54 protein-coding genes and 2 tRNA genes (1 of these 56 running past the window's edge) are annotated in these 57,671 nt (G+C 43.0%); 32 read left to right on the top strand and 24 right to left on the bottom strand.

The window, feature by feature from the left end; genetic code table 11:
- The 8 genes from DKT75_RS01880 to DKT75_RS01845 form a co-directional block, all read left to right on the top strand.
- Nucleotides 1-86, top strand: partial view of a glutathione S-transferase N-terminal domain-containing protein gene (locus DKT75_RS01880; protein ID WP_109821742.1) — the final stretch only. It extends 544 nt beyond the left edge of the window; 86 of the gene's 630 nt are visible here — the last part of the coding sequence; the start codon falls outside the window, past its left edge; the stop codon is at nt 84-86.
- Complete coding sequence (locus DKT75_RS01875) at nt 83-484, top strand: ClpXP protease specificity-enhancing factor (protein ID WP_245923036.1); 402 nt, start codon at nt 83-85, stop codon at nt 482-484. Before DKT75_RS01880 ends, DKT75_RS01875 begins: the two co-directional genes overlap by 4 nt.
- Nucleotides 481-975 carry a type 3 dihydrofolate reductase gene (gene folA, locus DKT75_RS01870; protein WP_109821741.1) on the top strand — a complete coding sequence of 165 codons (495 nt, stop codon included), beginning with the start codon at nt 481-483 and terminating at the stop codon, nt 973-975. The genes DKT75_RS01875 and folA overlap by 4 nt, the downstream gene beginning before the upstream one ends.
- A 16-nt stretch (nt 976-991) precedes the next feature.
- Nucleotides 992-2,329 (top strand): amidohydrolase family protein, encoded by a 1,338-nt coding sequence (locus tag DKT75_RS01865; protein ID WP_109821740.1) that lies wholly within the window; start codon nt 992-994, stop codon nt 2,327-2,329.
- Between the two features lie 189 nt (nt 2,330-2,518).
- Nucleotides 2,519-3,043 carry a type IV pilus modification protein PilV gene (gene pilV / locus DKT75_RS01860; RefSeq protein ID WP_109821739.1) on the top strand — a complete coding sequence of 175 codons (525 nt, stop codon included), beginning with the start codon at nt 2,519-2,521 and terminating at the stop codon, nt 3,041-3,043.
- Nucleotides 3,040-3,864 carry a PilW family protein gene (locus tag DKT75_RS01855; RefSeq protein WP_109821738.1) on the top strand — a complete coding sequence of 275 codons (825 nt, stop codon included), beginning with the start codon at nt 3,040-3,042 and terminating at the stop codon, nt 3,862-3,864. The genes pilV and DKT75_RS01855 overlap by 4 nt, the downstream gene beginning before the upstream one ends.
- A 9-nt stretch (nt 3,865-3,873) precedes the next feature.
- The gene (locus DKT75_RS01850; protein ID WP_109821737.1) at nt 3,874-4,377 is read left to right on the top strand and encodes a hypothetical protein; all 504 of its coding nucleotides are present in this window, start codon (nt 3,874-3,876) and stop codon (nt 4,375-4,377) included.
- Between the two features lie 53 nt (nt 4,378-4,430).
- Nucleotides 4,431-4,928 (top strand): type IV pilin protein, encoded by a 498-nt coding sequence (locus DKT75_RS01845; RefSeq protein ID WP_109821736.1) that lies wholly within the window; start codon nt 4,431-4,433, stop codon nt 4,926-4,928.
- Between the two features lie 7 nt (nt 4,929-4,935).
- On the opposite strand, the gene prmC is transcribed toward DKT75_RS01845, so the two are convergent.
- From prmC to hemA, 3 genes are read right to left on the bottom strand one after another with little or no spacing between them, the layout of a single operon-like run.
- Nucleotides 4,936-5,775 carry a peptide chain release factor N(5)-glutamine methyltransferase gene (gene prmC, locus DKT75_RS01840; protein ID WP_109821735.1) on the bottom strand — a complete coding sequence of 280 codons (840 nt, stop codon included), beginning with the start codon at nt 5,773-5,775 and terminating at the stop codon, nt 4,936-4,938.
- 4 nt (nt 5,776-5,779) lie between these two features.
- Entirely contained in the window at nt 5,780-6,862 is a 1,083-nt protein-coding gene (prfA, locus tag DKT75_RS01835) for a peptide chain release factor 1 (RefSeq protein ID WP_109821734.1), read from the bottom strand.
- On the bottom strand, nt 6,862-8,139 hold the full coding sequence (gene hemA / locus DKT75_RS01830; protein WP_109821733.1) for a glutamyl-tRNA reductase: 1,278 nt from the start codon (nt 8,137-8,139) through the stop codon (nt 6,862-6,864). The genes prfA and hemA overlap by 1 nt, the downstream gene beginning before the upstream one ends.
- 277 nt (nt 8,140-8,416) lie before the next feature.
- Here hemA and DKT75_RS01825 point away from each other — a divergent pair, with 277 nt between their 5' ends.
- From DKT75_RS01825 to ilvN, 11 genes are all read left to right on the top strand, one after another.
- Nucleotides 8,417-10,162: a tetratricopeptide repeat protein gene (locus DKT75_RS01825; protein WP_109821732.1), complete on the top strand. Its 1,746-nt coding sequence runs from the start codon at nt 8,417-8,419 to the stop codon at nt 10,160-10,162.
- A gap of 44 nt (nt 10,163-10,206) precedes the next feature.
- A complete protein-coding gene (gene lolB / locus DKT75_RS01820) occupies nt 10,207-10,857 on the top strand; it encodes a lipoprotein insertase outer membrane protein LolB (RefSeq protein WP_109821731.1) in 651 nt (216 codons plus the stop codon).
- Complete coding sequence (gene ispE / locus DKT75_RS01815) at nt 10,842-11,711, top strand: 4-(cytidine 5'-diphospho)-2-C-methyl-D-erythritol kinase (protein WP_109821730.1); 870 nt, start codon at nt 10,842-10,844, stop codon at nt 11,709-11,711. The genes lolB and ispE overlap by 16 nt, the downstream gene beginning before the upstream one ends.
- A 9-nt stretch (nt 11,712-11,720) precedes the next feature.
- A tRNA-Gln gene (locus tag DKT75_RS01810) sits at nt 11,721-11,795 on the top strand.
- 60 nt (nt 11,796-11,855) lie between these two features.
- Nucleotides 11,856-12,815 (top strand): ribose-phosphate pyrophosphokinase, encoded by a 960-nt coding sequence (locus DKT75_RS01805; RefSeq protein WP_425451386.1) that lies wholly within the window; start codon nt 11,856-11,858, stop codon nt 12,813-12,815.
- Between the two features lie 86 nt (nt 12,816-12,901).
- Nucleotides 12,902-13,477 carry a 50S ribosomal protein L25/general stress protein Ctc gene (locus DKT75_RS01800; RefSeq protein ID WP_109821729.1) on the top strand — a complete coding sequence of 192 codons (576 nt, stop codon included), beginning with the start codon at nt 12,902-12,904 and terminating at the stop codon, nt 13,475-13,477.
- 20 nt (nt 13,478-13,497) lie between these two features.
- Nucleotides 13,498-14,076: an aminoacyl-tRNA hydrolase gene (gene pth / locus DKT75_RS01795; RefSeq protein ID WP_109821728.1), complete on the top strand. Its 579-nt coding sequence runs from the start codon at nt 13,498-13,500 to the stop codon at nt 14,074-14,076.
- Nucleotides 14,077-14,090: 14 nt separating this feature from the next.
- Nucleotides 14,091-15,188, top strand: a complete 1,098-nt coding sequence (gene ychF, locus DKT75_RS01790; RefSeq protein WP_109821727.1) for a redox-regulated ATPase YchF — start codon at nt 14,091-14,093, stop codon at nt 15,186-15,188.
- Between the two features lie 57 nt (nt 15,189-15,245).
- Nucleotides 15,246-15,322, top strand: a tRNA-Met gene (locus tag DKT75_RS01785).
- Between the two features lie 226 nt (nt 15,323-15,548).
- Complete coding sequence (gene ilvB, locus DKT75_RS01780; protein ID WP_109821726.1) at nt 15,549-17,252, top strand: biosynthetic-type acetolactate synthase large subunit; 1,704 nt, start codon at nt 15,549-15,551, stop codon at nt 17,250-17,252.
- Between the two features lie 4 nt (nt 17,253-17,256).
- Complete coding sequence (gene ilvN, locus DKT75_RS01775; protein ID WP_109821725.1) at nt 17,257-17,751, top strand: acetolactate synthase small subunit; 495 nt, start codon at nt 17,257-17,259, stop codon at nt 17,749-17,751.
- Between the two features lie 60 nt (nt 17,752-17,811).
- Here the strand turns inward: ilvN and DKT75_RS01770 are convergent, their stop codons facing one another.
- From DKT75_RS01770 to asd, 15 genes are all read right to left on the bottom strand, one after another.
- Nucleotides 17,812-18,318, bottom strand: coding sequence for a hypothetical protein (locus DKT75_RS01770; RefSeq protein WP_109821724.1), 507 nt, complete (start codon nt 18,316-18,318; stop codon nt 17,812-17,814).
- An 8-nt stretch (nt 18,319-18,326) separates the two neighbouring features.
- Nucleotides 18,327-19,418 (bottom strand): hypothetical protein, encoded by a 1,092-nt coding sequence (locus DKT75_RS01765; RefSeq protein WP_109821723.1) that lies wholly within the window; start codon nt 19,416-19,418, stop codon nt 18,327-18,329.
- Nucleotides 19,419-19,440: 22 nt separating this feature from the next.
- The gene (locus DKT75_RS01760; protein ID WP_109821722.1) at nt 19,441-21,669 is read right to left on the bottom strand and encodes a GumC family protein; all 2,229 of its coding nucleotides are present in this window, start codon (nt 21,667-21,669) and stop codon (nt 19,441-19,443) included.
- 318 nt (nt 21,670-21,987) lie between these two features.
- The gene (locus DKT75_RS01755) at nt 21,988-23,055 is read right to left on the bottom strand and encodes an acyltransferase family protein (RefSeq protein ID WP_109821721.1); all 1,068 of its coding nucleotides are present in this window, start codon (nt 23,053-23,055) and stop codon (nt 21,988-21,990) included.
- Between the two features lie 25 nt (nt 23,056-23,080).
- On the bottom strand, nt 23,081-24,463 hold the full coding sequence (locus DKT75_RS01750; protein WP_109821720.1) for an undecaprenyl-phosphate glucose phosphotransferase: 1,383 nt from the start codon (nt 24,461-24,463) through the stop codon (nt 23,081-23,083).
- Between the two features lie 114 nt (nt 24,464-24,577).
- Entirely contained in the window at nt 24,578-25,420 is an 843-nt protein-coding gene (locus DKT75_RS01745) for a glycosyltransferase family 2 protein (RefSeq protein WP_109821719.1), read from the bottom strand.
- Nucleotides 25,421-26,353 (bottom strand): glycosyltransferase family 2 protein, encoded by a 933-nt coding sequence (locus DKT75_RS01740; protein WP_109821718.1) that lies wholly within the window; start codon nt 26,351-26,353, stop codon nt 25,421-25,423.
- Complete coding sequence (locus tag DKT75_RS22455; protein ID WP_109821717.1) at nt 26,350-26,799, bottom strand: acyltransferase; 450 nt, start codon at nt 26,797-26,799, stop codon at nt 26,350-26,352. Before DKT75_RS22455 ends, DKT75_RS01740 begins: the two co-directional genes overlap by 4 nt.
- 21 nt (nt 26,800-26,820) lie before the next feature.
- Entirely contained in the window at nt 26,821-28,098 is a 1,278-nt protein-coding gene (locus tag DKT75_RS01730; protein WP_109821716.1) for a hypothetical protein, read from the bottom strand.
- Nucleotides 28,088-29,401: an oligosaccharide flippase family protein gene (locus DKT75_RS01725; RefSeq protein WP_109821715.1), complete on the bottom strand. Its 1,314-nt coding sequence runs from the start codon at nt 29,399-29,401 to the stop codon at nt 28,088-28,090. Before DKT75_RS01725 ends, DKT75_RS01730 begins: the two co-directional genes overlap by 11 nt.
- 4 nt (nt 29,402-29,405) lie before the next feature.
- Entirely contained in the window at nt 29,406-29,888 is a 483-nt protein-coding gene (locus DKT75_RS01720; RefSeq protein WP_109821714.1) for a glycosyltransferase, read from the bottom strand.
- A complete protein-coding gene (locus tag DKT75_RS01715; protein WP_109821713.1) occupies nt 29,885-30,343 on the bottom strand; it encodes a glycosyltransferase family 28 protein in 459 nt (152 codons plus the stop codon). The genes DKT75_RS01720 and DKT75_RS01715 overlap by 4 nt, the downstream gene beginning before the upstream one ends.
- Before the next feature lie 5 nt (nt 30,344-30,348).
- Nucleotides 30,349-31,311: a class I SAM-dependent methyltransferase gene (locus DKT75_RS01710; RefSeq protein ID WP_109821712.1), complete on the bottom strand. Its 963-nt coding sequence runs from the start codon at nt 31,309-31,311 to the stop codon at nt 30,349-30,351.
- A 196-nt stretch (nt 31,312-31,507) separates the two neighbouring features.
- Complete coding sequence (locus DKT75_RS01705; RefSeq protein ID WP_109821711.1) at nt 31,508-32,068, bottom strand: DUF1415 domain-containing protein; 561 nt, start codon at nt 32,066-32,068, stop codon at nt 31,508-31,510.
- A gap of 148 nt (nt 32,069-32,216) precedes the next feature.
- Complete coding sequence (asd, locus tag DKT75_RS01700; protein ID WP_109821710.1) at nt 32,217-33,335, bottom strand: aspartate-semialdehyde dehydrogenase; 1,119 nt, start codon at nt 33,333-33,335, stop codon at nt 32,217-32,219.
- 231 nt (nt 33,336-33,566) lie between these two features.
- Between asd and arfB the strand changes: the two genes are divergently transcribed.
- On the top strand, nt 33,567-33,980 hold the full coding sequence (arfB, locus tag DKT75_RS01695; RefSeq protein WP_109821709.1) for an alternative ribosome rescue aminoacyl-tRNA hydrolase ArfB: 414 nt from the start codon (nt 33,567-33,569) through the stop codon (nt 33,978-33,980).
- Between the two features lie 4 nt (nt 33,981-33,984).
- Here the strand turns inward: arfB and DKT75_RS01690 are convergent, their stop codons facing one another.
- The 4 genes from DKT75_RS01690 to DKT75_RS01675 form a co-directional block, all read right to left on the bottom strand.
- On the bottom strand, nt 33,985-34,467 hold the full coding sequence (locus tag DKT75_RS01690) for a TIGR02444 family protein (RefSeq protein WP_109821708.1): 483 nt from the start codon (nt 34,465-34,467) through the stop codon (nt 33,985-33,987).
- A 6-nt stretch (nt 34,468-34,473) separates the two neighbouring features.
- The gene (locus DKT75_RS01685) at nt 34,474-35,214 is read right to left on the bottom strand and encodes a sialate O-acetylesterase (RefSeq protein WP_109821707.1); all 741 of its coding nucleotides are present in this window, start codon (nt 35,212-35,214) and stop codon (nt 34,474-34,476) included.
- Between the two features lie 176 nt (nt 35,215-35,390).
- Nucleotides 35,391-36,395, bottom strand: coding sequence for a GGDEF domain-containing protein (locus tag DKT75_RS01680; protein ID WP_109821706.1), 1,005 nt, complete (start codon nt 36,393-36,395; stop codon nt 35,391-35,393).
- 224 nt (nt 36,396-36,619) lie between these two features.
- Nucleotides 36,620-36,904, bottom strand: a complete 285-nt coding sequence (locus DKT75_RS01675; protein ID WP_109821705.1) for a hypothetical protein — start codon at nt 36,902-36,904, stop codon at nt 36,620-36,622.
- Between the two features lie 113 nt (nt 36,905-37,017).
- On the opposite strand from DKT75_RS01675, the gene recB reads away from it, so the two are divergent.
- The 8 genes from recB to DKT75_RS01635 all read left to right on the top strand — a co-directional run bounded on the left by recB (nt 37,018) and on the right by DKT75_RS01635 (nt 50,844).
- Nucleotides 37,018-40,623, top strand: a complete 3,606-nt coding sequence (gene recB, locus DKT75_RS01670; protein ID WP_109821704.1) for an exodeoxyribonuclease V subunit beta — start codon at nt 37,018-37,020, stop codon at nt 40,621-40,623.
- Nucleotides 40,623-42,269: an exodeoxyribonuclease V subunit alpha gene (gene recD, locus DKT75_RS01665; protein WP_109821703.1), complete on the top strand. Its 1,647-nt coding sequence runs from the start codon at nt 40,623-40,625 to the stop codon at nt 42,267-42,269. The genes recB and recD overlap by 1 nt, the downstream gene beginning before the upstream one ends.
- Nucleotides 42,270-42,338: 69 nt before the next feature.
- Nucleotides 42,339-43,385, top strand: coding sequence for an NADP(H)-dependent aldo-keto reductase (locus tag DKT75_RS01660; RefSeq protein WP_109821702.1), 1,047 nt, complete (start codon nt 42,339-42,341; stop codon nt 43,383-43,385).
- 59 nt (nt 43,386-43,444) lie between these two features.
- Nucleotides 43,445-45,037, top strand: coding sequence for a hypothetical protein (locus DKT75_RS01655; RefSeq protein WP_109821701.1), 1,593 nt, complete (start codon nt 43,445-43,447; stop codon nt 45,035-45,037).
- Nucleotides 45,019-47,340, top strand: coding sequence for a hypothetical protein (locus DKT75_RS01650; protein ID WP_109821700.1), 2,322 nt, complete (start codon nt 45,019-45,021; stop codon nt 47,338-47,340). Before DKT75_RS01655 ends, DKT75_RS01650 begins: the two co-directional genes overlap by 19 nt.
- Before the next feature lie 143 nt (nt 47,341-47,483).
- Nucleotides 47,484-48,653, top strand: a complete 1,170-nt coding sequence (locus DKT75_RS01645) for an OmpA family protein (protein ID WP_109821699.1) — start codon at nt 47,484-47,486, stop codon at nt 48,651-48,653.
- The gene (locus tag DKT75_RS01640) at nt 48,653-50,260 is read left to right on the top strand and encodes a DUF4332 domain-containing protein (RefSeq protein ID WP_109821698.1); all 1,608 of its coding nucleotides are present in this window, start codon (nt 48,653-48,655) and stop codon (nt 50,258-50,260) included. The genes DKT75_RS01645 and DKT75_RS01640 overlap by 1 nt, the downstream gene beginning before the upstream one ends.
- 203 nt (nt 50,261-50,463) lie before the next feature.
- Nucleotides 50,464-50,844 (top strand): hypothetical protein, encoded by a 381-nt coding sequence (locus DKT75_RS01635; protein ID WP_109821697.1) that lies wholly within the window; start codon nt 50,464-50,466, stop codon nt 50,842-50,844.
- 70 nt (nt 50,845-50,914) lie between these two features.
- On the opposite strand, the gene DKT75_RS01630 is transcribed toward DKT75_RS01635, so the two are convergent.
- Nucleotides 50,915-51,400, bottom strand: a complete 486-nt coding sequence (locus DKT75_RS01630) for a YajQ family cyclic di-GMP-binding protein (protein ID WP_109821696.1) — start codon at nt 51,398-51,400, stop codon at nt 50,915-50,917.
- Nucleotides 51,401-51,534: 134 nt separating this feature from the next.
- Here DKT75_RS01630 and prfB point away from each other — a divergent pair.
- Both prfB and lysS read left to right on the top strand, forming a co-directional pair.
- Nucleotides 51,535-52,630 (top strand): peptide chain release factor 2 gene (gene prfB, locus DKT75_RS01625; RefSeq protein ID WP_109821695.1). Its coding sequence is split into 2 segments (ribosomal slippage): nt 51,535-51,606 and nt 51,608-52,630, totalling 1,095 coding nucleotides; the frame shifts between segments, so codons are not numbered across the junction.
- Nucleotides 52,631-52,641: 11 nt separating this feature from the next.
- On the top strand, nt 52,642-54,147 hold the full coding sequence (lysS, locus tag DKT75_RS01620) for a lysine--tRNA ligase (protein ID WP_109821694.1): 1,506 nt from the start codon (nt 52,642-52,644) through the stop codon (nt 54,145-54,147).
- Nucleotides 54,148-54,219: 72 nt separating this feature from the next.
- Here lysS and DKT75_RS01615 read toward each other — a convergent pair whose 3' ends face one another.
- Nucleotides 54,220-55,194: an integron integrase gene (locus DKT75_RS01615; RefSeq protein WP_109821693.1), complete on the bottom strand. Its 975-nt coding sequence runs from the start codon at nt 55,192-55,194 to the stop codon at nt 54,220-54,222.
- Between the two features lie 315 nt (nt 55,195-55,509).
- Here DKT75_RS01615 and DKT75_RS01610 point away from each other — a divergent pair, with 315 nt between their 5' ends.
- Nucleotides 55,510-56,376 (top strand): tyrosine-type recombinase/integrase, encoded by an 867-nt coding sequence (locus DKT75_RS01610; protein ID WP_109821551.1) that lies wholly within the window; start codon nt 55,510-55,512, stop codon nt 56,374-56,376.
- The gene (locus DKT75_RS01605; protein WP_109821550.1) at nt 56,364-57,482 is read left to right on the top strand and encodes an IS91 family transposase; all 1,119 of its coding nucleotides are present in this window, start codon (nt 56,364-56,366) and stop codon (nt 57,480-57,482) included. Before DKT75_RS01610 ends, DKT75_RS01605 begins: the two co-directional genes overlap by 13 nt.
- Nucleotides 57,483-57,671 lie beyond the last annotated feature (189 nt).

The following is a 57,671-nucleotide window of genomic DNA, read 5'->3' as shown; positions in this document are numbered from 1 at the left end:
CTCTGATGCGCTATATGGATCGTGTTTTCTCTCGTGAGATGTTTCAATTCTCGTTGACTGAAGCTGAGAAAAACATCCGTCCATGATGACTTCTAATCGCCCTTATTTGATGCGTGCCATTTACGAGTGGATTCTCGATAATGACATGACACCTCATGTTTTGATTGATGCTGACTTACCTACTGTAGAAGTTCCTCGGCAGTATGTTGAGGAAGGGCGGATTGTCTTAAATATATCGCCTGGTGCTGTACAGCAGTTTGCGATTGATAATGACTGTCTCGGTTTTAGTGCACGTTTTGGTGGTAAGCCTTTCTCTATTTATGCACCTATAAATGCAGTACGTGCAATCTATGCTGCTGAAAATAGCGAAGGTATGATGTTTGAGTTATTGCCTACTTCTGATTCTGATGAAGAGGTGACTGGGTCAGATGACCCAGAACCAACACCACCGCCTAAGCGACCTTCTTTACGCGTGGTAAAATGATCGTTTCGATGATTGTTGCGATGGCAGAGGATCGAGTCATTGGTTTAAATGGCTCGATGCCTTGGCATCTTCCTGCAGATTTTGCATATTTCAAGAAAAGCACAATGGGTTGTCCTATCATTATGGGACGTAAGACCTTTGACTCTATCGGTAAGCGATTACCTGGACGTCGAAATATCGTGTTAACTCGTTCAAGTGATTTAGTTATTGCTGGATGTGATGTGGTAACAAGCCTTGATGAGGCTTTAGCTTTAGTCGATAAAGAACACGAAGTGTTTATCATCGGTGGACAGCAGCTTTATGAGCAGGCTTTGCCTATTGCAAATCGTCTATATCTAACTCACATTCAAACGAAGTTAGAAGGGGATACTTGCTTCCCCGATTATTCCAATTACCCTTGGAAGCAAATACGACACGAAGTTTTTTCATCAGATGAAAAAAATATGTATTCCTATAGTTTTGAATTGTTAGAGAAAACTTTTTCCTCATAACAAGTAGAAGGGAATTATGACTACCTTACTTATTTGCAATGCGCAGTTGGTGAATGAGGGTGTTATTTTTGAATCAGATGTCTATATTCGTGACGGTCGGATTGAACAAATAAGCCCAAATTTAAGTCACTTATCCTCAGATCGTTTTATTGATGCAAAAGGCCTGTATTTACTGCCAGGTATGATTGATACTCAGTTTAGTCTTGCTAGCAGCACTTTTAGTGAAGAGCGATTTTTGTCTGAAACTAGTGCGGCTGTTGCGGGTGGAATAACGAGTGTTATGTTGTTGCCCACTATTAATAGCGAGCAAAAAACTGGTTTACCCAAGGCCAAGCAGCTTGAGCAATTACGACCGAATTTAAAAAATAACTTAGCAATTTATGAAGTCGCAAACCCTATAAACTTGGGTGTTTATGTAGATTCTAGTATTAAAGGCCATATTTGTGCCGTTTTTGCATCGATGATTGGAGTCAGTGATTATTATCGGTTTGATAGTTTGCAGTTAGTTGAGGAGCTGGTCGGTTTATCTTCTGTTGTTGTGGCGATTGAGGCCGATGATATGCCATCGGTACTCGAAAATGAAGAAAGTTATCGTCAGATTTATGGTGATGATATACCTATTCCATTTCATTCGGTAATTCGAGGTGCCAAATCTTGCGCTGATACTACAGAAGCTGTCTTAGGTATTTCCGAAAAATTAAATAAGCAAATACATATACTGCACGTCTCTTGTACTGAAGAGATTGAGCTAATTGAAAGCGCTAAAAGACACGATAGCTTAGTAACTGCTGATGTTTGTAGTCATTTCTTGACGTTTTCTGAGAGTGATTACGAGCAGAAGGGGGCGTTACTTAAGTATAACCCCGCCATAAAATCTGATATTGATAGAGCTTCTCTGATGCAGGGGCTTCTAGATAATAATATTACGAATATTTGCTCTGGTCACACTCCTTATTCCCTTAAAGAAAAGCAAGGTTCCTACTTTGAAGTAGCTGCTGGTATGCCTCAAGCCCAGTTGGCTTTGCCTGCAATTCTAGAACACTTTCAAGATCAAATTTTTAGCTTAGAGTTGATTGTTGAAAAAATAAGTCACTCTGTGGCCGATACATTTCTGATTAAGGATAGAGGGTATATACGTGAGGGATATTGGGCAGACTTGGTGCTAGTAGATATTGATGAGTCGTTCATAGCCCGTAACGAAGATGTATTGTCTACCGCTGGTTGGACTATTTATTCAGGTAATGAATTTCGTTCCTCTGTCGTTAATACCATCGTAAATGGTGACGTTGTTTGGTCCAAGAAAGATGATGTGGATGTTCGTGGGTCAGGTAAATTACTTGAGTTCAATCGCTGATAGTAAAGGGTATTTTAAGTAGTCAATTTGCTTCAACCCTACCTCACGCCGAGCCTTCTGATCGGTGGTACTTCCATTCAAAGTGTGATTTTCGTTACAATAATTAAAATATTAAAAATAAAACGCACACGATATCACCAGTGTAATAGTCGGTTCAGCCTAAAAAATAAAAATAGAGGCAGTATTACAATGCATTATTCTTCGTCACAGCGAGGCTTCAGTTTAATAGAAGTTCTTGTTGCCGTAGTGATTGTCGCCATCGGCTTAGTCGGTGTTGCTGGCATGCAGTTCGTTGGTTTAAAAGGTAATCAGCAAGCTTTCTCAAAAAACCAAGCAGCCCATCATGTTCAAGCTCTACTAGAGCGTATGCGAAGCAACCCTAATGGTGTTTCTGCTGGAAACTATGTTGTCGATAGCTCAACGTTAAATTGCTCCCTAGCTCCTGCGGCTAACTGTGGTTTGAGTACCGCGACATGTTCTTCCGAAGATATGGCCAATTACGATCTATTTAGTGCTTACTGCGGAAAAACTGGGAATGCCTTTGCTGGTATGAAAGGTGGACTCAGTAATGCTAGCTTAAATATTACCTGTGCAGCCGGTTGTGATGATGGACTTACATTTTCATTGGCTTGGGATGAGCAAAAACTGGGCGAAGAAAATAGCGGAAGCGTTACGGTTCCTCGTGAATTAGTAATCAACACGGTTATCAAATGATGAAAAAAACAATTTTCAAACAACGGGGTCTATCACTTCTTGAGCTGATGATTGCATTAGTCCTTGGTCTATTTATCATTGTTGGCATTAGTTATGTCTATATCAGCGGGAAGAAATCTAGCATTACGACTGATCAGGTTTCAATGTTACAAGATAATGGACGTGCGGTACTTCAACAGCTCACTGATGTCATTCAGCATGCGGGTTACTCGTCTGACTTAGTTGCTCCATTTGATGATGTATTTATTCAGGGTGCGGTTGGTTCTACTAGTTGTTCTGGTTCAGTAGACAGTGTTATGGAGCCTAGTTTGTTCTCTGCAATGACAAATAATACGACTTTTGGTGACACCTTAGGTGTGGTGTATATGGGTGATGATAGTTTAAATACAGACTGTGCGGGCAACGAGTTACCTGAAACATGTCGCTTAGGTGGTGATGCATCGAGTGATGCCGCTAAGATTTATAATCAGTTTTTTGTCGCCAATAACGCGGCGGGAGTACCTGCCTTGAATTGCAGCGGATCAAGATCATCGGCTTCAGAAGAAATTGCAGAAGGCGTTGAAAATATTCAATTTGTTTATGGTGAAGATTTAGATGCTGATGGGATAGCGGATCGTTACGTAAACTCTACAGATGTGACTAGCTGGCAAGAAGTAGTCAGTGTAAATATTACTGTACTAGTTAGATCATTGAAGGCAGTTGGTAACGCTAATGCCGCACGTAGTTATCAGCTTTCAGAAGATGAAACTATCAATACTAACGACCGTTACTTACGTGCCGTCTTTACTGCAACCGTCAGACTACGCAATGTTATTTTATAGGAGTCTAAGATGAGATACGTATCACGAAAAAAACAGCAGGGTGTGGTGTTACTTTGGGCGTTAGGGATTTTATTAGTGTTGACGATAGTTAGTGTCAGCTCAGTGAGGGTTTCAAGCACTAATACAATGGTTTCGGGTAATAGCTTAGCCACTATGTTGGTCTATCAAGGTGCTGAGTCGACACTGAGCAAGGTGACCAATATGAACTATGTGAACGAAGCTGCACTTACTTTACCTAGTAAAAGCAAAGCTGTTCCTGCCGCTGACTTACCCAATGAAGCAGTGAGTGGCGGTAGTTTAAGTTCTACCGCTACGGTTAGTTTCACTGATTATATTGCCTGTTCTGTTTCTACTGGCGTTGCAATGTCTACGAACTCAACGGCTTCTGCAGGTGGAGTCACGTGTCAGTTATATAAGATTGAGGCGGAATCAAGACTCAAAGGAACGGGTGCAAAGAAAGAGCATCTCTCAGGTGTTGCTATTTACGTGCCACCATTAAACTCGGCTCGGTAGCGTAATTTACGTATTAGTGAACTAAAAAATTATAAATAATAGAGAGTGAAATAGTGAATAATAAAAATAAAGGATTTTCACTGATCGAATTAATGATCACTGTAGCAATACTGGGTATTTTGAGCGCAATTACTGTGCCGTCATATATGAAATACGTTCAAAAAACCAAACGCACTGAAGCCAAAGCGGAAGTGCTTCGCTTGGCGCAACTACAAGAAAGTTACTATGTTCAAAACTTAAGTTATGCGGTCGCTACAAACGGTACTGGCGGGCTTGGTTTTACTGGAGCAACAGTTACAACAGAAACTGGGCTTTATACAGCTTCGGTGCAGGGTTATGGCGCAGATGGTACTACCACGTGTAGTGGCGATAGTGTCACACCTTGCGTGAGTTATATTGTTGAAGCGCTGGTTGTTTCAACTGCTTCTCAGTCTCAAGATACCGCATGTGCTAATGGGTTCCGATTGTCTAATACGGGGGCTAAGCAAGCGAGAAGTTCATCTGATACTGCTTGGACAAGTACTGCAGCACGAGATGAGTGCTGGAACTAACAAGTCACTAAGATTTGGTCAATTGACCGATAGTTATGCGGTCATTACCAGGTAGATCTTTAAGGCAGGTTGCATTTTTGTAGCCTGCCTTTTTTAGTCCCTCAGTAGTTATATCACCTTGATCATAACCATGTTCTAGCATTAGCCATCCATTCGTTTTTAAGTACTTTGAGGCTTTGTTAGTAATCGTTGCCAAATCGGCTAACCCTTTATCTTCGGCGCATAAAGCGCTTAAGGGTTCAAAGCGTATTCCCGTTTGCATATGCCGATCTTGAGGATCAATATAAGGTGGGTTACTAATGATTAGGTCGAAATCAGTTTGGTCTATTTGATTAAACCAGTCAGATTGTAAAAAACTGACGTTGGTGATTTTTAGTGCTTCTTTATTGTGCTGTGCGACAATCAAAGCATCAGAAGATAAGTCGGTTGCAACGATCTCGCTATCAGGTCTTTCTGACGCAAGTGACAGTGCAATTGCACCAGAGCCTGTGCCTAGCTCTAAAATACGAGGATTACTTATAGGTGCTAGTTTTTCTAAAGCGGTCTCTACTAAAAGCTCAGTATCAGCTCTTGGGATGAGTACTGATTCATTCACTGCAAACATTAAAGACCAAAATTCTTGGTAGCCTGTAAGGTAAGCAACAGGGTATTGGTCCTTTCGTTTGACTAAAGCCTGATTGAAGTCTTGTCGTTGTTTTTCTGTAAGTTCTACCTCAGGCCATGCGAATAAATAGCTGCGATTCTTATCTAGAAAATGGGATAAGAGAATTTCTGCATCTAATCTAGGGCTCGATGTATGAGTTTCAAGAAGGGCAGTTGCATCCTTTAATGTAGTATCAATTCGCACTGAATTAACCTTGTTCTGCCATAGCTGCTAATAAGTCAGCTTGATGCTCACTGATGATCGGATCAATAATGGAATCTAGGCCGCCAGCAATAACTTCATCCAACTTATAAAGTGTTAAGTTGATGCGATGGTCAGTCACGCGACTTTGTGGGTAGTTGTAAGTTCTAATTCTTTCTGAGCGATCACCACTACCAACTAAGCTACGGCGTGCTTCTGCTTGCTCGTTATGTTGAACCTGTCTTTCAGCTTCAAGAATTCTAGACTGAAGTAATGACATCGCACGCGCACGGTTTTTATGCTGTGAACGCTCATCCTGACATTCGACAACAGTTCCAGTAGGTAGGTGAGTGATACGAATCGCCGAGTCAGTCTTATTAACATGCTGCCCACCAGCACCAGAGGCACGGAAGGTATCAACACGGATATCAGAGCTTTTAATTTCTTGAGCTTTAACAGCATCAATTTCAGGCATGATCGCAACAGTCGCAGCTGATGTGTGTACTCGACCTTGTGACTCAGTCTCAGGGACGCGCTGAACGCGGTGAGCGCCTGACTCAAACTTCAGTCGAGAATAAGCACCATTACCAATAATTCGTAATACTGCTTCTTTGTAACCACCATGTTCACCAATGTTTTGGCTAATAACCTCAACCTGCCAGCCGCGAACTTCTGCATAACGCGAATACATTCTGAACAGATCACCAGCGAATATTGCCGCTTCATCTCCACCAGTACCTGCTCGTACCTCAAGGAAGATGTTGCTATCATCATTTGGATCTTTAGGGAGTAATAACACTTGTAAACTGACTTCTAGTGCAGCTAATTCTTTATCCGCATCTTTAAGCTCTTCTTGAGCAAGCTCTTTAATTTCGGGATCATCAAGCATTTCTAGTGCGGTTTCTTTGTTTTCAGTCGCCACTAGATAACGTTTGTGCTCATTTACGACAGGCTCTAGTTGGCTGTACTCCATAGAGAGCTTACGAAATTGGTTTTGATCACTAATGATTTCGTTTTCAGAAAGCAGAACGGCAATTTCTTCATAGCGTTCACTAAGGTTTTCAAGTTTGAGCAGAATTGATGGTTTCACTAATGATCTTCTTTTGATTCTTTGGGATCGCTTTCCAGTCCAAGTATTTTGACAGCAGCTTGTAGCGTGTCTAAGTCACCGGCATGAGCCGCGTGATTCATGGTCTGGGTAGGGATGTGGCCAATTTTATTGGTTAAGGTGTGAGCCAGAAATTGTAGCGCTTCCTCAGGAGTTTTACCATTTCTGAGTTGCTTCTGTGCTTTAGCAAGCGTTTCCTGCTTAAAGTCTTCTAATTTATTGCGGTACTGCTTAACTCGCTCAATTTGATGTTGAGCGTTAAGCCACCCCATAAATGTGTCTGTTTCTTGGCTAACAAGGGTTTCAGCAACTTCAGCTGCACGTCGTCGAGAGTCAATATTTTGATCAACAACAGACTGAAGATCGTCGACGGTATAAAGGTAGATGTCGTTGAGATCTCCAACTTCAGCCTCGATATCTCTCGGTACAGCGATATCCACCATGAAAATAGGGCGGTGTTTACGTTTTTTGAGTGCATTTTCAACGCTTCCTTTACCGATAATAGGAATAGGGGCGGCAGTTGAGGAAATTACAATGTCTGCTAACTCAAGATGAGTGCTGATGCTGGGTATATCAATAACTTCGGCATCAAGTGCATCGCCCAGTGCTTTAGCGTTCTCTTTGCTTCGATTGGCAATAATAATATGCTTAATACCAGCGCCTTTCAGGTGTCGACCAACCAGTTCTATCGTTTCACCTGCACCAATAAGCAGTGCAGTCTGATTGCTTAAGTCACCAAAAATTTGTCGTGCTAGGCTGACTGCCGCATAAGCGACAGAAACTGGGTTAGAGCCGATGTCGGTATCGGTTCGTACTTTTTTCGCCGTAGAAAATGCGTGCTGCATGAGGCGGTTTAGTTTACCACCGGTAGCTTTATGTTCAGTTGCAACTCTCAGTGCTGTTTTAAGTTGCCCTAATATTTGAGGTTCGCCCAATACCATTGAGTCAAGGCCACTCGCGACACGGAATGCATGCTGTACGGCTTCTTGTCCAGATAGCTGATAGATATACGGTTTGAGGTCTTCTTCGTTAAAGTTATGCTGCTGTATGTACCAGTTAGTCAGTGCTTCAGCAGATGTATTGTCATCCACGTTTGCATAGATCTCGGTACGATTACAGGTAGAAAGTATAACTTTTTCATCAATAAGTGATGAATTGTCATCAAGTGTGTCGTGTAACTGCTGATCAGAGAACGCAACTTTCTCGCGAATTGAGACGGGTGCAGTTTTGTGGTTAATACCAATGACAGTAATTGACATACAGAAGAGAATTTCTTTCGAACAATCAGGAGAGTAGATTCTCTGACAGCTGCCTTAGGATTACAAGAAGACTTTCAGTAATGCGAGCATAGATAGATAAAAGAATAAATAAGGAGGCCAAAAACTGGGCAATGTGATCAGTGGTAGTGAATAATAAGCTTCCAGTTAGCAGCTTTTTTGATCACTTCATTCAAACGTGCTGGTTTTATTGGAGGCTTTACGGTAGAAATGAACGTAATTAAATAATAATACATTGGACTATTTGATAGTGATATTCATGCAAAGACAATTGTTGGTACGATGCTTATCCATATTTATGACCGCTGGCATAACGCTAACGGCCACAGGTTGCCAAGATACCGACCTACCATTGGTAGATACTAGCGTCGTTGCTGAAAAGGCTTCTAGTCCTATGGCTTCGTCAGTTCATCCTGATGAAAAAATGTACCACACCTTAGCAGCTGAGATGTATCGTCTAGAAGGCGATGACGCAACGGCGACGTTACATTATGAAAAGATATTGCAGGGTAGTACCGATATAGGTCTAGCTAAAATTGCGACGGAAACGGCTGCCCAGACTGAGTATTTGGAAATTGCAGTGGCTAATGCTCGTCACTGGGTTAGTCTAAGTGAAGATCAAGTTGAAGCTCGACAGTATCTTGCGTTGTTGTTATTGCGTAGTGACCAGTTTGAAAATGCTGCTGCAGAGTTATCTGTCATTGATCAGCGCATTACTGATGCAGGGCATGATGGTCTATCATTTATTACTTCGTTAATCTCATTAGAGTCTCACAAAGAGCAGGCTTTTAATGCCTTTGAAGCGTATGTGAAATCTTATAATAACTCTCCTGCGGCACAGTTAAAGTTGGCAAGCTTAGCATTGAAGCAACATGGAGCAGAGTCTGCACTTAGTCGTTTAAATAGCTTGAGTGGTGAGTTAACCACAGAAGAGCAAGAGTCCTTATTGATTTTGCGTAGTAAGGTACTTCACAAGCAGGGTGATATTGAAGGCTCGATAGGCATCATGCGTCAGTTGGTTGATAGGCCTAATGTAGACGATATGACTCGTTTAGAGTATGCAAGGCTATTGATGCTTAATGATGATGAGTTAGGTGCCACAGCGCAATTACAGGCTGTATATGTCAATACACCGACAAATCTCGAAGTACTTAAATCTTTAGTGGGTTTGCGCTTAGCGCAAGGGCAATTTGCGCAAGCGGAAGTCTATGCAAAAACATTAGCAGAAAATGTAGTTTATGCGAGTGTCGCGCATCATTATCTTGCTGAGATCCACGAAAGTCGCAATGAGATGGATGAAGCGATTCGTGAATATAGTAAAGTAGGGGGTGGTAACTACTTTAGTAGTGCGCAACAGCGAATTTCTGAGTTATTGGTAGAACAGTACAGTTTAGATATAGCAACGAGTTGGTTATCAGAAACTCGTAATAAAGTTGACTCAGATGAGCAAAAATTCCTGTATTGGCGCTTAGAAGCAAGACTAAGAGCTCGTTATAAGGATGATAAAGGTGCGCTTAATGCATACCGTCGTGCTCACCAGTTAGATAGTAATAATGGACGCATGAATTACCAGTATGCGATGACTGCCCAAGTGGTTGGTGAGGTCGCTCTAGCAGAAAAGCTACTGATTGATATGATCGAACGAAATCCTTCAGATGCTGATGCCTTTAATACTTTAGGTTATATGTTGCTTGAAGAAACTGAACGTTTAGATGATGCGTCTGCTTATATACTGAAGGCTTATGAGCTTCGACCAAATGATGCGATTATTCTTGACAGTTTAGGGTGGTTATACTTCAAACAAGGTAAAATCAATGATGCCGTCGCTTTATTGATGAGTGCTTATGAGAAAACCGACAATCCAGAAATCGCAACACACCTGATTGAGGTGCTTATTACTCAGGGACAGAGAAAGGAAGCGATTGCGTTATTAGCTCGTGCAATGGAGCAGTATCCAAATGATGAGCAGTTAAAGTCCATTAAGAAAAAGATTATAGATATATAATAACAACACAACGAATAGATAAAATAACCAAGGAAGGAATACCCATGAAACAATTTAAGTCGCTAGCATTGATTGCTACGGTGGGCTTATCTATAGCTGCCTGTTCTGCACAGAAATCAATTGCTCCAGAAGCAATTGTGGCAGTTTCGAAACCTCAAACTACTACACCGACCCTAAGTCCATGGGAGCGCCGTCAGTTAAAGATGGGGGCTATGCAATCTTGGGATATGACAGGTAGAGCAGCATTAAAATTTAATGGTGATGGTTGGACGTTTGGTCTTAACTGGTTACAAAAAAATAAGCAGCAATACGTGCTACAAATTAAAAACCCTATCACTGGCACAGTGCTCGCTCAGCTAGAGCAAAGTCCTGGTAAAGCTGTTTTAAAGGCTCAGGGTAAAGTTCATCAAGGTGCTGATGCTGAACGACTACTAGAAGATCAAATGCGCGTTAAAATGCCAGTAAATGGTATGCCGTATTGGGTTAGAGGTGTCATGGCGCCACAATATGCGTTAGGTAAGGTTAAGCTTGATGCTGCTGGGCGCCCGACTCAGATCACTCAAGAAGGTTGGGTTATTGATTATTCTCAGTATCAAGATGGTGATTTTGCTGCGTTGCCGGGGAAAGTTAATATCAGCCGTCAACAAGATAAAGTTAATGTGCGGATCTTGGCAAAGAAATGGCAAGTACGTTAGATACTACTTGGCACCTGCCTGCGCCTGCAAAGCTGAATCTTTTTCTCCATATAACTGGCGTTAGAGATGACGGCTATCACAATCTTCAAACTATATTTCAGTTACTAGATTACTCAGATGAGGTCACTTTAAAGCGTAGACCTGATGGTGTGGTCAATAGAGTAGAAGGTTTGGCTAGCGTTGAGCCTGAAGATGATCTAATTGTGAAGGCAGCTAGGGCGCTTCAGGCTTATACTGGTACTCAGTATGGGGCAGACCTTGGTGTTCGCAAAGTTTTACCCATAGGTGGTGGTATAGGTGGTGGTAGTTCTGATGCGGCGACCACTTTGTTGGGCTTAAATCAATTGTGGGAGTGCAATCTTCCTGAGCAAGAACTTTTATCTATTGCTCGTACCCTTGGTGCCGACGTGCCTGTCTTTGTGAAAGGTGTTAGTGCTTGGGCGGAAGGTATAGGGGAAGATTTAACCCCTCTAGCGTTGCCTGAAAAATGGTACGTGGTGATACATCCAAACGTGTTTATTTCTACTACAAAACTTTTTTCGTCAAAACTGTTGACAAGAAATAGGACTGTCCTTAGAATGCGCATCTTTCCTACGGCAGACAACGAAAACGTCTTCGAATCTGTAGTAAGAAAAGAGTATCCTGAAGTTGAAGATTCACTCAAGTGGCTAAGCAAATTTTCTACCGCTAGAATGACAGGAACCGGTAGTTGCATATTCGCCAGTTTCGAGAGTAAACAACAGGCTGTTGCAGTAATGCAGCAAGTACCAAGAAAATGGGTTGCATTTGTTGCTAAAGCAGTGAATAATTCCCCGCTCTTGGAAGCGTTGAAGCTAAACGCAGAAAGAAATTAGTTTCACTATTGGGTCGTCGCCAAGTGGTAAGGCACCGGGTTTTGATCTCGGCATTCGTAGGTTCGAACCCTACCGACCCAACCATATTTTCTGATTAAAAGTCTGCCTTGAGCAGGCTTTTGTCATTTTGAAAAGAGAGTAATCATGTCCGAAATCAACAGGATGATGATTTTCGCAGGTAATGCGAATCCTGAACTGGCGCAAGAAGTTTCTGAGTGTGTTGGTGTTCCACTCGGTCGTATGACTTTGAGTCGCTTTAGTGACGGTGAAGTACATGCTGAAATCCTAGAAAATGTTCGCGGTCAAGATGTCTTTGTAATCCAGCCAACATGTGCCCCAACGAACGATAGTCTTATGGAGCTACTGATAATGGTAGATGCTCTATATCGCGCTTCAGCAGGGCGAATTACTGCAGTAATTCCATACTATGGTTATGCAAGACAAGATCGTCGTGTTCGCTCTCGCCGTGTACCTATCTCTGCTAAGTTAGTTGCAGACATGCTCTCTACAAGTCACGTTGATCGTGTTTTAACCATCGACTTGCACTCTGATCAAATTCAAGGCTTCTTCGACCTTCCGGTTGATAATATTTATGCCTCTGGTGTAATGCGCCAAGACATCCTAAGTAAGAACTATGAAAACCTAATGGTTGTATCACCAGATGTTGGTGGTGTTGTTCGTGCTCGTGCGCTGTCTAAATCTATTGGTGATGTTGATTTAGCGATTATTGATAAGCGTCGTCCAGAACCAAATGTATCAGCAGTAATGAATATTATTGGTGATGTTGCAGGTAAGACATGCGTTCTTATTGATGACTTAGTAGATACCGCTGGTACGCTTTGTCATGCAGCAACAGCATTGAAAGAGAAGGGTGCGGTTAAAGTGGTTGCCTATGCAAGTCACGCAGTATTCTCTGGTCCAGCTGTTAATAACATCACAAACTCTGAAATAGACGAAGTGGTTGTTAGTAACTCGATTCCTTTATCTGATGAAGCGAAGCAGTGCAGTAAGATTCGCCAGCTTTCTGTTGCTCAGGTATTAGCAGATACGATGTTGCATATTAATCTAGACCAGTCAGTTAGTGACTTGTTTGGTGAAGAATAATTTTTTGTAGGCTGTTAATGTTTGGTCGCGAACCTAACGGCTTTTTATTACCCTGACCACTTAAGGTCATTTTCCTTGGAGTTTCCATGGCTACTCAATATAAATTAGATGCTGTACTGCGTACAGATTCAGGCAAAGGTGCGAGCCGCCGCCTACGTCGCACAGGTAAAATTCCTGCGATCGTTTACGGTGGAGCAGGCGAGCCTGTTTCTGTAAGCTTAGCGGAGAACCAGCTAGTGCGTAACTTGCAGGAAGAGCAGTTCTACTCTTCAATCATCGATCTAAACCTTGATGGTACTACTGAAAAAGTAATTCTGCGTGACCTTCAGCGTCACCCAGCACGTCCAGTCGTTTTGCATGCTGATTTAGTTCGCATCAATGCAAAAGAGAAGATTAGTGTTGTTGTACAGCTTCACTTCGTTAATGAAGAAGCTTGCTACGGTGTTAAGCAGGATGGCGGTAAAGTAACTAAAGCTATGATGAACCTAGAAGTGAATTGCCTACCGGGCAACATTCCTGAGTTCGTTGAAGTTGACGTAGAAGCATTGAAGTTAGGTGAGTCAATTCACATCTCTGACTTGTCTCTACCAGAAGGCGTTGAGTCAGTTCAGCTAGCACATGGTGAAGATCATGATTTGGCTATTGCTACAATCACTAAGTAATTTTTAACAGGCGCCTAATTATGACTGGTTCAGCCATTAAACTGATCGCTGGTCTGGGTAATCCTGGTATTAAGTACGACAAAACCCGGCACAATGCCGGGTTTTGGTTTGTTGACGAGCTCGCACGACGCTATTCTGGTATCTTCAAAACCGAAAGTCGGTTTTCTGGAGAATGTTGTAAGGTTAATATAGCAGGCGCAACTGTCTGGCTACTTAAACCATCAACATTTATGAATCGCAGTGGCTTATCAGTCAAGCAGCTGTCATCCTTCTTCAAAATACTTCCTTCAGAGGTATTAATTGCTCACGATGAATTAGATCTTGAACCAGGCATTGTTCGACTCAAGTCGGGTGGTGGACATGGTGGACATAACGGTCTTCGTGATTTGCATGCACAAATTGGAAAAGAATATTGGCGCTTGAGGCTTGGTATTGGACACCCCGGTGATTCAAATAAAGTTGCAGATTATGTGTTGTCACGTCCTTCAGTTGGGGATGAAATTGAAATCCAACGAAGTGTTGATTCGGCAGCGGATGAAATTGAGCGGATTATTAGTGGCGACATGCAAAAAGCCATGAATACGCTGCATACTAAATAGTTAAGGATACGGTAATGGGTTTTAAGTGTGGAATTGTTGGCTTGCCAAATGTTGGAAAATCAACATTATTTAATGCGTTAACAAAAGCTGGTATTCAAGCGGAAAACTATCCGTTTTGTACTATCGAGCCAAATGTTGGGATCGTGCCAGTGCCAGACCTTCGTTTGGATGCGCTAGCTGAAATTGTTAAGCCTAAAGAGCGTGTTATACCAACAACGATGGAATTTGTTGATATTGCAGGTTTGGTTGAGGGTGCCTCTAAAGGTGAGGGTCTTGGTAACAAGTTCTTATCACACATTCGTGAAACTGATGCTATTGCGCAAGTAGTACGTTGTTTTGAGAATGATGACATTATTCATGTTAAAGATAAGGTTGATCCTCTTTCAGATATCGAGATTATCAATACTGAGTTAGCCTTAGCTGATATGGATGCTGTTGAGAAGGCTATTGCTCGTGCAGCAAAGAATGCTCGCTCTGGTGGTAACAAAGATGCAGAGAAGCAAAAAGAGCTTTTTGAGCGTTTATATGAGCACTTAGGTGAAGGTTTGGCAGCACGTTCATTCGAATTAACGGATGATGAAAAGGTGCTAATGAAAGAATTGCACCTCATTACTATCAAGCCTTTGTTATATATTGCTAACGTCAATGATGATGGCTTTGAAGATAACCCTCTACTTGACTGTGTTACCGAGCTTGCTAAGAGCGAAGGTGCAGAGCTTGTTGTTGTTTGTGCGGCTTTGGAAGAAGAGTTGTCTCAGCTTGAAGAAGAAGATCAGCGTGAGTTTTTGGCAGATCTTGGTTTGGAAGAATCTGGCTTGAATCGAGTAATTCGTGCAGGTTATGAAATGCTGAGCTTGCAGACTTTCTTCACAGCAGGTGAAAAAGAAGTTCGTGCTTGGACTGTACATGTCGGTGCAACTGCTCCTAATGGTGCTGGTCGTATTCATACTGACTTTGAGCGTGGTTTCATTCGTGCTGAAGTGGTTGGCTATGATGACTTTATCGCGTGTAGTGGTGAAGCAGGAGCTAAAGAAGCAGGAAAGTGGCGTTTAGAAGGTAAGGATTACATCATGGTTGAAGGTGATGTCGTTCATTTTAGATTTAATGTCTAAATAGTATTGACAGAGGAATGTGGCATCTATATATTACGCATCCTCGATTGAGAGAACGGCTACATAGCTCAGCTGGTTAGAGCACATCACTCATAATGATGGGGTCCCAAGTTCGAATCTCGGTGTAGCCACCAATTAAAATCTAAGTGATTTATTACTTAGTCTAGAAAGCCTTTAGAGTGTCATGCTCTAAGGGCTTTTTTGTGTCTGAAATTTGGTGCGACAGTATTGCTCTCTTTAATTGGTATTCAATAATAGAGATGATTTAAATATTAAAGCATATTATTATGTCGTTCTTTTGCAGGATTTGATTGTGAGATTGAATCCTCAACGTTTTGTATTTATATAGGGAGAAAACAAGTGGAATTATCCGGAGCCAAGATTTTCGTAGAAAGTCTTAAGGCAGAAGGCGTGGATACTATTTTTGGTTATCCTGGCGGCGCTGTCTTATTCCTATATGACGAGCTAGATAAAGCGGCAGACGAGATTAATCATATTCTCGTTCGTCATGAGCAGGCGGCGATACATGCTGCGGAAGGATACGCAAAGTCTACTAACAAAGTAGGTGTGGCTATTGTTACTTCCGGCCCGGGCGCTACTAACGCGGTTACTGGTATTGCTGATGCACACCTAGACTCCGTACCACTTGTTGTTTTCACAGGACAAGTTCCTCGTGACATGATTGGTAATGATGCGTTTCAAGAAGTAGATATTATTGGTATTACGCGTCCATGCGTGAAGCATAACTTCTTGGTTAAGAATATTGAAGATTTGGCGCCAACAATTAAAAAGGCTTTTCATATCGCAAGTACTGGCCGACCGGGCCCAGTGCTTATTGATATCCCGAAAGATCTAACTAGTGGCGCTGAAAAGTGTGTTTTTGAGTATCCTGAGACGGTGAATATTCGTTCTTATGATCCAAGTTACCACGAAAACCCTACACAAATCCGTGCTGCTGCTGATGTGCTTTTAGCGGCCAAAACACCCATTCTTTATACTGGTGGTGGTGTAATCCTTTCTGGAGCCTCAGAAGAGCTTACAGAGCTAGCAAGGCTGCTAAATTATCCAATAACCAATACCTTGATGGGTCTTGGTGCTTATCCTGCTACAGATCCATTGTTTGTGGGTATGCTAGGAATGCATGGTACCTATGAAGCTAATATGGCGATGCATAAGGCAGACTTAGTGGTTGCTATCGGTTCGCGGTTTGATGATCGAGTCACCGGAAATATTGAAAAATTCTGCCCTAACGCTAAAATTATTCACGTTGATATTGACCCTGCCTCTATATCAAAAAATGTAAAAGTTGATGTTCCCCTCGTTGGTGATGTTAAGCGTGTCTTGACTGACTTATTGGCCGAGTTAAAAAGTCGCGGTCAAAAGCCTGATCCAGCGGCTAATGCAGCTTGGTGGGATATCATTAATGAATGGCGTAAGCAGGATTGCCTAGCCTATAAGCAAGGTGATGAAGTTATAACGCCACAGTATGTTCTAGATACATTTTGGAAGCTTACTAAGGGCGATGCATATGTTTGTTCTGACGTAGGCCAGCATCAAATGTGGGCGGCACAATATTATAAGTTTGATCAGCCTAACCGTTGGATTAACTCTGGCGGTTTGGGGACGATGGGCTTTGGTTTACCTGCAGCAATGGGTGTTCAAATTGCTCACCCTGATGCAACCGTTGGTTGTGTAACAGGTGATGGTAGCATCCAAATGTGTATTCAAGAATTAGCTACGTGCTTTCAATATCAGTTACCACTGAATATTATTTCACTGAATAACGGTTATCTTGGAATGGTTCGTCAGTGGCAGGAGTTTTTCTACCAGAAGCGTTACTCGATGTCTTATATGGACTCGCTACCTGACTTCGTAAAGTTAGCAGAAGCTTATGGTCACATTGGTCTTCAGATCAAAGATCCTGCAGATGTAGAGGGAGCATTGAAGGAGGCTACTGAGAATAAGCAGCGTCTATACTTCTTGGACTTTATTACGAATCCTGAAGAAAATGTCTATCCAATGATTCCTGCTGGTGCAGGGCAAAATGAAATGATTCTGGTATAACTCTATGCGACACATAATCTCGGTATTAATGGAAAACGAGTCTGGCGCTTTATCTCGTGTAGTGGGTTTGTTTTCAGCGAGAGGCTATAACATTGAGTCTCTTTCTGTTGCCCCAACAGATGACGATACGCTTTCAAGGTTAACGTTGGTGACGACTGGTAGTCAGCAGGTTATTGATCAGGTTATAAAGCAGCTTAATAAGTTGATTGAAGTAGTTAAGGTTCTTGATCTATCTGATTGTAAGCATGTTTCGCGTGAGCTGATGTTTGTTAAAGTTGAATCTAAGAATGCTGAAGGTGTTGCTTCAATTCAACAGGTTACTGATATTTTTCGTGGCAAGATTGTCGATCTGAGTAAAAATATATTTACTATCGAAGTGACTGGCCAGAGCGATAAGTTGGATGCTTTTATTGAGTCAATGCGTGAGCAAGACATCATAGAAGTCGTTCGTTCAGGCAGTATAGGTATTGCTAGAGGCGATAAGGCTTTAAAAGTTTAGCTTTATTGAGTACAAGATACATCCGAGGCCGGCTTAGTGAGAAATTATTAGGTCGGCTTTTTATTGCCTTAACAGGTATGTTGGAGTTTCATCGTTTGAGATGATCTTATGGTCGATTAGCCATTGGCTAGAATCTTTTGCATCTTGTTCGAACCAAGCCCTGCAAGAACCTAGCATAAAGTTATACCCCCAAGTATCCATGTCTCCCATCATCTTCTCTGCGGTTATAGCGCCTATTTCGTTGCAAAGTAATAGCTGAAGATAGCACACTGCATTTTCTTCATCTTGAGTGCCTCCTGCATTAGTGTGGAGTTGTTCTCTGCGAGCTTGGGTCATGCAGATAAAGTGACAGCTTTCGTGAAAGATAGAGTGGATAGGGGTGTCGAGTCTAGCGTAAACCTTGTTGTGAATTAAGCCAGCTTCCTCATCACCCCAGAAGCTACCTGGGATAGCTTCGTTAAGGGGTGAGATGATGAGTTGTAAGTCATACTTTTCAAGTAGTGATTTAAGTTCTACTGATGATACTTCACTTAATCGAAGTACATTTGTTGTATCAGAAGAGGGCATGTGTATTTTTAGTGTAAGTTATCTTCGAAGTGGAATTGTTTGATAAGAAGTTTTGAGTTCTCATCTGATAATGTAATTGAGCTTTTTCCACGACGTGTAATCCATTGCTGACGGTCATGAAATTCAAAGCGTGTTAGGAATTCTCCCTCGCCATAAAAGCCACTAGGTGTAGCTTTCCATGAAAAATCATGTAAAAAAACTTTCTTATTTTTTGCTGATAAAAACAAATCAATTATCTGCTTAGACGATTGGGATGCTATATTGCTAGCTTTAAGTTCAGCAATTAGGTCGCCTTCTAGTGCTAGCTCAAATTCATTTAATAATGCTTGAATTCTTGATGCTTGGGCATCATCAGACGGTTCTACTGATTGACTTGGAAATTTACTACTAACGCTTGAAGCCAAAGTAAATTGTTCTGTTTGCGTAGGTGAATCATTAGAAATGCTAACAACATTTTGGCGAACAATAGACTGTGGACCTGACGGCACAACAAGCATTATCAAAACACCTAATAGAGCAATACCAGCAACACCCGCTACTAATACGTAGTTAATTTGCTTTTTTTCGTAAGGCTTGTTGTAACTACTGCTATATCTTGGAGCGTGGTCGATCACAAAATCTGGCTTTGATGTCCGATAGGACTCTTTTCTAGAGATCTGTGATGACTCAGAATCTGATTGTGTTTCAATAGGTTTAATTTTCTGAAGTCCTTCTATCTGGTCATAAGAGTGTTGAACTTGCTGCATTACTTCATGACAGTATTCATCTGGAAAACGGTCAGGGTGGAAAATATTACGCAGTAATTTCTTATGTTTTTTACATGTTTCTAAGCTGGCTTGTTCACGAGTAGCCAAGCCTCTATAGGGGCTTGTATTGTGATCAGCTAGTACTAGTCGCAGGAAGCTATGTAAAGCTTCCCGCATAACGCTATCTTCTATACCAGAGGTGTCAGCGAGTGCTTGTCGCTTTTTACTTGATGACGTTACCTGAAGTAACTCGGACATGCCTTGTGGCAAAGCCCTCATTAATTTCCACTGCTCAAGACCTGTATGAGGGTGAGCATGGAGATAAAGTGCAAATTGGATCGCTGACTTTTTCATAGTTAGATCACCTTATAGCTGGTCAAGAGTTGCTGTTGTTATATTTAGTACTATTAGTATATGTATAATAACTGTCTTCACTGTACTCAGGATTACTAGACTGATCAACGCGTGATAATAACGTACCAATGATATTACCGCTTGTTCTTTCAAGTCTTTTCAGTGTTGCTAGCAGTGATGCTTTACGTGTTTTACCCGCTTGAACAGATAATATAGTCGCATCAGCTAAGTTAGATAGAACTAACGCATCAGCTAGACCAATCACAGGAGGGCCATCAATGATGATGTGATCAAACTCTTCTGTTGAAGCATCTAGGAGTGCTTGCATACGCTTACCTGAAAGTAATTCAACTGGGTCAGGCGGAATAGGGCCAGATGTAATTACTCTTAGCTGCTTAATTAGGCATGGACGGCTGATGTTTTCAGCTTCACCTGCGCCAGCTAAGTAGTTCGTTAGACCTTCTAGGTTATCTAGTTTCAATAGGTGATGAAGGCTAGGGTTACGAAGATCTGCATCAATTAGAAGAACCTTTCCACCGACTTGTGCATAAGCAGTTGCAAGATTTAATGCAATGCTGCTTTTGCCTTCTGAAGGATTTGAACTAGTAATAAACGTTACACGTGGCGCGCCATACTGTGTTGAGAACTTTAGACTAGTGCGTAATGAGCGTATAGCTTCTGCTAAAGGAGAGCGAGGCTCCATATGTGCAAGTAAAGCAACTTGGTCATCAGACTGATTTTTTATGTTAGGTAGCAAGCCAAGTACAGGAAGACCTGTAATTCGCTCAAGCTCATCAGAGCTCTTAAGTGTGTCATCCATAAACTCACGAAGGAAAGCAGCACCCATACCAAGCATTAAGCCTAGTAAAAGACCAAACGCTAAATTGTTGCGTAGGCGAGGTTTATACTTTTCGTAAGGAACACCCGCCTTATCAATGATAGTGATGTTGTTAGTGCCATTTTCACCATTAACTTTTGCATTCTTATATTGCTGTAGTAGTTCTTTGTAGATGGTACGGTTTGATTCAACTTCACGTTTTAATGTGTTGTATCGAATGCTATCACCTGCAGTAGTAATTGCAGTGTTCTTAAGGGCTGTTAGCTGAGTCTTGATTAGCTCTTGGCGCTTATTAGCTGACTCCGCTTCAACTCGTAGGGTGGCAATGACAGTACTTGCATGAGCGTTAATTTCTGCTCTTAGGCGTGTTACTTGTGACTCTAGTCGACGAATAGCACGACTTGTGCCTGATGAGGACTTCTTAATCAGGGCATTACGCTCAGCAACAAGTTGTAGTAATTGTGTTCCCTTGTCTTGCATCTTAGGGTCTTTTGACAGAATAGCGATAGTTGATGGGTCTTGGCTGTCTGTACCTTCAGCCTGAGCTAATAATGCTTGTGCTTGAATACGGTCTCTTTGTGCTGAGACAAGTTCTTGGCTCAACGACTTAAGTGATTGGGTATCGGTGTTTTCACCTTCACTGTCCTGAACAATTCCATACTCACGAGCATAGGCATTCAGAGCTTGTTCTGAACGCTCAAGTGTTGCTCGAACTTCTTGTGTTTGTTCTGTTAAAAACTCTTTTGAAAAAGTTGCAACATTGAATCTTTTTTCAAGGTTCATTCTTACAAACGTTTTCGAAATTGCATTTGCAATATCAGCCGCTAATTTAGGGTCTGTAGAGTCATAATTGATTTGTACTAGCTGAGAGTTACTCACAGGTTGAACGGTTAAGTTGTCCAAAAACAAAGCTTCTGTTCTTTCTTTACTGCTTTGGTTTTCTTGAGATGCTCCAAGTGCACCCTTAATGCTAGCAATTACGCCAAATGAAGTGTCTTTAGCATCTAAACCTAACTGATTGATAACTCTACGCGCTAGCGTCTTGCTCTGAATCAGTTGTCTTTGAGTCTCATGAAAATCTTTATCACTACGTGATTCAACACTTTGAAACATACCGTTAGTACTGCTTAAGCCCGCAGCATTTCTCTCGATCTGTATCGTTGAGTTTGCACGATATACTGGTTTAATCATTAAAGTGATCAGTATTACTGCAAGCAGTGTTAACAAAACCGTTATTGCAACCAGCCATTTGCGGCGAGAAAGAATCCCGATAAAATCTTTCAAGTTCAAACCATTCGAAGGTGCAAGCAACTCTTCCGGGTAGATAGTACTTGGGTGTGGTGCAACCTGGCCGTTTAACGGTTGGTTGTTTGGCACTCTAGATGGTAGTCGCTGGTTACTGTCAATACTCATAAGTATTTTGTCATCTTGTTAAATAATAGGGGTTGTGGAGCGTGATGCTTCTTAAGAAGCATCCAAACTTTAATATAATGCGATTTTCAATTGTTTCTTGCTTCATTACAAAGACTGTACGATAAAGAAGCCTTTACACTAGATAAGCCATCTTTAGAGCTGTAATTAACTGGGTTTATCAGTGATTTGAGTGGTCAATATCATTTAAACACATCAAAAAATATCGGCTAATAATAGCAATTAGTTGAGGCTTGTACAATGCTAGGTAATTATCTTATCTTGTTGAAATTATAGGAAATTTTATTATTCTACATTCCGTTAAGATAGTTTTTTATTGATTATGGTCCTCAACGGACTTTCAAATAATTTGTAGGATAAAATAGAGACAATTATCAGCACGGTTAAAGTGCTATAAAAGTCTGCTATATCGCTTAATCCCACGCGCGGTTCAATCAATTTATTATAAAGTCCAAACACTGGTTTCTGTAGGATGTACAAAGAGAAACTAGCCTCTCCTAACAAAATGAGTAAAGGATGACATAGTGCTTTTTGTACACAACCTTTTGTCGCTGCTAATAACCAAATAAAAAGTAAAAATGCAGGTGCTATCAGGCCGTTTGTATACGCTAGCTTGATACCTAGCAGGCTTTCTAGCATTGGTCTCGTTTCTAGTAAAACGATAATGAGTACTAGCGAGGCAATCAGTAAAAACGTATTCGTTGGCTTTAGTGTTGCAGCATTTCGTTTAAATAATACACCACACAAAAGGCCGGCAATAAAAGCGTTGAAGTGCATCAGTGGGTGGTAGTAAACAAAGTCATGTAAAAGACTTTTACCCGTATAGGCATCGCTGTTAATGCTAGTAATTAGTACAAATTGAGTGATTAGCCAAATAACAACACAGATCACCGCAAGGTACTTCACACCAGTTTTATAAATGAGTGCTAATAAAAAGGGGAAGCTCAAGTAGAAAAATGCTTCTACAGATAAAGACCACCCTGGGTTATTTAAGCTCATCGGGTAGCCTGGAATCCAAGCTTGTAGCATTGCTAAGTGTAATGGAAAGTTAAGCGGGTTTTCTAATAGCTCTTTTGAAGAGGCAGCAGCCATCAACAGTAATGCTAGTAGATAAACTGGGTAGATCCGCGCAAAACGAGCAATCCAATAACGACGCTTATTTAATGGTTTCTCTGGTTGTATCTGGTAATAGGCAATCGCCATTATAAATCCAGATAGAACATAAAAGTAGTTAACAGCAATAGGTCCGGCTGTAACACTCTCATGTAACCAAGAAAGTGATGCTGGGAATGCTGTCGCGCCATAATGAAAAAATACCACGGTTAACGCTGCGATGAACCGTGTAAATGTGATCTGATTTAATTGCAAACTGGTAGGCTCGAAATGACAGTTATTAGTAAGCGTTCTTGTCTATGAAAGAGCGAGTGATTGTTAGGAAGATAATCTTCAAATCTAAAGATAAGCTCCATTCACGCATGTACTCTAAATCAAACTCAACACGCTTTTTCATTTTATAGATGGTGTTAGTTTCACCACGCCAACCGTTGATCTGTGCCCAACCTGTGATACCCGGCTTAATCATGTGGCGAAGCATATAACCAGGTATTAAAGAGCGGTATTGTTCATTGTGGGCTACCGCATGTGGGCGAGGGCCAACAATAGACATTCTGCCTTGTAGAACATTAATGAACTGCGGTAGTTCGTCTAATGATGTGCGACGTAGAAAGCGACCAATTGGTGTGAAACGGTCATCGTTTTTCTGTGCTTGACGAACATCGTCGCCATCTTCGCATACCGTCATAGTTCGAAACTTCCAAACTAAGATTTTCTCACCTTTTAATCCATAACGGGTTTGTTTGAAAAGTACCGGACCTTTCGAACTTAATTTTACGGCAAGGCCGATACCCAATAGAACAGGTGAAATTAGCGTAAGAATGACACTACCAAAAATTATATCTTCCATGCGTTTCACAAAGGCATGGTCTGAAGAAAATGGTGAGTCATAAATACAGAGAACAGGTGTTTCAGCTATTTCAATAAACTTACTATGTAGTAGGTTTGTTGTGAAGTAATCAGGTAGCAAACGTATAGGTGTCGCACTATCTGATAATTCATCAAGCAGGGCATGCATACGTTGTTTTGCTTCAACAGGAAGGGCAAAGTAAATTTGATCCCATTCACCGCTTCTAGCTGACTTGATCATTTCTTCATAGTTACCCAAGTTAGAGTAACCACCGAAGTCACTTGGGTTTTCACTTTGACGCTCGTCATAAAAACCAGCAATACGGTAACCAAAGTCAGGGTTGTTTTCTAAGTCTTTAGCGAATCGTAAGCCATTCTCTGTCATACCGACGATAGCAACAGAACGGTTATTCATACCCAGACGTTTCAGGTGTGAAAAGACTTGTCTCAATATCAAACGTGCAGTAATTAATACCACGGGGGTGATTAGTAACCATGCAAGTAAAACGACACGTGAGAATTGCTCACTTGTCTTTGAGATGAATGCGATAAATACCATCGAAAGGAAGGTTAAGAGCCATGCGACAACAATACGTGCGGCCTCATCCCTTAACGGGCGTCCACCCCAAGAGGTATAAATTTCGGTGAAACGGCCATACAAACCAAAGAGCACAACTGCTGAAAGACCTGCTACTAAGTATCCCTGAACATTATAAAAGTGCGTATAGAATGCACCCACTGTTAGAGGGAGCAAAATAACTAAGATATCAACTAAGCGGTACACGAGCTCCGAGCTTATTCTTCTATCGTCCACGGTAGTCCTCTGGGGTTCTGTGATTGGCTAATCTATAAGGGGTGCTTAAGCCAATAACGGTTCAATATTTATCTACTATTTCTTTTTGTTGTATACATACACATTGTATAGCAATCATGCATCACGTGAGGACAAATCTTTTTCCCAACGGTATGTTTTTAACTGCTTAAATTGCTTTTTTGATCGAAGTCTTATCAAGCTAGCGATACTGATGTAGATCAACGTGTCAAAGAACGATGAGCTAAGCAGTTTCTTTTTCATCACGCTGCCATAATTTTTGGCTTCTTTTATCTTTGCTTGCTTAGTAGCTTCTAGTTGCATATTACCTAAGCGAGCACGTGTTTTGATCTTGATTAAAGAATAAATATCACGCGGTGCACGAATATAAATTTCTGCGTCAGGCACATTGCTAATTTCTTTATTCCAAAAGTTACAACGAATGAAACCATCATCATTGATTACATCAGGAAATGTATCAAAGCGCTTTCTGCCTTCTTCAGTGATGATGTAACTGCATGTCGCAATGACGCCTTCTTTGATGTAAGGCAAGTCAGTCCACACTCGATAGTAAGCTTTCACAAGCCATGAAGAGTGAGACGTGTCTATTATTGGTGTTGGTGCTGCGAGTAACGTTTCACTAGTCTCCAAGTAACGATTTACGTTAGGGATACAGTTTTCACTAATCTGGGTATCAGCATCTAAATAAAAGATGGGAAATGTTACGCCTAACTCTCGGGCATAAGTTTCCGCTTCATTAAGTGCGTTTACTTTAGACGGTGTTGTAATGTCTAAGCAGTGAACCGTTGGGAATTTTTCTTGCACTAGTGCAGCGGTACCATCAGTGCAGCCATTACAAGCTACAATAATATGGTCGACCTCTGCTTGATTGATAATGCTATTTAAGCAATTCTCAATCACTGATTCTTCATTATGAGCCGGTACGATTACAGTTGCCATTTATTGATACCCCGCCAACCAATCTTTGCGTTGTTGAAAAATGGTACGCCACTCATCTCGTACTGCTAGTTTTTCTTTTTTTACTAAAGATATTAGGCTGCTAGAAATATACTTATTAAATACATGAGCAAGAAGAAGGCCTTTGAAAATAGGCTGCTTCCAAGTTGGCTCGTGTTTTTTGATAAATTGTGATTTACCTTTAAGCAGCTTGATCATCTTTCCAGACAAATTTACTTCGCTGACACCACCGTGATGGATGATTTTAGCGTCTGCTGAAACGCGCGGCTGATAGCCAAGCTTCATCGCTCTAATGCAGTAATCAGCTTCTTCGGCGTACATGAAAAATGTTTCGTCAAGGCCTTCTAACGATTCCCAAAGGGCTCTAGGTGTTAAAAAGAAGCAGCCGGTAATGACATCAACGTCTTTATCAGACTTTCTGTCCCAACAACCATAATTATCATGGTTGAAATAACAGCTACTTTTAAAGATTTTGCTTAGGCCAGTAGCACTAAAGAGTAGGGTGCTAAAGCTAATTCTAGCGCGTGCATTATTTGGGTTTAAGCTCATGTCATTGTTTAAAGTGACACCACCCCAAATACCTGACTTTATGTTATCTTCAGCAAATGCGACTAACTTATCGACTGCGCCATCTAAAATAACGGTGTCAGGGTTAAGTAATAATACATACTCAGCCGATCCAGCCTTAGCACCTACGTTGACACCTCCCGCAAAACCTAGGTTTTTCCCCGTCTGAATAACTTCAACGTCTGGAAATGACGCTTGGATTAGCGCAACCGAGTTATCTGTAGATGCATTATCAACAACGATTAAATTAACATCTGTTTCTTTAGTCTGCTCAAACACCGATTCAATAGCACGCACTGTATATTCAGCGGTGTTGTATGAAACGAGAATAATATCAACGTTACTCATTCTTCTAACATTCCATATTCAATAGTCTTGATACCGCTTTTAATCACTTTAGCGGGGTTGCCAGCAACAATGCTATTTGAAGGAACGTCTTTTGTGACGACGCTTCCTGCTGCAACGATGCAGTGATCACCAATAGTAATGTTTGGCATAATGATAGAGCCACAACCGATAAAGCAATGTGTGCCGATTCTTGTTTTGGCAAGATGACGACGTGATGCATAGTCGTGCGATAAAATAATCGCATCAAAGGTCACCATGGTCTTTTCACCGATAGACAAACCTTTAGGGTTGGTCTTATCAAGTCTAGCCTTCAACGAAATACGCACGTCTTTAGCGATATCCATACCGTAATAGTTTCGGTAGAACCATGTCTGCGCATATAGCAAACTATTGCGTAAGTGCACTAGCACCATGAACATGCGGTGGTTAATAAAGCGAGGTCTCATATTCAGGTGGCCTTATTTCATTTATCGTTTGTAAGCAGCTTTTATTTGAGCGATTCGACTAAGTTTAGTCACTGAATCATTCAGCTGTTCATGGTACTTAGCCCAACTAATTGAGCCTAATACAAAGAAGAACATCGGTTGTATTTTACCGAAGTAATCAACAGTAAAGCCGATGAGGATTAGAGACATAGATGCCATGATCCATGAGCTAACCATCCACTTTACTGCTGGGTTATGTTTGTGCAATGTACCTAGTACATTAAATACAGCGTAGAAACAGCACACTAGCAAGATGAAGCTAGCGAATACGCCATGCTGCATTGTTACAAGCAGCCAGAAGCTATCGATACTTGAAGCCATCCACTCAGGTCTAGACCAGTCATGAAGACCAATACCCAACACTGGATTATCTGCAATATCATCCATCGAATGCTCCCACTGTAGCATTCTGTAATAACCGGTCGCAGGGTTAAAGGTTAGGTATGAAATCAAGATAGCAAAGAAGCCACGGTTGGATAATGCATTGATCAATAAGAAGCCTGCAAAAGCAAAGAAGATCAACGCTGACCACATGCGCTTAGTGCCTTGCCAGTTATTAGCCAACACTGCTGTAGCCCCTTGGAATACAACTGATAGTAGCGGCGCTGATGATAAGGTAGTCACCATTCCAATAAGCAGAGCTGTCGCTTTTAATGCATTTTTAACATTAAATCGATAGACCGCTAACGAGATTGCAAACGGGAAAAATATAGCACCGATTGCTCCGTATAGAATAGGGTGAGCGAATAGGTTGGTCGTTCGCATAATGCCCGCACGGATGTAGTAGTGCGTATATAGTCTGTAATCCAGAGAGTTATTCCCTGTAATTTTCGTTGCCCACTCGTGCAATATACGGTGTTGTGAAAATGCTTCGTATAAGGAGAAAACAACCAAGCCGGCTAAAATCGTAATGAACGCGACATTGACGTAATAGAAGCGTTTAGGTGTAGTGATAAACAATCTAGCTAAGTAGAACGAGCCTAATACCTCAATCGCCAGGATTCCAGAGGATTCAAGTCCGTCTTTTATTCCGTGGTTATACACCAGACTGGTTGCGGCAAGCCCCATAAACATGGCAAGCATGATATCGACAAGGTCAGCACGCTCCAGTACCTGCTTAATATTGATGAATGTCACGATCAAGGCTAAGCCAAGAACAACTCGGTATGACTCAATACGCAAGCTACCTAAGAGGTAGTGAAACTCAACCGGTATAAAAATTGAGATAATGAATAAAATGGCCAGAATTCTAAGAATCATAGCTGGCGGCCTCACTTTGCTTAGGTCGGGATAATAACTTTTGCTGGTAGAACATGATGATCACAAATGCCACAAGTGTTGCATTGGCAAGTAGTGTTGCTATTGCTGCACCTTCGATTCCATAGCGTGGAATCATAAAGATATTGGCAACAAGATTAACGACCATAGCAATGGTTAACGAGATATTTAAAAAGCGAACCTTTTCTCTGGCAATAAACATGAAGGAAAAGGTCAAGCTTGCTGCACGTAGTAACTGTGCTAATAGCAATAAGCCTAGCGCGCTGCTGGCTGCTACGTATTCAGGTCTAAAGGCCAGTAATAGATAGTCTGATAATAAGTACATTATACCTGTTACCGCGACGAGTACTGCAATAACTAGCCCAGTGGCTTGCCAGAAAAACGACCATAGTTTTTCCGGTTTATGATTGTATATAGCCAGCAGTCTTGGGTAGATAGTTGCATCTAACGCCCCTAAGAAAAATAAGCTGATATAAGAGATTTTAGCGGCAACGCTATACAGTGCTACCTTCTCGTTAGATAAAAAGTAACCGACCATTACCGTATCTGCCCATAACATCATGAACGAGAAGAATGAGATTGGTGCTAGCGGTAAAGACTTAATAAATAATTTGTGAAACTTGGGAGCAATATCACCATTGTTTTCTTTAGAGCTTAGGTGTGATTTAACGAATAAAAACGATAAAGCACCTGCCGCAACCAAAGAAACTATGTATAGAACAATGTGACCTGTACCACTAACGAAGTACTGCCAAGCGACCGCTATCAATATCAAAAATGTTATTGCGGGTAGGGCATTTTGGGTAAGTACTGATAGCGATGACTGGCGAATACCTTTGAGGTAAAAGCTATTGACAGTAATGAAGTTGAAAAAGACAACACACAGAGATGCCCACATCAAATGATGGAGGTCTATCGCTCCGTCAAAGAACGCTTGTTGTGCGTAAGGGCTAAGCAGTACCCATATACCAACAAACACCAACGATAATGCAAAGACTAACTCATGGGTATTTTTAAGGTAGCTAGTTTTGAATCCGTGTTGATCTTCTGGTGCACTAGCGACTTCTTTTACGATTAGCTGATCTAGGCCGAAACGACTCATCAACGCGACGCCAGATACAAAAGTCATTAGCAAAAATATGACACCCGCATTGCCTAGGCTTAACTGACGAGATATTAAAATTGCCACGGCAAAGTTTAACGCCACACCTGTAAATCGGGCAATGATCGACAGCGCGCTTTGTATAATTAGCGGGTTATGGCGAAGCTTATTAATAATCTTCATGAGTTTAAGGAGCGCTGCCTTCAATATAATCGCCTAAGAACTGAACTAGCTGATCACGTTTGACGTTGTCAGCTTCAGCAGGGCAATGCATGTCAACGCGTTCAGCAATCTTTTGGTATAAAGTTTCCTGTGTATCAGCCGTATAAACACCTGGTAACTTACCCATCCAAACTAAACCGTCTGCTTGGTGGTTGTTACGATGCTCGCCCAGTTCAAACTGACGATTTATCACAAGAATAGGCGTCTGTTGCTGGCGAGCACTAATGATGTTGCCCATGCCCGCATGAGATACAAAGACACTCGCTTCTTTGATATTTTGGTTGTACTGATCACCTTCGAGAAAGCGTTCCCACTTCATGTGCTTTGGTGTGTACTCACCATCACCAATTTGAGCAAAAACTTCTTCTTCATTATCTCGGGCCCACTCATCCATAAACTGGATAAGACGGTCAAAGGAAAACTGAGTACCTACAGCGACAAAAATCATAAGATAGAGCCTTTATAGATAACATTTTTACCATCGCTAAGTGGTTCCCATTGAGTAACGACTAGGTTAGCGTGTTTTTTTACCATTCTTCCTGAGCGAGATAGAACTGCCGTATTGGCAATGCTATCTACCCAGATAGTTTTTATAGGCAAGAACTTAGCAATAAGTATGGCAATCGCACCGGGCGCCGCACCTGTCGAAATAATCGCAGAAGGGCGCTCTTTAATCATCAGGAATAATAGCTGAAATGCTAACGGGATAAGCTTTAACTTACTGTCAGCACTTGCATCAGTGATGTTATGAATTTTTCGGCTTGAATTTTTTGAGCCGTATTGCGTCCCAGGTGTCGCATAGACCATCTCAAAACGCGCTTCCATCTCGTTGCATATCTTGTTGAGCTGGATCCAGTGCCCACCAGGAGATGCAATAGCCAATACTTTTTTCTTTTTAGGCATTGTGATTAAGCTTCTGCTTTATGAAAGTAAAAGGCTGCTTGATCACCTTGCTGCTCAGCATTTAATGCTTTACTACGGATTGCATAGTTCTGAATTTGCGTATCATCAAACGGCGCTTTATCAGGATTTACCGCATATGATCGCTCATCTTGAAGCGGGATATCTTTAAGGTACTGCTCACTGCCCCAATACTGGAATGCAAATGAATCATAAACCGTCGCACGCAGCTCTAAACCAATTTTGTCTGCCAATACCTGCATACTCTCTTGAGAGTGAAGGAAAAAGTGACGTGGGGCATCTAACTGAACCCAGTTCACACCGTAGTGATCCCAAGCCCAGCTACTAACCGTCGGCACACGAATCATACATACGCCACCAGGCTTTAGCAGTTTTTTGATTTGCGTCAGCGTTTCATGCTGATCTAAAACGTGTTCGAACGAATGGTTCAACATAATCAAATCCCAACCCGTCTCAGTGACATCGTGGATTGACTGTTGCTTGATCGTTAGGCCATTACTATATTGAATGTTTTTAGTATTGAATGGGTCGATACCATGCGTATGGTTAAATCCACATTCACGCAAGGTATGTAGCAAATGACCTGCGCCACACCCAACGTCTAATATTTTAGAGTCAGTAGTTACGCCAGTTTTTTGTAACTGAGGTAACTTATCGTGAGGCATACGCATCTGTAAAACCTTACCAATAAAGCCTTCACCAGTTGCTGCATAACGGTCACGCAAAGTAATTAATTTCTTTTTAAAACCAGTCTCAGTTTTGATCTGGTCATAAGAGTAGTAGTCATCGCTAGGATAATATTCTTGAATATTTTCAGGAACATTTGCAATTTGCAAACAGCCACAAGAACCACACTTAAAGTAAGTATGCAGGTCGCGTAGACCAAGCATCATTTCACGGGCTTCGTATGTAGTATTATTTTCTTTATTTGAACAGATGCGACACTGCATTAGTTTACGTCCTAATTTTTTCTGTTAACGGCGGGTGACATTTAAGTCGTCAGCTTGTTCAATATAAGTTCATTAAAAATGAAACTAAATTGTTGTGTCAAACCATGACCCGAGGCTGAGACCCCTATTCGTGAGATAGCATACCTGCAAACACCAATCGATTCTAACTTGGCAGATAAAGTGGCGTTAATTTAAGCTATTCAGTTGTTCTAAAGCAGTTCTCTAACCGCTGCTTTAGGTGAACTATACCCAAGCTCTTTGCTCTTTCAATATTGTTCTGCGGAATAGCTTCTGGATCTTCCACACTTTCAAGTACGCGTTCAATACTCGCTTCACGCAACAAGTGAAGCATTGGGTAAGGTGAGCGGTTAGTGTAGTTAGCAGGGTCGTTCGGTTCAGACTCATCGAAGCAATAATCAGGGTGGAAGCTAGCGAGTTGATAAGTGCCTTCATAGTTCTGAGCTTCAAGTAAACGGTCTGCATAATCAACCAAGTCCAGATAGTCTTCAAAGTTAGTGTAACCATTAGGCAAAATCAGCAACATGGTTTCAATGCTTGCATCGTTATCAAGTTGCTCACAGGCTGCAATAAGTGACTCTAAGCATTCTTCAGTCTTTGTGTGAGGGATCACATCGAAATGAATACTTTTTTTAATAAACTCACGTTTAGCAAATGGGCAAAAGTTATGAGCAATTACCACTTCTTCAAGCCATCTCTGACTGTGTTGGATCAAAATATCTTGGTTTGACTGGCTCATTAATAACACCGGCTAAGCTACAAGAGCAGGAGTTTAGCGTTAAATGTGGAACTAGGGAATAATATTTGTTGCTTGATTACAACAATAGACATAAAAAAGCCCTGCAAACTAGGCAGGGCTTTTAGTGTGCAATATGACGACTTAAGAATTAACCAAGGTGCTTAAGCGTAATATTTAACATACGACGAACTGGCTCAGCAGCCCCCCAAAGGAGCTGGTCGCCTACGGTAAACGCTGTTAAGTACTCAGGTCCCATATTTAACTTACGAATACGGCCAACAGGAATAGTTAACGTACCTGATGTTTTCATCGGCGTTAAATCTTGAAGAGTTGCTTCCTTGTTATTAGGAACAACTTTCACCCACTCATTATGGTCAGCAATGATTGCTTCGATCTCTGCTAATGGGATGTCTTTCTTTAGCTTGATCGTAAATGCCTGTGAGTGACAACGCATAGAACCGATACGCACACATTGGCCATCGACAGGGATACTACTGTCAGCGGTATTGCCCAAGATCTTGTTAGTTTCAACAAAGCCTTTCCATTCTTCTTTCGTTTGACCGTCGTCAACCGCTTTGTCAATCCAAGGAATCAAGCTACCTGCAAGCGGTACGCCCCAATTCTCTTTGCTCAAGCTATCTGAGTTCATCTTTGCAGTTACTTTGCTATCGATGTCTAAGATTGCAGAGTATGGGTCAGCTAAAAGATCAGAAACCTCTGTCTCCAACTCGCCCATTTGCGTTAGTAGTTCACGCATGTTCTTCGCACCAGAACCACTGGCTGCTTGGTATGTCATTGAAGTGATCCACTCGATCATATCCTTCTCAAACAAACCACCTAGCGCTAACATCATCAATGAAACTGTGCAGTTACCACCGATGTAGTTCTTAACGCCGTTTTGTAAACCAGCATCGATAACGTCGCGATTAACAGGATCAAGAACGATTATGCTGTCTTCAGACATACGTAACGTTGACGCCGCATCAATCCAGTAACCATCCCAACGTGAGCGTAATTTTTCATACACTGCAGTTGTATAGTCACCGCCCTGACACGACAAAATAATGTCCATTTCAGCAAGTTTGTCGATGTTCATTGCATCTTCAAGCGGTTGAGCCCCAATACCAACATCTGGTCCTGGTTTACCTGCTTGAGAGGTGGTGAAAAATACGGGTTCAAAACCTGAGAAGTCATTTTCAGAGCGCATACGCTCCATTAAGACCGAACCAACCATGCCACGCCAACCGACGAAACCAACTTTGCGCATTACAAACTCCTGAAAGATGCCGCACTTGCTAAAAAAAGAGGGAAGATTATAGCACCAAGTCTGCTCACGGTCATTAAAAGGCTTTGTGCTTGAAAGACTTACCGTTGAGTTTAAGATAAACGTACTTTTTACCGATAAGAATGTGGCTGGGTATCTGAAAAGGGTATCTGTTATTATTAGCTGATAGGGCATGCCAATGTAGGTCTTGCCAGTTATTTTAAGAGATTGAATATGTTACAAATTTCTCTCGCTGTCTCCATCCCTGATGATGAAATAGAGTTGACGGCAATTCGTGCTCAAGGCGCGGGTGGGCAAAACGTCAATAAGGTATCGTCAGCGATCCATTTGCGGTTCGATATTCCTGCTTCTTCATTGCCAGCGTTTTATAAAAGCCAACTACTAAAGCTTTCAGATAGTCGAATTACTAAAGAAGGCGTAGTCATTATTAAGGCGCAACAACACCGTACGCAGGAGAAAAATCGTCAAGATGCGTTGGAGCGTTTGCAGATTTTAGTGAAAGGTGCGGCTGTTGTGCAAAAGGCACGAAGAGCGACCAAGCCCACAAAAGGTTCTCAAAGAAGACGTATGGACAGTAAAACTAAACACAGCAAGACAAAAAATCTACGTGGAAAGGTGTCAGAATAATAGCTCAGCTTTCCATGCATGAAAGCAGTGTCTTAATTGCGGTATTTGGTTTTTGAATGTTAAGTAGTTTGGCGTAGGCGTAAAGGTTTTTTTCAGCGGCTTGTGCTGTTGGTTGATCGTTATCAGCCGTAAAATTAATGCATTGTAAGTGTGTCTGAGCTAGTTTTTCAGCGGAAAGTTCAAGGCTCAACATCTGTTGGTACAGAGAGTCCTCGCCGTGTTCAAGGCTGTATTTCTTACTTTTAAGTGACTTCCTCAGTGCTCGAATGGGCTGGATAACCCGCTCTCGAAACGAGCAGGTTTCCTGAACAATTGTTTGGATGGTTTCTTGTGCAAGCTGCCTGCCCAAGCTGCCTTGGTAAAGTAAGAACAGCACTAAATTAACATCAGCGCCGTGATTATCTTGAAGGTCTAAGCAAGCTTGTTGCACCTCTGGTGCAGCATATAGCGTTAATGAAAACTGCCACAGCGATTCACCATTACCCATTGTTACTTAGTGTGCTCGACTAATATAAGCATCAGCAAAGCGCTTTCCAAGTTCCATCTGTCCTTGTGCACTGTAGTGAATGTTATCGAATATTTTTCCGAGATCATTAGACGGTGTTAGTAAGATGTTTCTGACTTGTGAGCGAACTTCTCGCTGGCTTTTTTGAACGCTTTTTACGAGAGGAAAGTCTTTTCCTAGCGGGTTTATCTCACCCATAATAAATAGGCTATTTGGAGCTTTTAAGTCTTTTCTCAAACTGGTCACAAAGCGTTTAAGGTTGTGGCTGTACTGAGAGGCTCGTGCGTTATTCAATGCATCACTTTCACCTTGCATCCAAACGACGGCTGCAATTTTAGGGTTTTTCTCTTTGATAGAGAAGCCAAGTTGGCGAAGCATGCCCTGATAAAGGGGTTGCCCTGGCATCCATTGCTGAATGTGACTGCCTGTTGCTGCAAACTTCACAATGATGTGTTCGTCGTTAGGGAAGGCCCTAGCAACATAGTGCGCGAAACTGACTTCTGGGCCAAAGTGTGAGTATTGAGCGAGTTTTCTAGGTCGGCCTTGATAGTAAAAGGTGACGTTACTAGGCGTTTTACGGAAAGCTGGAGGAAGGTGATAGGTTTTTCCAAACCCCATCATATTAGATTGTCCTGCCATTAAATAAATTCGTTGTTCTGCAAAGGCACTGTTGCTGATGCAAAGGCCTGTTACTAGCACTAAAAGTAGCGCTAAAAATCTGCGTTTCATTGTCTTTCCTTTTTCCTACTTGTACCGACTGTGGTCGATAGCTGGACGTTTAGTTTGGCTGAAGGGTATCTTGAGCCTATCCATAGTACAAGTAACAGTTTGGAGAGGTTTGGCGTTACAGAGTGTTATTAATGTACAAAAAATTAAATAGCATTAGTTGTTGAGTCATATTAATCCTATGCTCCGAGTATGACTTCTTCCTCCGCGCAGTCATTCTTTTTTGCAAGGCAAAACTTATTACGGCCTGTGCGCTTCGCCTCGTAAAGTGCTTCATCCGCTAGTTTAATCCAGCACTCTGGGTTCTGACCCTCTTTCAGTGATGCGACACCCAAAGAAATAGTGATTTTCTCTTTCTTAAATAATTGACTCTTTTCGACCTTTCTACGGATCGACTCGGCTAGGACAGCGGCATTTTCTAAGTTTGCTCCATCAGCAATGACGACAAATTCTTCTCCACCATAACGAAATAGTCGATCAGATAAGCGAATAGATTCTCTAATCACTTCCGAAATTCCAATTAAGATTTTGTCACCGACATCATGGCCATAAGTGTCGTTGATATTTTTGAAGTGGTCTAAGTCTAAAATAATTAAGGAAGCAGTGAGGGGGCTACGTTTGTTACTACTAGTGGTTTGGATGAGTGACTCGTCTAAAGCGCGACGGTTCCAGGTACCTGTCAATGCGTCACGTGCAGCTAAAGTCGAAAGGAGCCTGCGTTGACGATGCACACTGTCATTAAACACATAACTGAATCCACAGAGTAACGTTAGTGCCGAGAATATTCCCAACAGCTGTTCAAGTGGGACTTGACCGAAGACGATAACGAAGAGAGTAGCGATTGTGCCGCCACTTAATATTAGCGCTAGGCGAGTATTAACAACACAAAAACAGCCAACTGTTGCAGGGTAGGCCCAGTAAATGGCAGTAGGGCCTTTTACGAAGACAACGCCAACAGCTGCGGCAAGATATATCATGCAAATCACACCACCAGCAAGCTTATGTTTACGGGTAATCCAAACATAAGCAAATAGACCAAACGTCACTGCGCATAAAACAACATCTATGGCAGCCATTACATAGTCACCAATTAAAAAACGGTAGACGGTAAAGGGCGCAATGGCTAGTGATCCTAAGATGCATGCGATCAGTATAAGTACTTCAGCGTGTGTGCGATTTTCCAATCTTATCCGCTCCAAAATTTTTGACCTATATTAGTGCAGTAAGGCTTAACCCTAGGTTTATTAAGGAATGTCCACAAAAAAACAGATATATGGTAGCTGCCAAAATATCGTTTAATACGGGTGTGGAGTAAAGATTATATGAAAAGAGGCTGGTCGCTAAACGTAACGGGCATAAACGAAAAAGCCGACTAAGGTGGCCGGCTTTTTACGTTATAAATAAAGGGTTAAGCGCTTTTAGAAAATGCTTGAACAATTGGCCCCATATAAGCATCAATATCAGTATTAGTCAGCTCTCGCTCACCCTCATGCCACCACGCGGCAATCGCTGTCACTTCGCCTAAAGTAACGTTCATAGCGGTGCTAAACAGTTGCATAATGTCAACTTGGTCGGTCATTTCTAACTCAACAGTTAAGTATTTCAACAGCTCAGAGGGTCTTTTGTCTTGCTTAGCCATGCTACGTAGCGTTTCGATCACCGCTTTATCTTGATTGCCTTTATTGTCATCCATTCTTCTTTCTCTAGTTTGCACAAAATTATTGGCGGGATTCTATTCTCAAAGTCTGTGCTTGTCAGCTACACTGGCAATATCACTTCTAATAATGTTTAAACAATGAGCCTTTAATGACTGAGTTAAGCAATTCTCCTATATCGTTCAATGCTTTTGAAACAACGTTAGAGTCAGGTGTTAACTTGATCGAGGCGAGTGCGGGAACCGGTAAAACCTTTTCTATAGCGATGCTAGTGTTGCGTTTTGTTGCTGAAAAAAACTTACTTATAGAAAAGATCTTAGTTGTTACGTTTACTAAGGCTGCCACACAAGAATTACGCACTAGAATAGCGCAAAGGCTACAAGACCTTCGCCGTTATCTCATTGATCCAGAACATCCAGTGAGTGTTGCGCAAGACCCTGCATTTAAAGCTTGGGCCGATGCTCTAGACGATAAAAAGGTTGTCATTGAGCGAGTAGTGACCGCGTTAGCCTCCATTGATAATGCCTCTATTTTTACTATCCATAGTTTTTGCCAACGAATGCTGCGTCAGTATGCTTTGGAAAGCGGGCAGTTGTTTGATGCAGAATTAAACTCGAATGTTGACCAGCTGCGCTTGTCTTTAGCGGAAGACTATTGGCGACAGCAACTTTATGGCGCGAGTGAATTAAAAGTAGCCGTATGTTGTGGCGCGTACAAAACACCCGCAGCATTACTAAGTAGTATTGGTGCTATCCAAGACGGCATGGTGACTGAACCTCATGGATTGAACCTTGATGCGATGTTGAGCAGTTTTGAAACAGCAGCCGCGGACCTTCAGTTACTCGATAAAACATTATTACTTCCCCTAGAAAAAGCAGTGGCCGATGACCCTGCATTATTTAAGCCCGCGTTCGTAGAAGGCTTTGCAGCGATATGTTCAGCGCTTAGAGCATGGTTAGCATCGCCTGAAACGGCTATACCTGTCAGTAGCCTAAATGCTGTGAGCTTTAAACGTTTAGCTGCGGATGCTTTGAACGGTGTTAAATTTAGAAAAAACAAAGAATTTGCGACCAGTGATGAGCGAAAGCTAGGTTTCTTAAGTGACTTAGGGATACGTGAAACTGACACATTGGACGGCTTATTGCTGGGCCTGGAGCAGGCTGGGTTGGCTTTTCGTTTAGGCTTGCTTGAATACTTAAAAGATCAGCTAGAAGATAGTCAGTCAAAGCTAAATGTGTTGTCGTTCAACGACCTTATCTCACGCCTTTCACACGTTATAAATACAGAAGGCAGTGGTGAATTACTGAAAGCCGCACTGCGACGTCAGTTTGCTGTCGCGATGATTGATGAGTTTCAAGATACTGACCAGCAGCAGTGGAATATATTCTCCTCAGTGTATAAAACCGAAGAGCACTATCTATACCTGATTGGTGATCCAAAGCAGGCCATTTACAAATTTCGTGGCGCTGATATTTACTCCTACCTAAATGCTAAAGGTGAGGCGAGCCGAGCCTACACGCTAGATACTAATTTCCGTTCACATCCTAATTTAGTGGGTGCGGTAAATGCCTTCTTCGAGAAATCAAAGCAACCGTTTTTGCTGGATGATATTCCGTATCACGCCGTTAAAGCGGGTAAGTCAGAAAGCAAGCTATGGTGTGACGGTAATCCTGCTGACTCGATGGTGATGTGGGGTTTAGAAAGCAACCCCGATGACAAAAATGGTTACTGGGGATCTGGCGTTGTTCGTCAGGTACTGAGGACGCATATCATCAATGAAATTGTTAACTTATTAGATGCAGACACGGGTGCTAAGTTTGGCGCGTCACCAGAGACTGCGCCAAGCTTAGCGCCTAAAGATATTGCCATCTTAGTGCGTGGAAATGAGGAAGCTGCAACGTATCAACAGCAACTTCAGCAAGCCGGTATTCCGGCAGTATTGAACAGCAAGCATTCGGTGTTTGATAGTCTGGAGGCGGTGCAGTTGTCGCAACTACTGATGTCACTAGTGCAACCTGCTAATCAGCAAACCTTGCGTCAGGCGTTGTCATTACCTTGGTTTGGCTTAACCGGGCAAGCGTTTGATGCCGTGTGTGCGGATGATATGCAGCTTCAAGCCTACGTTAGTGACTTTCAATACTACCAGCAGCGATGGCAACAGCGCGGTTTGATGGCGATGATGCGTTCCTTGTTAGAAAAATACCAAGTGCTGCAAACACTGACTGACCAGCCAAACTCAGAACGACGCATCGCTAACCTCAATCACTTGCTAGAACTACTTCAGCAAGCCGCTTTAGATGAGCGCTTGGATATGCATAAAACCATTGAATGGCTAACACTGGCTATTCAAGGTGAGCAGGGTAGCGACGGCAAAGAGCTACGTTTAGAGCAGGATGAAGCTGCAGTGAGCATAGTGACTATTCACAGCTCCAAAGGTTTGGAATATCCGGTTGTATTTTGTCCTGAGCTTTGGGTTGAGAAGCGTGCTCAAAGTGCGCCGAGTGGTGATAAAGTGGTTATCTGCCATGAAGAAAGCGCATTGATTGCTGACTTAGGGACGCCTAAGCAGATGGAGCGGTTTGAGCAGTCACAGTTTGAGCAGAGTGCCGAGGATCTCCGTCTGCTTTATGTGGCGATTACTCGTGCGGCGTATCGTTGTTATGTGCCTTGGGCCTATGTGCGTACTGCCAATAAAGACAATCAGTCAGCATTGGCTTATTTGCTGGCAGAGCATAGTGGCGATGATTTATCAGCGCAGTTTAGGTCATTAGCCGAGTCTAATGCTTGTTTCTCATATGAAGAAATAACTGCACAGGTCGAGCCGAAAATTGCGGCCAAAGTGACCGAAGCTAAGCAGCAGTTAACCGCACGCGAGCTTCAATGCGAGATAAATCAGCAATGGCAAATGAGCAGTTACTCTGCCTTGGCCCATTTAGGTCAGCACAGTCACGTGAGTCCAGACAGTGAGTTGCCTAAAGATAAATCTGAAGAACCTCAGTTAGTTGCCGAGCCAGAAACTGAAGTCGTACCTGAGTTAATTCCAAAAGGCGCACATACAGGTAATGTGTTGCATGACTTATTGGAAAATAACACGTTCGAAGCGATATCTAATTTAGACCCTGAAAACAATATTGATGAGAACTACTTAAAGCAACGATCACGGTGTTGTTTGCGCTACGGTTTATCGTTGGAAGAAGAGGGCTTAAAGGCTTTAGATGAATTACTTATAAAGTCAGTCAAAGCGCCATTAGATGCTGAAGACGCTGAGTTCACCTTGGCGAAAGTTGAAGACCACGCTTGTTTGAAAGAAATGCCATTTTACTTCGCCATCAATCAAATGCAGACCCAAGGGCTTAATCATCTGTTGGCAGACCAGCCTACCTGCCAAGACCTTTCGGCTAGGAGCTTAACAGGGCAACTAACCGGTTTTATCGATTTAATTTGTGAGTACCAAGGGCGCTATTACGTGATGGACTACAAGTCCAACTGGCTTAAAACTTACGACCACAACGCTATGCAGTCTGCGATGCGCGAGCATAACTACGGTTTGCAGTACTTTATTTACTCCGTAGTGTTACATCATTATCTAAAACAGCGACTACCTGACTACTCTTATGAAGAACATTTCGGTGGTGTACGTTATCTGTTTTTACGAGGAATGGATGTGGAGCAGCCGATGCAGGGTGTCTTCGTCGATAAGCCATCGCTTGAAATTATCGAAAGCTTGAGTGAAGTACTGTCAGGGGAGGTGAACTGATGGATAAGATAGTTACCGACAATTATTCTCGATTAGATCATGCACTGGCTGATTTTCTAAGTGCTCGCTGTGACTTAGGTGGTGAGCCAAAGTCTCAGTTTCGAGACATCGTATTAGCACTGTCAGCAGCGCAAAGTGCAGGGCATAGTTGTTTGATGATGAATGACGCTCAGCAAACACTACTCAGCACATCCAATATGGTATCTAGCGGAGAAATGAATACGCCATTGGTGATGGATGGCGCACGGCTTTATCTGCAACGTTATTGGCAATATGAGTCATCACTAGTCGCTGATATAAAACAACGCTTAACTCGGCCAGTCACACCGCCTGCGCAGCTAGATACTTTATTGGAAAAGTACTTTCCTGCTGATGCTGAAAGCACCGAAACTGACTGGCAACGTGAGGCCGCAGCAAAGGTCACAACGCAGGCCTTTAGTATGATTACCGGTGGCCCGGGTACTGGTAAAACAACCACAGTATTAAGAATACTGGCGTTGCTACAAGAGATTCACAATGGTGAGCTATCGATTGCATTAGCAGCCCCGACGGGGAAAGCGGCAATGCGTCTGCAGCAGTCATTGATGTCAGGCAAGTTACAGTTAGATCTAACTGAAGACTTACTGGACGCGATCCCTGAAAAAGTCAGTACCTTGCATCGCCTGTTAGGCCCAATTAACCAATCGAATCATTTTCGTCACAACGCAGACAAGCCGCTAAATTGTGACTTGTTAGTGGTTGATGAAGCATCGATGATTGATTTGGCGCTCATGAGCAAGCTACTTGTAGCACTAGCACCCGACGCGCGTTTGATTTTATTGGGTGATCAAGACCAGTTGGCGTCGGTTGAGTCTGGTGCCGTATTAAGTGACTTGTGTGCTAGCTTGCCAGAACAAACCTTGCAGCTTAAAAAGACCTATCGCTTTAGTGGTCCCATCAAAGAACTCGCGACAGCGGTTAACCAACGTTCGGCGAGTCTTGCATGGAATATCCTGGAAGACAGCTCGCAAGACATTGTTAACTTGGTGAGTGATGATGTGATTAGTCACATGTTGAGTCACTACCAAGGCTATATAAAACAAGTTAAACAAAGTAATGACCCAGAAGCGGCCTTCGAAGCATTTTCAAGCTTTCAAGTGTTGGCGGCGTTACGCAAAGGCAAGCAGGGCGTTGAGGGTTTAAACCTTGAGTTAGAGAAGCGCCTACAGTCTCGCGGTATAGAAACCTACCGAACGTGGTATCACGGGCGTCCGGTGATGATTAGCCGTAACGATCCATCGCTGGGCTTGTTTAACGGTGATATTGGTCTGTGTTTATATGATGAAACCATTGGCCAGCTGCGAGTCTGGTTTGAACAAAGCGACGGTAGCCTGCGAGCAATCATGCCGGGACGTTTGCCGGAGCATGAAACCGTCTATGCAATGACGATTCATAAAAGCCAAGGTTCAGAGTTCCCACATGTGATGATTGTGCTGCCGGAAAATATAAATCCGTTGCTGTCACGTGAATTACTGTATACCGCTATTACACGTGCCAAAGTAAGGGTTGATGTTGCAACAACTAAGCCCGTATTTATGCATACCGTTAATCAGCAGGTACAGAGAAATAGCGGCTTGCAAGCCAAGTTATCAGGTGTTGTTAGCTAACATGATGTTAAGTTTGCAATCTGTTAATTTGCAGGTATATTGTCTCAGCCGAAAAGTCAGAGGTTTATAATGGAATATAGAAAGCTAGGTAAAACCGGTATTGATGTGAGTGTGATTTGCTTAGGCACAATGACCTATGGCGAGCAGAACAACGAACAAGAAGCGCACGAGCAGCTTGATTACGCCATTGAGCGAGGTATCAATTTTATTGATACGGCTGAAGTGTACGCAATACCAATAAATCCTGAGACTCAAGGTTTGACTGAGCAGTATGTTGGTTCTTGGTTAGCAGGTCGTGGTGATCGAGACAAGATTGTCCTAGCCTCTAAAGTGGTTGGCCCAGGTGTAGGCCATATTCGCGGCGGCGCACAGCTGACTCGCGAACACATAACTAAAGCCGTCGAAGGCAGTTTATCTCGCTTACACACTGATTACTTGGACTTGTACCAAGTGCATTGGCCAGCGCGTAACGCAAACTTCTTTTCTTCGCTAGATTATGTTGCAGACATGGACGAAGACTTAGCCGCTGAAGAAGCGACTATTTTAGAAACGCTTGAAACACTGAGTGACCTTGTCAAACAAGGAAAGATTCGTAGTGTCGGTCTGTCGAATGAAACGCCATGGGGCACAATGCGTCACTTGCAGCTTGCTGACAAATTTGGTCTAGCGCGTGTTGCTAGTGTGCAAAATCCATATAGCTTACTTAACCGCAGTTACGAAGTCGGTTTGGCAGAAGTATCACATCGTGAACAAATTGGTTTGCTTGCCTATTCACCACTTGGTTTTGGTGTATTGACGGGTAAATATGAGAAGGGTGCAATGCCAGAAAATGCGCGTCTAACGCGTTGGACTGACTATTTCCCTCGTTACAGAACAGAAGAAGGTCAGCTAGCAACGACTAAATATGTCGAACTTGCTAAAGCGCACGGTATGACGCCGACGCAGCTTGCATTGGCCTTTGTAAACACTCGTCCATTCGTTGCCGCTAATATTATTGGCGCAACTACAATGGAGCAGTTAAAAGAGAATATTGATAGTTGGCAAACTGAGATTAGTGATGAAGTGATGGCGGGGATCAATGAGATCCACCAGCAACATTGCAATCCTTGCCCTTAAAATTTTTTGTTAAATATCCCCCGATAAAATACTAAATCCCCCAGTGGTTTAAGGAAAACATGGCGAGCCCCACTATTTTAGGCATGATTTATGGCTTCTTTACGAATGCCAGAACAACGCCTGTCGTTCTTATCGTTCTGCTGTCGGTTATTTCGTTTTATACCAGTTTTGACGGTCTAGTACGTTTCTCATTTGCGAATCCAGAAGATGCTTCTTGGATTGGTATTTGCGTGCTTGGTCTGGTTGTTTTCTGTATCCAACTGGTACTGGTTTACTCGCTGCGAAAAATGGCATTGTCACGTCGCTTGTTAGTCAAAGGTCGCTGGTTGCCGCTGTATATCTTGATGATGTGTATCAGTGTGTTCTTCAGTTACGGCTTCTACTACAAGCTGCTACGAGCAGAAGGTTATGCCCAAGAAAACTTTACGGCTCAGCTAAAACAAGTCCGTGATGGCGCGCAAAATTATCTACTCTCATTTGAAGCCGTGGAGCGTGGTAGTAAACAATTACGACTGTACTCTGAGCGACGCGCACGAGAAGAAGAAAACTTTGGTGGCAGTTGTGGTGATGGTTCTTCACCCGGTAAAGGCCCACGCCGTACCTTTAGAAACAATGAAGCAATGGTGTTCTCAGCGATTGCAAGCGGTATAGAGCCATTGGGCGCGAAAGTGAAAGCAGACATTGCTGAGCTACAAAATATCATTGAAAACTATCGTCCAAATACTCAAGACGTGGTCAGTTTACAAAGCCAAGTTAACGGCATAATCAATACCATTAACCTCAACCGTAATGCGCCTGTGTTGCAAGAGTCTTCACGTGTTATTGAGCAGCGTGTAGGTGATAAGCGTCAAAGCATTGTGCCGACGGCTACTGGCAATATTGCGTGTCCAGACACAACGATTACGCTAAATGGTAACGCCATGCTTAACAGCATCGAAGGCTTACCGTTTATGGAAGATGTGCAGCTGTTTAACCCGTTTGATCAGCGCAATGTTTTAAATCGTGCAATGGATGTTATCCGTTCAATCCCAAGCCTATTAGTGGCATGGTGGAATAACGAAGACGTAACTGCGTTGATGGAGCAGGGTAAGGACTCGACTAACCGCGATGATTATATCCCGTTAATGCTTGGAGCGTTGGTTGATTTCGTGTTGCTGATTGTTGGTTTGGCCGATGGTTACATTTCTCGTCGCCGCAACTGGATGAGTAAAGACTTTGAAGGCGAGTATTTCAGTGCAGAAGATGCCGAAAAGTTACGTGGCATTACCGACATGAAACACTTCGCGAGTAATGTGCAGCCGTACTTACATGATAGTTTAGGGCAACATTTCTTTGTGATTCCTAGCTCACCGGTACACGGTAATCGTATGGCGAGTGAAATGCTGGAACTGTTTGAGGTGTTATCTAGTGAACGTATTCGTCCTGCGATGTTGCGACAAGTGCCTTATAGCTGGATTCCTCGTGGTGTTAAAACTGAAGTGTATTCGATCCTAGGGGACGATGCTGAACACCTTACTTACAATGTGTATCGCATGAGTGCGACACAGTGGGATGAGTTGAAACAAGCGTTGAGTGTTGCGGTATTTACAGCGGCAACGGTTGAAGAAGAAGCAATTGAAGAAAGTGAAGAGCCGTGTACCTGGCCTTACTAAAAGTATTCTTTATAGGCGGTCAGGCCATTGATTGGGTCCGACTGCATGCGCTGCGCTATTTTGCTCACCCACTGATCCAAAATGGCTCAGGGAATAGTGGCGAGCGTGCCGCTAAACTTCCTCTAAAGGATTGGCGTTATGGCGTGAGTATTGTGCTGGCACTGATAGAAAGTGTCGTGCGCAGTATTTGGCAAGTGTTCCGCTGGATGTTCTTTTTAAATACGCGCAGTGTTTTAGAGTTTCTTCTGAGCGGTGTAAAGCTAGTCATTGTGCTTGCAGTGCTAAGTGTGGCGAGTTTGTATGGATATTTGTCAGGAGAGCCAGACGCTAGGTTACTTGCTCACTATCAGTCACTTCATCAAACTCACACGGCGACGGCAGTACTAGGTCAACGTGGCAGTCTAATTGGCGCGATGACACATCCCAAAGCGGCAGAAGGTACTGAAAGTGGCCTTTATACTGAAATGGTGCCGCCTGTTTATTGGGATATTCTCGACTATAAAACAGGCCGAAAACTAGACTTTAGCTATCAAGACACCTCCTTGTCTGATCTACTTTTCTTACGTAAGAGCAACTACAAAGGCGCCGCAGTCAGCGATATTATGACCGCGTTTAACCCATTTGATGAGTCTGAAAAAGAAAGCCTACTAAGTCAGTTAAGCAAAACCTTAAATGATCAAAAAGAGGCGGGGTGCTTTGGTTTATTTGATCGCCTGTGCAATACCCTATCTAGCATTCGATTGGCGCGACATACCTTTCCTTATTTAGCCCAAAACAACGGTGCTGAGTTTAAGCGCTGGGTTGCGATTCATGGACCCTTGCGTGGTCATGGTGATGACTTAAAAGGCTTGCGTACTGTTGCCGATGTGGTGTTTAAAAAGCTACCTGAGCAGCTAAGCAATGCTGAGCAGTCCATAATGGCAATAGCGCAGTTACAAGCGCAGCCGTTATTAGATTTAGAAAACTGGGACGACTTAATTCAGCAGGCAGAAGTGGTGAGTGGTGAGCTTTATACACGCCAGCAACCACGCCTTGTGAATAATATTCGAGCTGATTTGAAAGCTTTGAAAGCACCAAAGCCTGTGCTGATAACAGGTGTTAAAACGCCTCAAGAAGTGTTAAATCTTCCATACCTCATGCGTCGTGGAGAGTTGTTGCTAGGTAGCTTTGCAACGCTGGTGACGAAGAGTTTAGAGGCAGAGTACAGTCGAACAACAGATAGTCAGCTGATTAGCGACATACAACTGAGTCTACCTGTGACAGAAAATGCCATCTTCCAAGCGAAACTACAAAGTCGTTTAGCGTCCTTTGAGCGTCGCTGTAAAGATTGTGGCTTAAGACGAATACTGGGTGAGTCACCCGACAAAGGTGGCGCGCAGATTCAAGTGATGGTGGCGGATCAAGCAGGACAGATTGTCAGGTACTTTACTCGTGGCGAAGTGAATCCTCGTGCGATTGGCGCGTTGTCTGCCATACCTGCGTCGGTATTGTTAGTGTCTGAAAATAATAAGCCTAGCGATTTGTTTTGTAACCAAACCTATCGCAACTTACCAAGCTCCGTTGAAGGTTTTTCAAGTGGTATAGTCAACTGCGACACGCTTCAAGAAAAAGGCCATGCGATTAGTTTCCAACAGGCTATTCAGGCGCGTGCATCACTTCCGTTGTTTTATGCGCTGCGCAAAAATGTGGATGGCAAGCAAGTACAAGGGCTTTACCGTGACTTTGGGCTAACGGATCTGCGCTCCCGTGAGGGTAATCCTAGTCACGCAGAGCAACTCGCGTATGAAATGAGTTATGGCGTTGTTCAATCGACACCTTTGCGCCAGTTAGAAGTCATTCACCAGTTAAGCGAAATACTCTATGGCGATGGGAATCCACGCTCAGTCATGAGTATCTCGCAGTTCTTAGTGACTGACTTACAAGAAAGAAAACGCTATTTAGAATTCAGTAAAATTCCTTCGCCAATCGTTATTAATGGTAACTATCTGCGAACGAATGAGTCCAAAACATTCCTTAAGCAATTGCTTAATTACGACGTGAATACTAAGACAGGGCCACTCAAATCGTTACGCAAATTAAATAATGTGAGATTTTTATTAACCAAATCAGGCCAAACCTACACTAAGCAATTAGCACTTCGTGATCAGTGGCTGGTTGCCAGCGTGTTAATACGCGGTAAGCGTTACAGTATTAGTGCGTTTGTTGGTAGCCCGGTGAGCGATGGTGGTGGTTTGGCTAATAAATTATCAGCAGCCGATATCTTCACCCCAATCGTGTCTGAAATTGTTGCTGATCTTGACTGATTAGTTTTGCATGGATAGATTAGCTCTGTTTATAGGTATAATGTAGTTGATGACTGGAAGTCACAACGACAATACGCTTGCACTGTCTCATTAAAAAAGTACTGAACGTGTCAGGTACTTTTAAAAAGGAATTTGAAAGATCGATGAAAAAACTACTAATCATCCTTTTGGCTTTGATTGCTTTGGCTGTTATCGGCTGGTTTGCGGCCTATAAATTCAAAGCACCTGCTATCGAGGCAGATATAAAGCAACGTGTTGATGAAGCGTTGATCTCTAATAACTTATCCTGGGCTAAGGCCAGTGTTGACGGTAGGGAAGTAACGCTTTCTGGTTTGGCGCAAAGCCACCAACTGCAGCAGCACGCATTAAAAATAGCCAATATTTATGGTGTTAACAGTGTGCAAGATAAGATGATGCTGCAAGATGGCTCAACAATCATCCCAGTAGTAACTTCGTCTCCAGTCGCCAGCAGTGGCGCAGATGGTGTCGCGCTGACTAAGCCAGGCACAAAAACAGCACCTGCTTACCCTTATTCCATGAATATTTTACGTGATGAGTCGGGTCAATACACCTTTACCGGAATCGTGTCTGACTCTGACTTTAAAGCGGAGATGGATAAGCACTTAATGAGTCTAGATGTTGACCCTGAGACCTCGGTTTGGAATGTCAGCGTTAGCTCAGCAACATCACCTGTCAGTTGGGAGCAACATGCCAAAGATAGTATTAGCGCGTTGCTGCCACTTAAACAGGGTAATGCTAGCTTCGGTGATGGAAAAGCATTGGTTCAAGGAGTTGCAGTGTCACAGTCAGCGAGCGATGACTCAGAGTCGTTTGCTCAACTGTTGGCGGGTGACTATACAACTGACGTAAAGCTAAGTGTTGTCGACGCTGTTGCCGCAGTTCAGCAAGGCGCGCCTAAGGTTGGCTCTTCTAAGTACGCAGCATTGAGCTGCCAAACTGAGTTTAATAGCCTGCTAAAGAAAGACAAAATTCAGTTTGAAAGTGGCTCTATTAAACTACAAAAAGCGAGTTTAAGCCTGCTAGAAAATATTGCTAGAGCGTCAGGGCGTTGCCCCGATCAGCTAATTAGCATTAATGGTTATACCGACTCTGCTGGTAGTGCCAAAACCAATAAAGTACTGAGTAAGCAGCGTGCTGACGCAGTCATGGAATATCTAGTAAAACTTGGACTCAATCCTTCTCGTTTAAAAGCGGAAGGCTATGGTGAAGCGAAGCCAGTGGCGAGTAATAAAACTGAAAAAGGGCGTGCTGAAAATCGCCGTATTGAATTGATTGTTAAAGGATTAAAATAATGAGCTACCTAGTTATTCAAATATGGATCTTTTTGTTATTGGCGGCTATCGTAGGTTTGATTGCAGGTTGGCTTTTACGGGGTAGCGCAAAGGCAAAAATCGAAAAGGTTAATGCTGACTGGACACAGCGCATGGCCAATGTTGACGCTGAGAAAGCAGAGATTACTCGTTCTGCGGAAGACTTAACGACAACAAATAAGCGTCAAGGTGACATGTACCTAAAGCTGTCCCAAGAGCGTGATGTATTAGCGCAGCGTATAAAAGAGCAGGCGACAGGGTCAGTGGTTGGTAGCCAAGAGTTTATCTCTGTTAAGCACCAACTAGCGCTTCGTACCGATGAAGTCGGTCAGCTGAAAGAACAGCTTGCAGAAACGACAGATCAGTTAGTGACGACTCAAGACTCATTGCAAGGTCTACACGGTAATGTGATTACCCCAAAAGCCTCGTCAGTGGTGACAACTCAGTTAGAAGAAAAAGTTGCCTCGTTGACCGAAGCGAAAGCGAAGTTGTCTGCTGAGCTAGAAAGTGAGCATGAGAAATCTCAGGCCGCTAATAACAGTCTTCAAGAAGCACAGCGTCAGTTACAAGAGTACGAAGAGCAGCTGAAGTGCAGTGAGAATACCTTGGGTGATGTGTCTTCTGAGTTGCAACAGAAGCAAGAGTTCTTTGACGTCGCACGTGGCGAGCTAGACAGTAAAATCAATCTTAGAAATGAAGACTTATCGTTGGCGAATACAACGATTAAGCAGCAGGAAACCAGCCTGCTAGAGCTGAAGTCGACGCTAGAGTCAGGGGACCAGACGTTACGTGAGTTGACACAGAAAGAGGCTGAGCAAAAACGCAAGTCTACCTTGTTAGAACAGCAGCTTGAACAGACTCAAAAAGCACTGACACAAACCACTGAAAAATATAAAAAGCTTGAGACAGACCTTCGCGCTAGTGAGTTACGTGTTGACAGCCTAGTACAAAAAGCCAGCACTGTAGAGCCACCTCGTGACTACTCTGAAGTGTCATCTGGCATTATGGGCGCAGGTGCGGCAGCGGTTGTTGGTGCAGCGGCAGCTAGTAAGTCAGACGGTTTATCTTCAAGCTGGTCTAAGCTTAGTGGAATGGCGCGTGACGGCTATGAAAAAGTTAAAGTTAAAGTAGAAGATACAACGACTGAAGTCGTTAATGCTACCGCGATTGGTTCGCCTAACGATGAGAACTATCGCATAGAGTTGATTCGATCGATTGGTAAAGATAACCGTATTCAACTTCATGACATGGGAGTGAACACGACACTTAACTTATTAGAAAAGTGTACTGATGATACTGGCGTTAATATCGTTTCTAAGGCACTTGGGCGCGAGTCTTGGGTGGTTTCATCTTGGGTATCGATTGCTGACTTGTTGCGTATTAAAGGCATCGATGGGCCAATGGCGGAGGTGCTAGAGTTAAGCGGTGTTTATTCGGCTAAGGCACTGGCTGCTGCAAACCCTGAGAAGCTGATTCAGTCGATTCAGTCAGTTAACCAGCGTGTCGAAAAGGTATCGAGCATTCCAGATATTGCGACGGTTGCAGGTTGGATTCGTCATGCTGAGACGTTGAAGAAGCATGTTGCTTAAGTATTGTTGTAGGTCAGTATGAATAGTGAAAAGGCTCGCATTTGCGAGCCTTTTTTTATTGTAAATTACGGTAAGTCGAATGGTACTGTAATCACTGGAGACTGTTTGCTTTTACTAGCACGAGCTTGGTGAGTAATATAAGTCGAATGAAGAGCTTTAGTGAGGTATCTTTGGTTGATTTAAGGACAAAAGGTTTTACAATAATGAAGTATTTACTAAAAGTAATGTTTTTGGCGTGCTTTGTATTGTGTTCAGTAGTGCTTGCATCAGAGGGTGAGCAAGTTTACAAAGGAGCACTTGTTGAGGCTCACGGACAGCAAATAGACGCAGTTTTAAAGCGATTTAATCAGACTGCTACCATCACGGTGTTGGATGATGGAGCTAAGCAGTATGTGCTTAAGTCGGAAACAAGAGCGTTGCCACATATGTGTGATGGTGAAGGGAATTATATCAATATAGGTTTGGATGGTGGGGTGGTTACGCATACATATCTCACAGACAAGACTGGCGTTATTTATGAGATTCATCTCGAGACAACGTCTATTAAAGCAGGCTCGTATGGTTGTGGGTCTCTAGAAAAATAGAGCGTAAAAGCTGGCAGCTAACCATCATTGATAATGGTAGCTGACTGCTTCAGTTTGGAGTTAGGTACATTTAGTCACGAAAGTTATTAAACTGTAGCGGCAAACCAAGCTCTTGCTCACGCAAAACCGCCATTGCCTGCTGAAGATCATCACGCTTCTTGCCCGTCACACGCACTTGCTCACCTTGAATCTGTGCCTGCACTTTCAGCTTTGCTTCTTTCAGCGCTTTAATCACTTTTTTGCCTTTCTCAGCGTCCAAACCCTGCTTCAATAATACTTTTTGGCTCGCATTATTAAGACCCGTCTCAGAAGCATTTTGCGGATCTAAGGCTGCGGCATCAATGCCTCGTTTCGCACATTTGTTACGCAAAATATCCAACATCTGCTGAAGCTGAAAAGTACTCTCAGACTTCATTGTAATCACATCATCTTTAAGCTCAAAGTTTGAGTTAGTGCCCTTAAAGTCAAAGCGAGTCGTCACTTCTTTGTTCGCTTGATCCGTCGCATTACGTATTTCATGTGTTTCAACTTCAGACACGACATCAAATGATGGCATATTAATTCTCCTATTTAACGATGCAAATATGATACTGGATTCTGAATTGAGATAACACACGCTTAATAAAGTCTACCTAAGCGACAAGCTCATCATGTATCATAACCTTCCCAAAGAACTAGCACATTAGAATTATGGAACTGAACCCAACCTATACTCACATCAAAGACCTACAGTCGCGTTTAGACGCACTTAGGGGGTATCTTTGACTACGCTGAGAAGAAAGACCAACTAGAAGAAGTTATTCGCGAATTAGAATACCCAGAAGTCTGGAACAACCCTGAGCGCGCTCAGGAGCTTGGAAAGGAACAATCTCGTCTAGAAGATGTTGTCTTAACGGCAGATCGTCTAGAAGAAGGGCTGACTGATGCGAAAGATCTTTTGGAAATGGCAGAAGCAGAGGATGACGAAGACGCTGTTAATGACATTATCGAAGAGATTAATGGCTTTGAAAAAGATCTCGCTGCGTTAGAGTTTAAACGTATGTTCTCTGGTGAGATGGATGGTTGTAATGCCTTCTTGGATGTACAGTCGGGTTCAGGTGGTACAGAAGCTCAAGACTGGTGTGAAATGGTGCTACGCATGTACTTGCGTTGGGGCGAGGCAAAAGGCTTTAAAGTCGAGCTAATGGAAGCGTCACCGGGTGATGTTGCAGGTGTTAAGTCAGCGACCATCAAATTTGAAGGCGAATATGCTTTCGGTTGGTTACGTACTGAGATTGGTGTGCATCGCTTAGTTCGCAAATCACCGTTTGATTCGGGTGGGCGTCGTCATACCTCATTCTGTTCGGTGTTTGTATCACCAGAAATCGATGATGATATTGAGATCGATATCGATCCATCAGACTTACGTATTGACGTATACCGTGCTTCGGGCGCGGGTGGTCAGCACGTAAACAAAACTGAGTCGGCGGTGCGTATTACTCACGAACCGACGAACACCGTTGTACAGTGTCAGAATGGTCGTTCGCAGCATCAGAACAAGGCCACCGCCATGAAGCAGCTTCGTGCAAAGCTTTATGAGCAAGAAATTCAAAAGCGAAATGCTGAAAGCCAAGAGATGGAAGACAATAAGTCTGACATCGGTTGGGGTAGTCAGATTCGCTCATACGTATTAGATGCATCACGCATTAAAGATCATCGTACCAATGTGGAAACGGGTAGTACACAGGCGGTATTGGATGGTTCTTTAGATCAATTTATCGAAGCAAGCTTAAAGAACGGCTTCTAAGAGAGTTTAAAATGAGTGAACAGGATTCCGTACAGGAACATGACGAAAATCAACTGATCACACTGCGTCGCGAGAAGCTAGCAGCAATTCGTGAGCAGGGTGTAGCCTTTCCAAACGACTTCAAGCCAGAGAACAATGCGGCTGACCTTGAAGCGGCTTATGGCGATAAAGATAAAGAATGGTTAGCTGAGAACCCAGCTAGAGTCCGTGTTGCTGGTCGTATCATGCTTAAGCGTGTGATGGGTAAGGCAAGCTTCATTACGATCAGTGACAGCACTGGTCGTTTGCAGCTGTACGTACAGCTAGCAGCATTGGGTGAAGAGCTGTATGAGTCATTTAAAGGTTGGGATAGTGGCGACATTATCGGCGCGTCTGGCGTTATGTTCAAAACTAACAAAGGCGAGCTATCGGTTAAGTTGGATGAGCTAAGACTGTTAACTAAGTCACTGCGTCCACTGCCTGAAAAATTTCATGGTTTGACGGATCACGAACAGCGTTACCGCCAACGTTACCTTGACTTGATCATGAGTGACGAGACCCGTGCGACGTTTAAAATGCGTTCGAAGATTGTTGCGTACATCCGTAACTACTTCATGCAGCGTGACTTCATGGAAGTAGAAACACCGATGTTACAGGTGATTCCTGGTGGCGCGACGGCACGTCCTTTTGAGACACACCATAACGCACTAGACATCGATATGTACTTACGTATCGCGCCTGAGCTTTACTTGAAGCGTTTGGTTGTAGGTGGTTTTGATCGTGTCTTTGAGATCAATCGTAACTTCCGTAACGAAGGGCTATCGACACGTCATAACCCTGAGTTCACGATGATTGAATTCTACCAAGCGTATGCGACTTACCATGACTTGATGGATACAACTGAAGAGTTGTTTCGTGGCTTGGCTAACGATGTTTACGGTAATACGACGGTTGAATATCAAGGTCTAACATTTGACTTTGACAAGCCGTTTGTACGTATGACGATGAAAGAGTCGATCATGCATTACAACAAAGACATCGAAGCGGCTGACTTAGAGACTGAGTACCGTGCGCGTCTTGTTGCTGAAAAGTTGGGTGTTCACCTTAAAGAGTCTTTCGGCTTAGGTAAGATTATTACTGAGTTGTTTGACGAGATCGTTGAAGAGAACTTGAATGATCCGACTTTCATTACTGAGTACCCAGCAGAAGTGTCTCCACTGGCGCGTCGTAGTGACTCTGACCCGTTTGTGACTGACCGTTTTGAGTTCTTTATTGGTGGTCGTGAGATCGGTAATGGCTTCTCGGAGCTTAACGATGCTGAAGATCAGGCTGAACGTTTCCATAAGCAAGTGGCTGAGAAAGATGGCGGCGATGACGAAGCAATGCACTTTGATGAAGACTACATACACGCGCTTGAGTACGGTATGCCACCGACAGCAGGTGAGGGTATTGGTATCGATCGTTTGGTGATGTTGTTTACGGATGCTGCGTCGATCAGAGATGTAATTTTATTCCCTCATATGAAGCCACAGGCGTAAGTTTGTAGGTATAAATTGGTTGGAATATGAAGCCTAGTGGAGAGACCTGCTGGGCTTTTTTGTTTTGAATCATTACGTTTGTAAAAGGTGGCTTAATGGGCTTTTAACGCCATCTGCTCCTTGCTTAAGAATATGAGTATAAATTTCAGTTGTTTTAACATCTGAATGGCCTAGCTGTGATTGCACCGTTCTAATATCAACACCATTTTGCAACAGATGTGTAGCAAAAGAGTGCCGCAAAGTATGTGAGCTAACTTGTTTGTTGATCCCCGCTAATTGGGTTGCTCGCTTTAAAGTTTTATTTATTCCTGTTTCATCTAAATGGTGTCTTCGCAATAAGCCAGTCGCAGGCTCTATACTTAATCGACCAGAAGGGAATAAGTATTGCCAGCCTAATGACTTATTCGCTTTTTTATACTTTCTTTCCAGTGCATCTGGCATCCATACTCCACTGAAATCTGGATTGTCTATATCTTCATAAAGTAACCCCTGAACACGATGTATTTGCTTCTCGATTGCAGGGATGAGTTCAGTAGCTAGTGTGGTTATTCTATGCTTGTAGCCTTTGCCGTTCCAGACACGTATTTGTTTTAACTTAATATCCACGTCATGAACTCTCAGCCGATGAAGTTCAATTCTTCGTAACCCTGAACCGTAGAGTATTCCAACCATCAGTTTATGTTTAGACTCGACATGACCAAGAAGTGTTCTCACTTCTTCTTGAGTTAGTACTGTTGGAAGTTTTGCTGGTCGCTTTACACGTTGAAACCCACTCATGTCTTTTAATGGACTTTCCATGAATTTCGTATACAAAAAGGCAATAGCATTTAAAGCAATGGATTGAGTACTCCTCGATACGGTACGGTTGACAGCAAGGTGAGTCAAAAATCTTTCGACTTCTATTTCTCCTAAGCTTTCTGGATGTCTGTTGTCGTTGAATTGAATGAATCGTTTGATCCAGAAAATATAAGTCTTAACAGTACGCAAGCTATATTGACGTACTAGCATGAAGTTAGATATTTCGTTTAGATAGGGTGATTTATACATGCAGCGAAGGTAGCAGGTTTTCACAAATGAAACAAAAAGAGAACAATTAGAGGTGTTTAAAACCTGATAATAGGTAATTATATTTCCAATTTTTACCCTAAAAGTGATATGGTTTAATGACTTGTAGCATATTTCTAGAATGTGTTGCCAAAAAAACAAGGGCTCAAGACCTGATAATATATTAAAAGGTCTTAGACCTTCTTAATGAGCTGTTGAACTAAACCGCTTCGCGGTAGCTTACTGGTTTTCAAGTAATTTTCTATAAATGAGCCAAACTTTAATTGTTATTAAACAGACAATTAAAGGCGGTTTATCATGAAAGTCAGTCCTCTACGCCAACGGATGCTTGATACGTTGGTCCTTCGTGGCTGTTCAGCCAGTACCATCAAGTCGTATGTTTATGCAGTTGAACAGCTGTGTCGATATTATCATCGCTCACCTGAGTTAATCACCCCTGAAGACATTCAGGCTTGGTTATTATGGCTGTTGAAGGCACGCGGCGTGTCAGCGTCTACTTGTCGCCAGTATTTTAATGGTGTGCGCTTTCTCTATGCTTTCGTGCTTGAGGATGTTGCGTTTTCAGACTATCGTTTCACACTCCCCAAAGGGCAACAGCGCTTGCCTGACCTGTTAACGCGTCAGGACGTGCAACGATTAACCCGTCAACCTTCCCACCCGAAGTATCGTTTACTGCTGCTAAGTGCCTATGGCTGCGGCCTTCGCGTCAGTGAGCTAGTGCATATTCGACTCTCTGAGATTGATGGCGAACGTCAATTGCTGCATGTGGTTCAGGGCAAAGGGGGTAAAGACCGCTATGTTCCTATTCCTGAGTCCTTATTGCAGCAATGGAGAGAATATTGGCAACAGTACCGACCCAACCTCTGGCTATTTCCAGGGCAAGAAGGGAATGCATTGAGCATTACCACGGTGCAAAAGTGCTATCGTGCCAGTAAGAAAACAGCAGACATTGGCAAGCAGGGTGGTGTTCACAGTTTGCGGCATGCCTTTGCCACGCATTCGTTGCAGGCAGGTATGCCCATTCATCAGTTGCAACGTATTTTAGGGCATAGCCATCTCAGTACCACGAGTCGTTATACACACTGGTTAGCGGATAGTCCGGGTGACAGCCCAGTGGTTGATTTGGTGAAGGGCCTACATTTTAATCAGTCATGCAGCGACTAGCCCAGGTCGTTAGCCAATTTCAGCCGCAACTACCCACTCTCTCACCGCAGCAGTATAAGGTCTGCCATCAAATACAGCGTTGCCGTACGGCAGCATTGGGCGGTTTTCAATTACATTGCCATGATTGCGGTCAAGCGCAGCGCTTGTATCATGCCTGTCGTAATCGACATTGCCCGCGTTGTCAGCAAGGCGCTAGCGAACAGTGGTTAGAAAGAGAGTTGAGTAATGTCGTTAATGCCCCGTATTTCCATTTAGTGTTTACGTTGCCGCACGACCTAAACGGCTGGGTGCGCCTGCACCCGCGCGTTATTTATAGCGCCCTATTTGCCAGTGTTTGGGAGACGCTTAATACGCTCGGGCACGACTCAAAGCGCCTGAATGGACAATTAGCGGCCACCGCAGTTTTGCATACCTGGGGGCAGAACCTCAGTCAGCATGTACATCTACATTGCTTGATCCCTGGTGGCGCACTCGGAGACGATGGCCATTGGCACGCTGCGAAAAACAACTACCTGTTTCCTGTCAGAGCCTTGTCCCATTTGTTTCGAGGCAAGATGGTCAGCGCCTTACGAGCAGCCAGCTACAAAGGAGAATTGAGCCGTATTACAAATGCTGGTGAGGTCAACAAACGGCTCCGTGAGCTGATGCAAAAGGAGTGGGTTGTTTATGGAAAGCCTTGCCTGCATAAAGCAGAAACCGTTGTACGCTATCTATCGCGCTACACTCGTAAAATAGCCATCAGCGAATCGCGTCTTATCGCCATCGATGAGCACAACGTTACCTTCCGCTATCAGGACTACCGGGACGCCCACTCTAAAGTCATGAGGTTGACGGGTGCGGAGTTCTTGCGGCGTTTCTTACAGCATGTGTTACCGCATGGCTTCATGCGCATTCGCCATTATGGTTGGCTAGCCAATGCCTGTCGTAAGAGGAAGTTGCAGGCAGTCCGTCAGGCCATTGCTAACGCTCAGAATGCGCCATTGAGGCCAAGCAAACCATCAAAAATAGCCCATCCCCACGCCTTTGAAGGCATTCCCTGTCGTTGTGGCCAAGGGATGTTGCGAGTCAGTTATCGACTCGTCCCTTGGCAGCTAGAGTATGGCTGACGACTAAAGGGTTAGGCGTTAAGCAGTCGACTCACTATCCATAAGGATGGGTGATAAGCCGCTGTTGTCTGACGGTTCAAACGGGAAGAAAGTCAGCAGATGTTGTGATATATTTAAACGAATAGGCTTACTATGAGACTGAATTGGACGACGAGTCTGGTCGTTTAATGGGCCAAAATAGATAAGTCA

The organism is Leucothrix arctica (assembly GCF_003172895.1).
In the GTDB taxonomy this organism is placed as follows: domain Bacteria; phylum Pseudomonadota; class Gammaproteobacteria; order Thiotrichales; family Thiotrichaceae; genus Leucothrix; species Leucothrix arctica.
The sequence above is the reverse complement of the archived record's forward strand: the minus strand, read 5'-3'. Positions and strand labels throughout refer to the sequence as shown.

Coding starts and splice junctions, on each gene's coding strand:
- DKT75_RS01875 (WP_245923036.1), top strand. CDS start 83: ATGATGACTTCTAATCGCCCTTATTTGATGCGTGCCATTTACGAGTGG.
- folA (WP_109821741.1), top strand. CDS start 481: ATGATCGTTTCGATGATTGTTGCGATGGCAGAGGATCGAGTCATTGGT.
- DKT75_RS01865 (WP_109821740.1), top strand. CDS start 992: ATGACTACCTTACTTATTTGCAATGCGCAGTTGGTGAATGAGGGTGTT.
- pilV (WP_109821739.1), top strand. CDS start 2,519: ATGCATTATTCTTCGTCACAGCGAGGCTTCAGTTTAATAGAAGTTCTT.
- DKT75_RS01855 (WP_109821738.1), top strand. CDS start 3,040: ATGATGAAAAAAACAATTTTCAAACAACGGGGTCTATCACTTCTTGAG.
- DKT75_RS01850 (WP_109821737.1), top strand. CDS start 3,874: ATGAGATACGTATCACGAAAAAAACAGCAGGGTGTGGTGTTACTTTGG.
- hemA (WP_109821733.1), bottom strand. CDS start 8,139: ATGTCAATTACTGTCATTGGTATTAACCACAAAACTGCACCCGTCTCA.
- DKT75_RS01825 (WP_109821732.1), top strand. CDS start 8,417: ATGCAAAGACAATTGTTGGTACGATGCTTATCCATATTTATGACCGCT.
- lolB (WP_109821731.1), top strand. CDS start 10,207: ATGAAACAATTTAAGTCGCTAGCATTGATTGCTACGGTGGGCTTATCT.
- ispE (WP_109821730.1), top strand. CDS start 10,842: ATGGCAAGTACGTTAGATACTACTTGGCACCTGCCTGCGCCTGCAAAG.
- DKT75_RS01805 (WP_425451386.1), top strand. CDS start 11,856: ATGTCCGAAATCAACAGGATGATGATTTTCGCAGGTAATGCGAATCCT.
- DKT75_RS01800 (WP_109821729.1), top strand. CDS start 12,902: ATGGCTACTCAATATAAATTAGATGCTGTACTGCGTACAGATTCAGGC.
- pth (WP_109821728.1), top strand. CDS start 13,498: ATGACTGGTTCAGCCATTAAACTGATCGCTGGTCTGGGTAATCCTGGT.
- ychF (WP_109821727.1), top strand. CDS start 14,091: ATGGGTTTTAAGTGTGGAATTGTTGGCTTGCCAAATGTTGGAAAATCA.
- ilvN (WP_109821725.1), top strand. CDS start 17,257: ATGCGACACATAATCTCGGTATTAATGGAAAACGAGTCTGGCGCTTTA.
- DKT75_RS01770 (WP_109821724.1), bottom strand. CDS start 18,318: ATGCCCTCTTCTGATACAACAAATGTACTTCGATTAAGTGAAGTATCA.
- DKT75_RS01765 (WP_109821723.1), bottom strand. CDS start 19,418: ATGAAAAAGTCAGCGATCCAATTTGCACTTTATCTCCATGCTCACCCT.
- DKT75_RS01760 (WP_109821722.1), bottom strand. CDS start 21,669: ATGAGTATTGACAGTAACCAGCGACTACCATCTAGAGTGCCAAACAAC.
- DKT75_RS01745 (WP_109821719.1), bottom strand. CDS start 25,420: ATGGCAACTGTAATCGTACCGGCTCATAATGAAGAATCAGTGATTGAG.
- DKT75_RS01740 (WP_109821718.1), bottom strand. CDS start 26,353: ATGAGTAACGTTGATATTATTCTCGTTTCATACAACACCGCTGAATAT.
- DKT75_RS22455 (WP_109821717.1), bottom strand. CDS start 26,799: ATGAGACCTCGCTTTATTAACCACCGCATGTTCATGGTGCTAGTGCAC.
- DKT75_RS01730 (WP_109821716.1), bottom strand. CDS start 28,098: ATGATTCTTAGAATTCTGGCCATTTTATTCATTATCTCAATTTTTATA.
- DKT75_RS01725 (WP_109821715.1), bottom strand. CDS start 29,401: ATGAAGATTATTAATAAGCTTCGCCATAACCCGCTAATTATACAAAGC.
- DKT75_RS01720 (WP_109821714.1), bottom strand. CDS start 29,888: ATGATTTTTGTCGCTGTAGGTACTCAGTTTTCCTTTGACCGTCTTATC.
- DKT75_RS01715 (WP_109821713.1), bottom strand. CDS start 30,343: ATGCCTAAAAAGAAAAAAGTATTGGCTATTGCATCTCCTGGTGGGCAC.
- DKT75_RS01710 (WP_109821712.1), bottom strand. CDS start 31,311: ATGCAGTGTCGCATCTGTTCAAATAAAGAAAATAATACTACATACGAA.
- DKT75_RS01705 (WP_109821711.1), bottom strand. CDS start 32,068: ATGAGCCAGTCAAACCAAGATATTTTGATCCAACACAGTCAGAGATGG.
- asd (WP_109821710.1), bottom strand. CDS start 33,335: ATGCGCAAAGTTGGTTTCGTCGGTTGGCGTGGCATGGTTGGTTCGGTC.
- arfB (WP_109821709.1), top strand. CDS start 33,567: ATGTTACAAATTTCTCTCGCTGTCTCCATCCCTGATGATGAAATAGAG.
- DKT75_RS01690 (WP_109821708.1), bottom strand. CDS start 34,467: ATGGGTAATGGTGAATCGCTGTGGCAGTTTTCATTAACGCTATATGCT.
- DKT75_RS01685 (WP_109821707.1), bottom strand. CDS start 35,214: ATGAAACGCAGATTTTTAGCGCTACTTTTAGTGCTAGTAACAGGCCTT.
- DKT75_RS01675 (WP_109821705.1), bottom strand. CDS start 36,904: ATGGATGACAATAAAGGCAATCAAGATAAAGCGGTGATCGAAACGCTA.
- recB (WP_109821704.1), top strand. CDS start 37,018: ATGACTGAGTTAAGCAATTCTCCTATATCGTTCAATGCTTTTGAAACA.
- recD (WP_109821703.1), top strand. CDS start 40,623: ATGGATAAGATAGTTACCGACAATTATTCTCGATTAGATCATGCACTG.
- DKT75_RS01660 (WP_109821702.1), top strand. CDS start 42,339: ATGGAATATAGAAAGCTAGGTAAAACCGGTATTGATGTGAGTGTGATT.
- DKT75_RS01655 (WP_109821701.1), top strand. CDS start 43,445: ATGGCGAGCCCCACTATTTTAGGCATGATTTATGGCTTCTTTACGAAT.
- DKT75_RS01645 (WP_109821699.1), top strand. CDS start 47,484: ATGAAAAAACTACTAATCATCCTTTTGGCTTTGATTGCTTTGGCTGTT.
- DKT75_RS01640 (WP_109821698.1), top strand. CDS start 48,653: ATGAGCTACCTAGTTATTCAAATATGGATCTTTTTGTTATTGGCGGCT.
- DKT75_RS01635 (WP_109821697.1), top strand. CDS start 50,464: ATGAAGTATTTACTAAAAGTAATGTTTTTGGCGTGCTTTGTATTGTGT.
- DKT75_RS01630 (WP_109821696.1), bottom strand. CDS start 51,400: ATGCCATCATTTGATGTCGTGTCTGAAGTTGAAACACATGAAATACGT.
- lysS (WP_109821694.1), top strand. CDS start 52,642: ATGAGTGAACAGGATTCCGTACAGGAACATGACGAAAATCAACTGATC.
- DKT75_RS01615 (WP_109821693.1), bottom strand. CDS start 55,194: ATGTATAAATCACCCTATCTAAACGAAATATCTAACTTCATGCTAGTA.
- DKT75_RS01610 (WP_109821551.1), top strand. CDS start 55,510: ATGAAAGTCAGTCCTCTACGCCAACGGATGCTTGATACGTTGGTCCTT.
- DKT75_RS01605 (WP_109821550.1), top strand. CDS start 56,364: ATGCAGCGACTAGCCCAGGTCGTTAGCCAATTTCAGCCGCAACTACCC.